Annotated in this window: 61 protein-coding genes, 3 pseudogenes and 1 riboswitch (1 of these 65 only partly in view); of the genes and pseudogenes, 4 read left to right on the top strand and 60 right to left on the bottom strand. The window is 31.5% G+C overall.

What is annotated here, in order from left to right; genetic code table 11:
* Positions 1 to 9 precede the first annotated feature (9 nt).
* From ahrC to NST87_RS06555, 10 genes are all read right to left on the bottom strand, one after another.
* Positions 10 to 462: a transcriptional regulator AhrC/ArgR gene (gene ahrC, locus NST87_RS06600; protein ID WP_019468379.1), complete on the bottom strand. Its 453-nt coding sequence runs from the start codon at positions 460 to 462 to the stop codon at positions 10 to 12.
* Positions 463 to 770: 308 nt separating this feature from the next.
* Positions 771 to 1,658, bottom strand: coding sequence for a polyprenyl synthetase family protein (locus NST87_RS06595; protein WP_019468380.1), 888 nt, complete (start codon positions 1,656 to 1,658; stop codon positions 771 to 773).
* Complete coding sequence (locus NST87_RS06590) at positions 1,645 to 1,890, bottom strand: exodeoxyribonuclease VII small subunit (protein ID WP_019468381.1); 246 nt, start codon at positions 1,888 to 1,890, stop codon at positions 1,645 to 1,647. Before NST87_RS06590 ends, NST87_RS06595 begins: the two co-directional genes overlap by 14 nt.
* Positions 1,880 to 3,220 (bottom strand): exodeoxyribonuclease VII large subunit, encoded by a 1,341-nt coding sequence (gene xseA / locus NST87_RS06585; RefSeq protein ID WP_071560407.1) that lies wholly within the window; start codon positions 3,218 to 3,220, stop codon positions 1,880 to 1,882. The genes NST87_RS06590 and xseA overlap by 11 nt, the downstream gene beginning before the upstream one ends.
* A 14-nt stretch (positions 3,221 to 3,234) precedes the next feature.
* On the bottom strand, positions 3,235 to 3,621 hold the full coding sequence (nusB, locus tag NST87_RS06580) for a transcription antitermination factor NusB (RefSeq protein ID WP_019468383.1): 387 nt from the start codon (positions 3,619 to 3,621) through the stop codon (positions 3,235 to 3,237).
* A 113-nt stretch (positions 3,622 to 3,734) separates the two neighbouring features.
* Positions 3,735 to 4,097: an Asp23/Gls24 family envelope stress response protein gene (locus NST87_RS06575; protein ID WP_071560408.1), complete on the bottom strand. Its 363-nt coding sequence runs from the start codon at positions 4,095 to 4,097 to the stop codon at positions 3,735 to 3,737.
* A 21-nt stretch (positions 4,098 to 4,118) separates the two neighbouring features.
* On the bottom strand, positions 4,119 to 5,468 hold the full coding sequence (accC, locus tag NST87_RS06570) for an acetyl-CoA carboxylase biotin carboxylase subunit (RefSeq protein ID WP_040030036.1): 1,350 nt from the start codon (positions 5,466 to 5,468) through the stop codon (positions 4,119 to 4,121).
* Entirely contained in the window at positions 5,468 to 5,941 is a 474-nt protein-coding gene (accB, locus tag NST87_RS06565) for an acetyl-CoA carboxylase biotin carboxyl carrier protein (protein WP_019468386.1), read from the bottom strand. The genes accC and accB overlap by 1 nt, the downstream gene beginning before the upstream one ends.
* 252 nt (positions 5,942 to 6,193) lie before the next feature.
* Positions 6,194 to 6,751 carry an elongation factor P gene (gene efp, locus NST87_RS06560; protein ID WP_019468387.1) on the bottom strand — a complete coding sequence of 186 codons (558 nt, stop codon included), beginning with the start codon at positions 6,749 to 6,751 and terminating at the stop codon, positions 6,194 to 6,196.
* A gap of 27 nt (positions 6,752 to 6,778) precedes the next feature.
* Positions 6,779 to 7,837 (bottom strand): M24 family metallopeptidase, encoded by a 1,059-nt coding sequence (locus tag NST87_RS06555; RefSeq protein ID WP_071560409.1) that lies wholly within the window; start codon positions 7,835 to 7,837, stop codon positions 6,779 to 6,781.
* A gap of 103 nt (positions 7,838 to 7,940) precedes the next feature.
* Between NST87_RS06555 and NST87_RS06550 the strand changes: the two genes are divergently transcribed.
* A complete protein-coding gene (locus NST87_RS06550) occupies positions 7,941 to 8,522 on the top strand; it encodes a hypothetical protein (protein WP_340721449.1) in 582 nt (193 codons plus the stop codon).
* Between the two features lie 27 nt (positions 8,523 to 8,549).
* The gene (locus NST87_RS06545) at positions 8,550 to 8,768 is read left to right on the top strand and encodes an SA1362 family protein (RefSeq protein WP_071560410.1); all 219 of its coding nucleotides are present in this window, start codon (positions 8,550 to 8,552) and stop codon (positions 8,766 to 8,768) included.
* A gap of 99 nt (positions 8,769 to 8,867) precedes the next feature.
* On the opposite strand, the gene NST87_RS06540 is transcribed toward NST87_RS06545, so the two are convergent.
* Entirely contained in the window at positions 8,868 to 9,698 is an 831-nt protein-coding gene (locus NST87_RS06540) for a lipoate--protein ligase family protein (protein ID WP_019469336.1), read from the bottom strand.
* Between the two features lie 173 nt (positions 9,699 to 9,871).
* Here NST87_RS06540 and NST87_RS06535 point away from each other — a divergent pair, with 173 nt between their 5' ends.
* Positions 9,872 to 10,258, top strand: a complete 387-nt coding sequence (locus tag NST87_RS06535; RefSeq protein ID WP_019469337.1) for a rhodanese-like domain-containing protein — start codon at positions 9,872 to 9,874, stop codon at positions 10,256 to 10,258.
* On the opposite strand, the pseudogene NST87_RS06530 reads toward NST87_RS06535, so the two are convergent.
* From NST87_RS06530 to NST87_RS06385, 30 genes and pseudogenes are all read right to left on the bottom strand, one after another.
* Positions 10,156 to 10,677, bottom strand: a pseudogene (locus NST87_RS06530) (transposase); the annotation flags it as partial. The gene NST87_RS06535 and the pseudogene NST87_RS06530 overlap by 103 nt on opposite strands.
* Before the next feature lie 389 nt (positions 10,678 to 11,066).
* Positions 11,067 to 12,542 (bottom strand): aminomethyl-transferring glycine dehydrogenase subunit GcvPB, encoded by a 1,476-nt coding sequence (gene gcvPB / locus NST87_RS06525; RefSeq protein ID WP_340721446.1) that lies wholly within the window; start codon positions 12,540 to 12,542, stop codon positions 11,067 to 11,069.
* A complete protein-coding gene (gene gcvPA / locus NST87_RS06520) occupies positions 12,529 to 13,881 on the bottom strand; it encodes an aminomethyl-transferring glycine dehydrogenase subunit GcvPA (protein WP_019469339.1) in 1,353 nt (450 codons plus the stop codon). Before gcvPA ends, gcvPB begins: the two co-directional genes overlap by 14 nt.
* Before the next feature lie 17 nt (positions 13,882 to 13,898).
* Positions 13,899 to 14,990, bottom strand: a complete 1,092-nt coding sequence (gene gcvT, locus NST87_RS06515) for a glycine cleavage system aminomethyltransferase GcvT (RefSeq protein ID WP_019469340.1) — start codon at positions 14,988 to 14,990, stop codon at positions 13,899 to 13,901.
* A gap of 72 nt (positions 14,991 to 15,062) precedes the next feature.
* Positions 15,063 to 15,160: riboswitch (glycine riboswitch) on the bottom strand.
* Positions 15,147 to 15,671 (bottom strand): shikimate kinase, encoded by a 525-nt coding sequence (locus tag NST87_RS06510; protein WP_340721444.1) that lies wholly within the window; start codon positions 15,669 to 15,671, stop codon positions 15,147 to 15,149. Its footprint overlaps the riboswitch before it by 14 nt.
* A gap of 164 nt (positions 15,672 to 15,835) precedes the next feature.
* A complete protein-coding gene (locus NST87_RS06505; RefSeq protein ID WP_340721442.1) occupies positions 15,836 to 16,279 on the bottom strand; it encodes a ComGF family competence protein in 444 nt (147 codons plus the stop codon).
* Between the two features lie 251 nt (positions 16,280 to 16,530).
* Positions 16,531 to 16,971: a competence type IV pilus minor pilin ComGD gene (gene comGD, locus NST87_RS06500; protein WP_019469345.1), complete on the bottom strand. Its 441-nt coding sequence runs from the start codon at positions 16,969 to 16,971 to the stop codon at positions 16,531 to 16,533.
* A pseudogene (gene comGC, locus NST87_RS06495) lies at positions 16,961 to 17,277 on the bottom strand (competence type IV pilus major pilin ComGC). Before comGC ends, comGD begins: the two are co-directional and overlap by 11 nt.
* A gap of 19 nt (positions 17,278 to 17,296) precedes the next feature.
* Complete coding sequence (locus tag NST87_RS06490) at positions 17,297 to 17,659, bottom strand: type II secretion system F family protein (protein ID WP_230620688.1); 363 nt, start codon at positions 17,657 to 17,659, stop codon at positions 17,297 to 17,299.
* Positions 17,660 to 18,334: 675 nt separating this feature from the next.
* A complete protein-coding gene (comGA, locus tag NST87_RS06485; protein ID WP_019469347.1) occupies positions 18,335 to 19,309 on the bottom strand; it encodes a competence type IV pilus ATPase ComGA in 975 nt (324 codons plus the stop codon).
* Between the two features lie 59 nt (positions 19,310 to 19,368).
* Complete coding sequence (locus NST87_RS06480) at positions 19,369 to 19,992, bottom strand: MBL fold metallo-hydrolase (protein WP_071560302.1); 624 nt, start codon at positions 19,990 to 19,992, stop codon at positions 19,369 to 19,371.
* Between the two features lie 2 nt (positions 19,993 to 19,994).
* Positions 19,995 to 20,318 carry an MTH1187 family thiamine-binding protein gene (locus tag NST87_RS06475; protein WP_340721439.1) on the bottom strand — a complete coding sequence of 108 codons (324 nt, stop codon included), beginning with the start codon at positions 20,316 to 20,318 and terminating at the stop codon, positions 19,995 to 19,997.
* A complete protein-coding gene (locus NST87_RS06470) occupies positions 20,318 to 21,304 on the bottom strand; it encodes a glucokinase (RefSeq protein WP_340721437.1) in 987 nt (328 codons plus the stop codon). The genes NST87_RS06475 and NST87_RS06470 overlap by 1 nt, the downstream gene beginning before the upstream one ends.
* A gap of 308 nt (positions 21,305 to 21,612) precedes the next feature.
* Positions 21,613 to 21,819 (bottom strand): YqgQ family protein, encoded by a 207-nt coding sequence (locus NST87_RS06465; RefSeq protein ID WP_019469351.1) that lies wholly within the window; start codon positions 21,817 to 21,819, stop codon positions 21,613 to 21,615.
* Complete coding sequence (locus NST87_RS06460) at positions 21,803 to 23,254, bottom strand: rhomboid family intramembrane serine protease (protein WP_340721436.1); 1,452 nt, start codon at positions 23,252 to 23,254, stop codon at positions 21,803 to 21,805. The genes NST87_RS06465 and NST87_RS06460 overlap by 17 nt, the downstream gene beginning before the upstream one ends.
* An 11-nt stretch (positions 23,255 to 23,265) precedes the next feature.
* Positions 23,266 to 23,808: a 5-formyltetrahydrofolate cyclo-ligase gene (locus NST87_RS06455; protein ID WP_340721435.1), complete on the bottom strand. Its 543-nt coding sequence runs from the start codon at positions 23,806 to 23,808 to the stop codon at positions 23,266 to 23,268.
* 134 nt (positions 23,809 to 23,942) lie between these two features.
* On the bottom strand, positions 23,943 to 24,092 hold the full coding sequence (gene rpmG / locus NST87_RS06450; protein WP_019469354.1) for a 50S ribosomal protein L33: 150 nt from the start codon (positions 24,090 to 24,092) through the stop codon (positions 23,943 to 23,945).
* 129 nt (positions 24,093 to 24,221) lie between these two features.
* Complete coding sequence (locus tag NST87_RS06445; RefSeq protein WP_019469355.1) at positions 24,222 to 26,273, bottom strand: peptidoglycan D,D-transpeptidase FtsI family protein; 2,052 nt, start codon at positions 26,271 to 26,273, stop codon at positions 24,222 to 24,224.
* 120 nt (positions 26,274 to 26,393) lie between these two features.
* Positions 26,394 to 26,993, bottom strand: coding sequence for a superoxide dismutase (locus NST87_RS06440; protein ID WP_019469356.1), 600 nt, complete (start codon positions 26,991 to 26,993; stop codon positions 26,394 to 26,396).
* Positions 26,994 to 27,272: 279 nt separating this feature from the next.
* Positions 27,273 to 27,686, bottom strand: coding sequence for a Fur family transcriptional regulator (locus NST87_RS06435; protein WP_107386512.1), 414 nt, complete (start codon positions 27,684 to 27,686; stop codon positions 27,273 to 27,275).
* A complete protein-coding gene (locus NST87_RS06430; protein WP_019469358.1) occupies positions 27,664 to 28,536 on the bottom strand; it encodes a metal ABC transporter permease in 873 nt (290 codons plus the stop codon). Before NST87_RS06430 ends, NST87_RS06435 begins: the two co-directional genes overlap by 23 nt.
* Positions 28,533 to 29,306, bottom strand: a complete 774-nt coding sequence (locus NST87_RS06425; RefSeq protein ID WP_019469359.1) for a metal ABC transporter ATP-binding protein — start codon at positions 29,304 to 29,306, stop codon at positions 28,533 to 28,535. Before NST87_RS06425 ends, NST87_RS06430 begins: the two co-directional genes overlap by 4 nt.
* Positions 29,307 to 29,464: 158 nt before the next feature.
* Positions 29,465 to 30,355: a deoxyribonuclease IV gene (locus NST87_RS06420; protein WP_340721434.1), complete on the bottom strand. Its 891-nt coding sequence runs from the start codon at positions 30,353 to 30,355 to the stop codon at positions 29,465 to 29,467.
* A gap of 16 nt (positions 30,356 to 30,371) precedes the next feature.
* Positions 30,372 to 31,706 (bottom strand): DEAD/DEAH box helicase, encoded by a 1,335-nt coding sequence (locus NST87_RS06415; protein ID WP_340721433.1) that lies wholly within the window; start codon positions 31,704 to 31,706, stop codon positions 30,372 to 30,374.
* Positions 31,707 to 31,969: 263 nt separating this feature from the next.
* Positions 31,970 to 33,073 carry a Nif3-like dinuclear metal center hexameric protein gene (locus NST87_RS06410; RefSeq protein WP_340721432.1) on the bottom strand — a complete coding sequence of 368 codons (1,104 nt, stop codon included), beginning with the start codon at positions 33,071 to 33,073 and terminating at the stop codon, positions 31,970 to 31,972.
* A complete protein-coding gene (locus NST87_RS06405) occupies positions 33,074 to 33,754 on the bottom strand; it encodes a tRNA (adenine(22)-N(1))-methyltransferase (protein WP_019469363.1) in 681 nt (226 codons plus the stop codon).
* 66 nt (positions 33,755 to 33,820) lie between these two features.
* The gene (gene rpoD / locus NST87_RS06400; RefSeq protein WP_019469364.1) at positions 33,821 to 34,927 is read right to left on the bottom strand and encodes an RNA polymerase sigma factor RpoD; all 1,107 of its coding nucleotides are present in this window, start codon (positions 34,925 to 34,927) and stop codon (positions 33,821 to 33,823) included.
* Positions 34,928 to 35,065: 138 nt separating this feature from the next.
* On the bottom strand, positions 35,066 to 36,850 hold the full coding sequence (gene dnaG, locus NST87_RS06395) for a DNA primase (protein WP_019469365.1): 1,785 nt from the start codon (positions 36,848 to 36,850) through the stop codon (positions 35,066 to 35,068).
* Between the two features lie 46 nt (positions 36,851 to 36,896).
* A complete protein-coding gene (locus NST87_RS06390) occupies positions 36,897 to 37,718 on the bottom strand; it encodes a pyruvate, water dikinase regulatory protein (protein WP_019469366.1) in 822 nt (273 codons plus the stop codon).
* Positions 37,719 to 37,732: 14 nt separating this feature from the next.
* Entirely contained in the window at positions 37,733 to 38,356 is a 624-nt protein-coding gene (locus NST87_RS06385; RefSeq protein ID WP_071560292.1) for a helix-turn-helix transcriptional regulator, read from the bottom strand.
* Between the two features lie 345 nt (positions 38,357 to 38,701).
* On the opposite strand from NST87_RS06385, the gene NST87_RS06380 reads away from it, so the two are divergent.
* The gene (locus NST87_RS06380; RefSeq protein WP_040030033.1) at positions 38,702 to 40,093 is read left to right on the top strand and encodes a glycine--tRNA ligase; all 1,392 of its coding nucleotides are present in this window, start codon (positions 38,702 to 38,704) and stop codon (positions 40,091 to 40,093) included.
* A 138-nt stretch (positions 40,094 to 40,231) separates the two neighbouring features.
* On the opposite strand, the gene recO is transcribed toward NST87_RS06380, so the two are convergent.
* From recO to lepA, 19 genes and pseudogenes are all read right to left on the bottom strand, one after another.
* Positions 40,232 to 40,990 (bottom strand): DNA repair protein RecO, encoded by a 759-nt coding sequence (recO, locus tag NST87_RS06375; RefSeq protein ID WP_019469369.1) that lies wholly within the window; start codon positions 40,988 to 40,990, stop codon positions 40,232 to 40,234.
* Positions 40,991 to 41,011: 21 nt separating this feature from the next.
* The gene (era, locus tag NST87_RS06370) at positions 41,012 to 41,911 is read right to left on the bottom strand and encodes a GTPase Era (protein ID WP_019469370.1); all 900 of its coding nucleotides are present in this window, start codon (positions 41,909 to 41,911) and stop codon (positions 41,012 to 41,014) included.
* A complete protein-coding gene (gene cdd / locus NST87_RS06365) occupies positions 41,911 to 42,315 on the bottom strand; it encodes a cytidine deaminase (RefSeq protein ID WP_019469371.1) in 405 nt (134 codons plus the stop codon). Before cdd ends, era begins: the two co-directional genes overlap by 1 nt.
* 90 nt (positions 42,316 to 42,405) lie before the next feature.
* The gene (locus NST87_RS06360) at positions 42,406 to 42,744 is read right to left on the bottom strand and encodes a diacylglycerol kinase family protein (protein WP_040030031.1); all 339 of its coding nucleotides are present in this window, start codon (positions 42,742 to 42,744) and stop codon (positions 42,406 to 42,408) included.
* Positions 42,745 to 42,752: 8 nt separating this feature from the next.
* The gene (gene ybeY / locus NST87_RS06355; protein ID WP_019469373.1) at positions 42,753 to 43,214 is read right to left on the bottom strand and encodes an rRNA maturation RNase YbeY; all 462 of its coding nucleotides are present in this window, start codon (positions 43,212 to 43,214) and stop codon (positions 42,753 to 42,755) included.
* Entirely contained in the window at positions 43,215 to 44,162 is a 948-nt protein-coding gene (locus tag NST87_RS06350; RefSeq protein ID WP_040030030.1) for a PhoH family protein, read from the bottom strand.
* Positions 44,163 to 44,497: 335 nt separating this feature from the next.
* Positions 44,498 to 45,154: a hypothetical protein gene (locus NST87_RS06345; protein WP_019469375.1), complete on the bottom strand. Its 657-nt coding sequence runs from the start codon at positions 45,152 to 45,154 to the stop codon at positions 44,498 to 44,500.
* A gap of 17 nt (positions 45,155 to 45,171) precedes the next feature.
* Positions 45,172 to 46,158 (bottom strand): flotillin-like protein FloA, encoded by a 987-nt coding sequence (gene floA, locus NST87_RS06340; protein WP_026034799.1) that lies wholly within the window; start codon positions 46,156 to 46,158, stop codon positions 45,172 to 45,174.
* A 6-nt stretch (positions 46,159 to 46,164) separates the two neighbouring features.
* On the bottom strand, positions 46,165 to 46,866 hold the full coding sequence (locus tag NST87_RS06335) for an NfeD family protein (protein ID WP_019469377.1): 702 nt from the start codon (positions 46,864 to 46,866) through the stop codon (positions 46,165 to 46,167).
* Between the two features lie 364 nt (positions 46,867 to 47,230).
* The gene (gene rpsU, locus NST87_RS06330; RefSeq protein ID WP_002483157.1) at positions 47,231 to 47,407 is read right to left on the bottom strand and encodes a 30S ribosomal protein S21; all 177 of its coding nucleotides are present in this window, start codon (positions 47,405 to 47,407) and stop codon (positions 47,231 to 47,233) included.
* A 174-nt stretch (positions 47,408 to 47,581) separates the two neighbouring features.
* A pseudogene (gene mtaB, locus NST87_RS06325) lies at positions 47,582 to 48,927 on the bottom strand (tRNA (N(6)-L-threonylcarbamoyladenosine(37)-C(2))-methylthiotransferase MtaB).
* 5 nt (positions 48,928 to 48,932) lie between these two features.
* Entirely contained in the window at positions 48,933 to 49,685 is a 753-nt protein-coding gene (locus NST87_RS06320) for a 16S rRNA (uracil(1498)-N(3))-methyltransferase (RefSeq protein WP_340721427.1), read from the bottom strand.
* Between the two features lie 3 nt (positions 49,686 to 49,688).
* Positions 49,689 to 50,627 carry a 50S ribosomal protein L11 methyltransferase gene (gene prmA, locus NST87_RS06315; protein ID WP_340721425.1) on the bottom strand — a complete coding sequence of 313 codons (939 nt, stop codon included), beginning with the start codon at positions 50,625 to 50,627 and terminating at the stop codon, positions 49,689 to 49,691.
* A gap of 3 nt (positions 50,628 to 50,630) precedes the next feature.
* Positions 50,631 to 51,761: a molecular chaperone DnaJ gene (dnaJ, locus tag NST87_RS06310; protein ID WP_019469380.1), complete on the bottom strand. Its 1,131-nt coding sequence runs from the start codon at positions 51,759 to 51,761 to the stop codon at positions 50,631 to 50,633.
* A 137-nt stretch (positions 51,762 to 51,898) separates the two neighbouring features.
* Positions 51,899 to 53,743: a molecular chaperone DnaK gene (gene dnaK, locus NST87_RS06305; protein WP_019469381.1), complete on the bottom strand. Its 1,845-nt coding sequence runs from the start codon at positions 53,741 to 53,743 to the stop codon at positions 51,899 to 51,901.
* Between the two features lie 51 nt (positions 53,744 to 53,794).
* Positions 53,795 to 54,421 (bottom strand): nucleotide exchange factor GrpE, encoded by a 627-nt coding sequence (gene grpE, locus NST87_RS06300; RefSeq protein ID WP_019469382.1) that lies wholly within the window; start codon positions 54,419 to 54,421, stop codon positions 53,795 to 53,797.
* Positions 54,422 to 54,447: 26 nt separating this feature from the next.
* Positions 54,448 to 55,428, bottom strand: a complete 981-nt coding sequence (gene hrcA / locus NST87_RS06295; protein WP_019469383.1) for a heat-inducible transcriptional repressor HrcA — start codon at positions 55,426 to 55,428, stop codon at positions 54,448 to 54,450.
* A gap of 99 nt (positions 55,429 to 55,527) precedes the next feature.
* Entirely contained in the window at positions 55,528 to 56,652 is a 1,125-nt protein-coding gene (gene hemW / locus NST87_RS06290) for a radical SAM family heme chaperone HemW (RefSeq protein ID WP_340721422.1), read from the bottom strand.
* Positions 56,653 to 56,755: 103 nt separating this feature from the next.
* Positions 56,756 to 57,671, bottom strand: partial view of a translation elongation factor 4 gene (lepA, locus tag NST87_RS06285; protein ID WP_019469385.1) — the 3' portion only. Its footprint extends 908 nt past the window's final position; the window shows 916 of its 1,824 coding nt (coding positions 909-1,824); the start codon falls outside the window, past its right edge; its stop codon occupies positions 56,756 to 56,758.

The following is a 57,671-nucleotide window of genomic DNA, read 5'->3' as shown; positions in this document are numbered from 1 at the left end:
TCCTTATACTTATAGTAAATTAAAGATACGCGTTTTAATTTTTTCGCTTGCAGATTCATCTCTGCATATAATCAAACAAGTATCATCACCACAAATTGTGCCTAGCACTTCATCCCAGTCTATTTGGTCTAGGATTGCGCCAATTGATTGAGCGTTGCCAGGTAATGTTTTAAGTACTAAAAGATTACCTGTACCATCAATATTTACAAATGAATCCATTAAGTAACGACCGAGTTTTTCTAAGGGATGATATTTTCTGTCATTAGGTAAACTATAAACATATTGACCAGAAGGTGTGGGTACCTTAATTAATTGTAATTCTTTAATGTCGCGAGAAACAGTTGCTTGAGTTACATTTAACTCATATTCATTTAAACGCTTTACCAATTCATCTTGTGTTTCAATTTTTTCATTAGATATAATTTCTCTTATTTTAATATGTCTTACTGATTTTTTTGCCATGTATAGCACCTCTATAAACGAATATTTATACAATAATTTTAACATATGGATGATGACACTACTACTAAAGTTAATTTAATTGAAATACTTTTATTCACTGTTATATATACTACTTGCCTATTTCCTAAGATTGTTTAATATTGCACATACTTCTATTTTATAAGGCTAATACTGTTACAATTTTAGTGGCAAATGAATATTTATTTATAAAATTATAAATTCGTTTTAATAAAAAAATCATGCTACGATCAGTAGCATGACTAAATGTTTGAAATAATATAAAAGGACAATAACAGTTACTAAGTCTTTTAAGATTCTCTATTATTAAATAATTCAATTATAAATTTTAAATTACTTGTGTCATATTGCTCAGGTAAACGAGCTAAACAAGCATATGCAGATTCAGTATGTGATTTTAACTTCTCTTCTGCACCATTTTGTCCTAACAATGAAACGTAAGTACTTTTATCATTTTCGATATCACTACCTGTAGCTTTTCCTAGTTTTGCTTCATCGCCGTAAATATCTAATAAATCATCTTTTATTTGAAACATTAATCCTAAATGCTCACTATATGATTCTAATAAACCGGCGACATTTGTTTCTGGTTCAGCAATATCTACTGCAGCCATTACAGCAAATTTTAATAACGCCCCTGTTTTAGCATGGTGTATATGTTCTAATGTATTCAGGTCAACTGAAGATCCTTCACCTTCGCTTTGCATATCTAGCGTTTGGCCGCCCACCATACCTAAATGTCCACTTGCAGATGACAAGCGCTTGATAAGTTTTACTTTAACATCATCTTTCAGATTGTCATCATTAATAATAATATCAAAAGCTTTAGTGAGCAATGCATCACCAGCAAGTATTGCTTTCCATTCACCATATACTTTATGATTTGTCAATTTGCCTCTTCGATAATCATCATTATCCATTGCCGGTAAGTCATCATGAATAAGAGAATACGTATGTACCATTTCTAATCCAAGTGCTGAAGAATAGCCAAGTTTATAATCCTTTGCTAGCATATCCAGTGTTAATAAAAGCAAAACAGGTCTAATTCGTTTACCACCTGCTTCTAACGAATATCTCATGCTATTTTCTAAATCTGTATTTAGTGATGAATTCGGAATTGAATTTTGCAATAATTTATTTATTTCACCAGTTAAATTGTCAATTTTATGATTCATCATGATTTTCTTCCTTTTCAGTTTCTTCATCGCTTTCAACATTTTCTTCAGACATAAGTTCATTCACTTTTCTTTCAGCATTTTTCAATGTTTCATCACAATTTGCTGATAATGTCATACCTCGTTGATATAAGTTTAAAGATTCTTCTAAAGAAACATTTTCATTATCTAATTTTTGAACTATATTTTCTAATTCTTTCATCATTTCTTCAAAACTTTGTGATTTATTCGTCATCTTTACACCTTACTTTCATAACTTGTGCATCAACAGAACCGTCTTTCATTGTTAATACAATATTATCATTTTCAGTTAAATCGCTCGTGCTCGTTACTATCCTATCTTCTTTATTCACAATCGTATAACCACGTAACATTGTATTGGTTGGACTAAGATTATTCAAATTCTCTATTTTATTAGTTAAATTATTTCTTTGTTTTACAATGAGGTGATTCATTAATTTTACAAGATTCGTTTGTTGTTGATTGATCGTTGCTTGTTCTCTCTGAATACTTTGTTTGAAATGTTTTAAGTTGAAATTCTGTTTTATTAATTGTAATTTTTGTACCTGTTGATTGACTTTAAAGTTTATTGATAAATTAAGTTGTTTCTCTAAATCATCACGTTTTTGGATCTGTTGATCATATAACAAAGTTGGCGTTTTAAATTTATAGTATGAAGCAACATGTTGTAGATACTGTTTTCGATGTTGAATTTGTTGTTTCATAAACCTAGTTAGAGAAAATTTTTGTTGCTGAATATATTGTCTTAATTCATATTGATCAGGAGTAGCCATCACTGCTGCTTGTGTAGGTGTTGCTGCACGTGCATCTGCTACGAAATCACTAAGTGTAAAGTCTGTTTCGTGACCCACTGCTGATATAATTGGTGTTTTACATGTATAAATCGCTTTTACAACATCTTCTTCATTGAAGTTCCATAAATCTTCTATAGAACCACCACCACGACCAATTATAATAGTATCTACATTTAAATCATCAGCTTGTTTTATTTTTTCAATGATATCATGCTTAGCCTGCTCACCTTGTACTAAAGTGTTAATTTGAATTTGTTCAACTAAAGGATATCGACTATTGATAGTTGTGTGGATATCTCTTATTGCTGCACCAGTGCCAGCAGTCAACACAGCAATTTTTTCAGGAAACTTAGGAATCATTTTTTTGTGGTTTTGATCAAAATACCCATCTTTGGTTAATTTCTTTTTTAATTGTTCTAATTTTTGATATAAATTACCAATGCCATCTATATGCATTTTATTAACATAAACTTGATAATTGCCACGTCTTTCATATACAGAAACACGTGCTTCTAAAAGCACTTCGTCACCTTCTTTAGGCTCGAAGTCAATTTTTGAAGCATTTCCTTTAAACATCATTGCACTGATTACGCTATTTTTATCTTTAACATTAAAATAAAGATGACCGCTACTATGTTTTTTAAAGTTAGAAAGCTCTCCTTTGAGCAATACATTTTGTAGATGTGGATCCTGATCAAATTTATATTTAATATATTTAGTTAAAGCTGACACACTTAAATAATCTGACATATTATATCACTCTTTTATTCAATATTACTTAATACACCATTGATGAACTTATAATGATCATCATCACTAAATTGTTTTGCTAATTCAACTGCTTCATTGATGATTACTTTTTGTGGCGTTTCGCTATTTAACAACTCAAAAGTTGACATTCTTAATATGATACGGTCAGATTTTAATAACCTGTCGATCGTCCAATCTTTTAAATGTGGCGCAATTTTGTTATCTAACACAGATTCATGATCTTTTACACCAGTAACTAGCCAATTAATAAAATCAAATTCTAAATCCGGATTATCATCTTTAATAAAACTAATTGCTTCATCAATCGTTAAGTCACTATTTTTCATTTCTAATTGAAATAGTGTTTGAAAGGCTTGTGTTCTAGATTCTTTTCGACTCATTATAAACTCCTTTTAGCATTGTACGCTTTATGACTAATATAAAATAGAATTTTGTTAATCACTTGATTATGGAACTCCTGTTTTATGACTACATTAAAGTCATAGTGCTATTTTTAATTTGTAGATACGATATGTGTAATGTGAACATTAATTTGACTTGGTATGATGGTTGTCATCGTAGATAATGAGTTATAAATGGCATTTTGTATTTTTCTTGCAGTTTCTGAGATATTTATGCCGTATGAAAATGAACAATAAACATCTATATGAATACCATCATCTTTTGTATCTACTTTAATGCCACGTGCTAATTGTTTTTTTGTAACTTTTTCAACACTTAGATCTTTAATTTCTTTAAAGTGTCCTTCTAGGCCTTTTATTTCTGAGGTTGCTATACTTGCTATAACAGTCAAAACCTCAGGTGCTATTTCTATTTTTCCTAAATTGGAATGTGATGATTCTGCTACTTTGACCATTTCACAAACCTCCTATTTAGATTATTCATCCATTATATTATAAGTTTCTAAGAAGTTAGTATTAAATTTACCGCTTTTAAATATATCATTATTTAAAAGTCGAATATGGAACGGAATTGTAGTGTCAATTCCTAATACTAAATATTCACCTAAAGCTCTCAATCCAGTCATAATTGCTTCATCTCTTGATGGTTCATGAACAATTAATTTTGCTACCATAGAATCATAATATGGAGGGATTGTATAATTAGTATAACATGCGGATTCGATTCTTACTCCAAAACCACCTGGTGCTAGATATTGTGTAATCTTCCCTGGGGAAGGCATAAAGTTTTTATACGGATTTTCTGCGTTAATCCTAAATTCGATTGCGTGCCCTTTGATTTCAATATCTTTTTGTGTATATGGCAATTTCTCACCCATTGCAACTTTAAGTTGCAGTTTTACTAAATCAATACCAGTTACCATTTCTGTAACGGGATGCTCTACCTGAATACGCGTATTCATTTCCATGAAATAGAATTCATTAGTGTTTAAATCATAAATAAATTCAATAGTACCAGCATTTTCATAATTTACAGCTTTTGCTGCTCTTACTGCTGCATTACCCATTTCTTGTCTTTTAGCATCAGTTAAGATTGGAGATGGTGCTTCTTCCACAAGTTTTTGCATACGTCTTTGAATTGTACAATCTCGCTCTCCTAAATGGATGACGTTACCATAACTATCTCCCATCACTTGTATTTCAATATGTCTAAAGTTTTCAATAAATTTTTCAAGATATAAGCCACTATTACCAAAAGCAGTTTCTGCTTCTTGTTGTGTCATTTTGAAGCCAGTTTCCAATTCTTTTTCATCACGTGCGACACGTATACCTTTACCACCACCACCAGCAGTAGCTTTGATAATAACAGGATAACCTATATCTTTTGCAATTTTCTTAGCTTCTTTAATGTCTTTAACTAATCCTTCACTTCCAGGAACTACAGGAACTTCAGCACGTTTCATTTCTTCTTTAGCTACGTCTTTAATACCCATTTTTTGAATTGATTCATAACTTGGACCAATAAATTTAAGTTGACAAGCTTCACACAGTTCAGCAAAATCACCATTTTCTGCTAAAAAACCATATCCAGGGTGGACACCATCACATCCTGTAGAAGTTGCAATGGATAAAATATTAGGGATGTTTAGGTAAGAATCTTTAGATTGAGTGGGACCGACACAATATGCTTCATCAGCAATTTGAGTATGTAATGCATCTTTGTCTCCCTCAGAATATATTGCTACAGTTTGCAATCCTAAATCGTGACATGCACGTATAATTCTTACGGCAATTTCCCCTCTATTTGCTATTAAAATTTTATTCATTATTTCACCTTAAATAACGGTTGGCCATACTCTACCATTTGACCGTCTTCTACTAGTATTTCAGCAATTTCCCCTGTGACTTCTGCTTGTATTTCATTAAATAATTTCATAGCTTCCAAAATGCATACAGTAGATTCGTTTGAAACAGAATCTCCTACTTGAACATATGGGTTTTCTTCTGGTGAAGGTGATTTATAAAACGTACCAACCATCGGTGCATTTATCGTTTTTAAGTTATCATTTTCTTGAGAAGAACTTGTCTCTTCTGTACTTTGAGCATCGAGTTGATTTGATACAGCCGATTGTTGTGGTGCAATTTGTTGCATCGGTTGTTGTGAAACTTGAGGTGTAATAATCTCAGTTTCTTTCTCTTTTTTTAAATTAACTATATTCCCTTTATCTTCTATATTAATTTCAGTCAAGCTGGATTGATCAAGAATTTCAATTAATTCTTTAATTTCTTTAAAATTCATAAATACTGACTCCTTCAGATTGTTTTCATTACCTAGTTTATTTTACTTTAGTGAAATGTTCAATTCAAGCATATACATATTTTCTATTATAACTCATTAATTACTATATTTAATCAATGGTTAACTATAATTTGTGTCATGATTATTTTCCTTTTACGCATAAATAACAAAAGCCCTTCCATTTAAATAATTGGAAAGGCTTTTTAGTAATTTGCAAGATACTGTATTCATATTATGTGTGAAGTTGATGAATTAAGCTCTTGATACGTAACTACCATCGCTAGTGTTAATTACTAAAGTATCTCCTTCATTAACAAATAGTGGCACATTTAAAGTATAACCTGTTTCTACTGTCGCAGATTTTGTAGCACCGGTAGCAGTATCACCTTTAATACCTGGTTCTGTTTCTGTGACTGTAAGTTCAACGTTTTTAGGTAATTCAACACCTAAAGTTTCATTTTCATAACTTTGAATTTGAACTTCCATATTTGCTTTTAAGAAATTTAATTCGTGTTCTAAATAATCAGCAGATAATTCAATTTGATCGAATGTTTGATTATCCATGAAAACATGCGTATCTCCATCAGCGTATAAATATTGCATACGGCGATTTTCAATCATAGCAGTTTCAACTTTTTCTCCGCCTCTAAATGTTTTCTCTTGGATAGCACCTGTTCTTAAATTACGTAATTTAGAACGTACAAATGCAGCACCTTTTCCTGGTTTTACGTGTTGGAAATCTAAAACTTTCCAAATTCCATTATCTACAGAGATTGTTAAACCTGTTTTAAAATCATTAACCGAAATCATTCAGTTTCCTCCTTAATATAAGGTCTTCTATAAAATAATAAGGTCTTTAGACGATTTAGTAAAGCGTTCGCAACCATTTTCTGTAATTAATATATCATCTTCAATACGTACGCCACCAATTCCATCTAAATATATACCGGGTTCAATTGTAACACAATTATTTAACTCTAATGGAGATTCAGATTTTTTAGATAAATTTGGACCTTCGTGTACGTCTAATCCAATACCATGGCCCAGTGAATGACCAAACGCTTCACCATATCCTTTTTCAGTGATATAATCTCTTGCAACTGCATCAAGTTCTTTTCCGGTCATTCCTTTTTTAGCTGCTTCAATTCCTTTTACATTTGCTTGTAATACAATTTGATATATTTCTTTTAACTGAGCATCCGGTTCGCCTATAGCAAAAGTACGCGTAATATCTGAGGCATATCCATTGTAATAAGCACCATAATCTAAGGTGATTAATTCTCCTTGATTAATGACTTTATCACTTGCTACGCCATGTGGGAGCGCCCCTCTGACTCCAGAGGCAACAATTGTATTAAAGGACGGACCTTCTGAACCTAAATCTAGCATTTTGCTTTCTAATTTTGCTTTCAACTCAAGTTCTGTCATTCCTGCTTTAGCAACCGTTAAAATATACTCATAAGCATCATCAACAATCTGAGCAGCTTTTTGAATATTTGCTATTTCTTGTTCATCTTTGACTTCTCTAATTTTTTCAATTAATCCAGAAATACTTATTAAACTAATATAAGATTTACTTAACTGTAAATAAGTATCATAGCTCACTAAATCACCTTCAAAGCCAACATTTTGCACATTTAATTCTTCAAGTGTTGATTTAATAGATTCTATCAATTGTCCCTGTTGCTTAATTATTTTAAAATCAGTAGCCTGAGTAGTCGCTTGTTCTATGTATCTGAAATCAGTAAGTAATAGTTTTTCTTCATTTGTAATAATAAGTGCACCACTGGTTCCAGTGAATCCAGATAAGTAGCGTCTATTATAATCAGATAAAACGATAATTGCTTCTAAATGCTTTGTTTTTAGAGCAGCTTTTAATTTATCTATTCTATTCAACAGTAATCACCCTATTCAATAAATTTGTACATTTCCAATATATACATTAAAATGATAGCATAATTAATGTATAAATTTATAGTTTTTGAATTAGGAGAGAGTTATGAAGAAAAAATTATTCGCTATTTTAAGCGCTTCGTGTATACTCGCTGGGTGTGGGAGCCAAAATTTAGGGCCATTAGAAGAGAAAACAACAAAACTTCGCGATGAAAATCATAAATTAAAAAGTGATATTCAAGATTTAAAATTAGAAATAAAAAAAGAAAAAACAAATATTACTGCATTAGAAAAAGATAAAAACAATATTAAGAATGCAAAAAGTAATAAAAATAAGCTGAATCATATTAAGGCGTCTTCTGAATATTATCAAGATGTCGCAAAAGCAATTGATGATTATAATAATATTGAAGATGAGGTTTCAAAAAATAAACAAAGTGAAAAAATTCAAAACAAATTAACAGATATTACTAATAAAATTGATGCTGCTTTTTCTACATATAAAAATAAAATTGATAAAGATAAAATGAATGCTGAAGATAAAAAGAAACATAAAAGTATTACTAAATTAAACAAATCACTAGATTCAGCTATGAGTGATATAAGGGATGGTTATAACGAAAAAGATAAGAAGAAACTTAATAAAGGTCAAACTACTTTATCAAAAGTAAGTATAAGTAATGAGTAACGTGATATATAAATAGGAGTGTTTATTTTGAAACAAGCAATATTCTATATCGTAATCGCAATTGCATTAGTTGGTTTAATACTTAACTTAGATGCATTTTTATTTAGTTTTGTAAAAATGGCCATAAGTTTAGCTATTTTTGCAGGTATAATTTATTTAATTTACTATTTTTTCTTTTTAACTGAAGATCAAAGAAAATATAAGCGTGCCCAAAGAAAGTATAGAAAAAGAAATAAAAAGAGATAATGTTAAACTTTAAAAGTTTAACATTAACGAAAAATCAAAGCATTCACCCTACAATATTTGAAAATATTGTAGGGTGAATGCTTTTTATAAAGAATATAATTATTTTCGATAAGTCCATTCTGATGATTTGTACTTTTCAATTAATGCTTCAACTTCATCATTTTGTTGTGGGGTTAATTCTAAAGGTTTTAAATTGATATTTAATCCCTTTTTAAATCCACTTTCGAATGCGCTTTCCATTTCATCTATAGTAATGTAGCGATCAGAAATATCATTAATTGCTACTGCTTTATCAACAAAAGCTTGTTTCATTTTTTCTTTCAATCGGTCATTTTTAAATATAAACATATCAAACAAATCATCGATATCTATATCTTGTAACAATGAACCATGTTGCAGTATAACACCTTTTTGTCTCATTTGAGCACTTCCTGCAATTTTACGTCCTTCTACAACTAATTCATACCAACTCGAAGCATCGAAACAAACTGCACTTCTTGGTTGTTTTAATTTAGACCTTTCTTCTTTGGATCGTGGAATAGCAAAAGAAGCATTAAAACCTAATGTTTTGAATCCTTCAAGCAAACCCTCAGAAATGACCCTATATGCTTCTGTAACAGTTTTAGGCATGTTCGGATGGGATTCTGGTACAATAACACTATAAGTTAATTCTTTGTCATGTAAGACGCCTCTGCCGCCTGTTTGTCTTCTAACAAGGCCGTAACCTTTATCTGTCACCTTGTCTATATCAATTTCTTTTGTCAATCTTTGAAAGTAACCAACTGAAAGTGTAGCTGGATCCCATGTGTAAAATCTTATTACTGGGTCAATCTCACCTCTGGAAACAAAATTTAATAACGCTTCATCCATTGCCATATTGTAAAATGGATCATTACTACCCGTGTTGATAAAATGCCATGTTTCAGTCACAATCAAAACTCCATTCATTAAAATTAAATTGTGATAACATCCAATGTGTGTTATCGTTTTCAATAATTGTACAAAAATGTCAGTATTATGTAATTATCATGATAAAAATATTTTGATAATTTATGCTAACAGTCTTATAATATATAATATCGGTTAATTAGGGAGGATGCAAGATGAGTAATTTTTGGTTTATAGCTTTAGCAATTTTAATAGTAATCGTCGCTTATATGTTGTTCAATAAATATTTGAACAAAAAAGCGGTAACAGAATTAAACCAAAATGAATTCCATAATGGTTTGCGAAAAGCTCAAGTGATTGATGTGAGAGAAAAAGTAGACTATGATTATGGTCATATTAATGGTGCTCGTAACATTCCAATCACAATGTTTAAACAAAGATTTCAGGGATTGAGAACGGATCAACCAATCTATCTTTGTGATGCGAATGGTATTGCCAGTTATCGTGCCGCTAGAATATTAAAAAAGAACGGATATAAAGATATATTCATGCTTAAAGGCGGATATAAAAAATGGACTGGTAAAATCAAATCAAAAAAGTAAATGGTTAAATAAACATTTAAAGATTGAGTTCGGACATAAATGTCTCTGACTAAACAGAAAACGATAATTTCTATTGAAATAATGTAGAAATTGTCGTTTTCTTTATTTTTATCAAATAGTGTAGCTCGTTGAGCTACTATTTTCCTTACATTCAATGCCATAAGGACAAATCCTAATTCACTTTTGACTTTGTCTATCCCTAGAACTGTCATTCGAGTGAAACCCAAAATAGCCTTCATAACTCCAAAAACTAGTTCTACATCAATTTTTCTTTGACTGTAGATTTTTTTTAGTCTCTGGTTCTGAAAGTTGCTGATTAATTTGAGATTTAAAATACTTTCAATTAAAATGCATTATTATCTTCTTATTAGTTTTTGAATTGCTTTCATACATAAATTTTTAAGTGGACATTTTAAACATTACATTCGTATAATTTGAGTCAAGTTATAATTTTTTTACATAAGTAAGGCACCTCGTTAATTTGGTTTAGTAGTGTTTATTAAATTATACGAAAGGGTCTTACTTTTTGAATAAAAATGCAAATTGTACTGATTTTGTAACGTGCTGACGCCCGGGGAAATGATATGAGCGAGAGACTACAGTCTCGAGCTATATCCCCAAGCAAGCATGCACGATCAAAATCGGAAGATTTTAAATATAAAGAGGACAAATCCATTGTTAAGGATTTGTCCTCTTATTTTGAGAATGGGGATTTATGCCCCAGCCTCCTCTATTTTATTTGAGTTTACTGTCTCATACTTATTTTCGTTTATTAAAACCAAAAGTTATTTGATTTGTTCTATTAAAATTATTTTTCTGATCTTAAATTCTCAAATTTTAATACTGGTTGACGAGCAGCTTTCGTTTCATCTAAACGATCAATAATCGTTGTATGAGGTGCTTCTAAAACTTTGTCAGGGTTTTCTTTTGCTTCTTTCGCTATTTCAATCATTGTGTCACAGAAATAATCTAATGTTTCTTTAGATTCTGTTTCAGTTGGTTCAATCATCATACCCTCTTCTACATTTAATGGGAAATAAATAGTAGGTGGATGAACGCCAAAGTCAAGTAAACGTTTTGCCATATCTAACGTTCGTACGCCATATTCTTTTTGTTTTGAACCACTTAAAACAAATTCATGTTTACAATATTGTTCATAAGGGATTTCAAAATGTTCTTTTAATCTTGCTTTAATATAGTTTGCATTTAATACTGCTGCTTCTGAAACTTCTTCAAGTCCTTTATTACCCATAGTTCTAATGTATGTGTAAGCGCGTAAATAAATACCGAAGTTACCATAAAATGGTTTAACGCGTCCGATTGAATTTTCGATATCATTATCATATTTATACACATCATTTTCTTTAACGACCATTGGTTTTGGTAAGAAACTTGCAAGTTCTTTTTTAACACCAACTGGTCCTGAACCAGGTCCACCACCACCGTGTGGCCCAGTAAATGTTTTGTGTAAATTTAAGTGAACAGCATCAAAGCCCATATCTCCAGGTCTAACTTTGTCCATAATTGCATTTAAATTAGCACCATCATAGTACAATAACCCACCGGCTTCGTGTACGATATTTCGAATATCCATGATGTTTTGTTCGAAGATACCTAATGTATTTGGATTTGTAAGCATAATTGCAGCAGTGTTTTCATTAACGAGTCGTTTTAAATCTTCTATATCAACTTCTCCACGTTCATTAGATTTCACTGTAACAGCTTTAAATCCAGCGAATGCCGCTGAAGCTGGGTTTGTACCATGAGCAGAGTCAGGAACGATGACTTCGTTACGGTGTCCTTCGCCATTTTTTTCATGAAAAGCTTTGAAAATCATAAGTGCTGTCCATTCTCCATGAGCACCAGCAGCTGGTTGTAATGTAACTTCGTCCATACCAGTTATTTCTTTAAGTTCTTCTTGTAAGCTATGAATAATCTCTAATGATCCTTGTACCTGTGATTCATCTTGTAGTGGGTGTGATTCAGCAAATCCAGGTATTCTTACTATTTTCTCATTTACCTTTGGATTATATTTCATGGTACATGATCCTAGCGGATAAAATCCTGAATCCACACCAAAGTTTTTATTTGATAACTCTGTATAATGACGCACTAAATCTAGTTCTGCTACTTCAGGAAATTCAGCTTTATTTTTTCTGATAAATTTGTCATCTAATAGTTTATTAACTGCCCCATTATCAATTTCTTTTTTTGGTAAGGAGTATGCATAGCGACCTTCTTTAGAACGTTCAAAAATTAATGGACTAGATTTACTTACTGCCATTTATTTCACCTGCTTTCTTAACAAATGTATCAATTTCATCTTTCGTTCGTAATTCTGTTACTGCAATTAACATGTGATTGTCGAAGTTTTCTACGATCTCGCTTAAATCAAATCCACCTATGATGTCTTCTTGAATTAAAGCATCGTTTACATCTTTAACAGGTTTATCAAATTTAACAACAAATTCATTAAAAGATGTACCATTACTAACTTCAAATCCTTGTTGTTTAAATTGTTCTTTAGCATAGTTTGCATTTTCAAAATTTTGAACCGCAATATCATAGATACCTTGTTTTCCTAAAGCAGACATACAAATTGATGAAGCCAATGCGTTTAATGCTTGATTTGAACATATATTTGATGTTGCTTTATCACGTCTTATATGTTGTTCACGTGCTTGAAGTGTTAACACAAAACCACGGTTTCCATCTTGGTCTTCAGTTTGTCCTACTAGTCTACCAGGCGTTTTTCTCATAAGTTTCTTAGTAGTAGCAAAGAAACCACAATGAGGACCACCAAACTGTGTTGGAATACCAAATGGTTGCGTATCTCCCACTACAATATCTGCACCAAAACTACCTGGTGGTGTCAATAAGCCTAGTGCGATTGGATTTGTATAAACAATGAATAATGCTTTTTTATTTTCGATAAATGATTGGATTTTTTCTAAATCCTCTATCGAACCATAAAAATTTGGATATTGAACTGCAACAGCAGCAGTATCATCATCAATTGCATTTTCAAGTTTTTCTAAATCTGTAATTGTACCATCTAAATCAACTTCAACAACTTCAAATTCTTCGCGTGTTTTTACATATGTGTGTAACACTTGTAGTGCTTGATAATGCATACCTTTTGAAACAACAATTTTATTTTTACGCGTTTGGTTAAATGCTAGAATACAAGCTTCTGCAAAACTTGTCATACCATCGTACATGGATGAGTTGGCAATATCCATATCTGTTAATTCACAGATTAATGTTTGAAATTCAAAGATAGCTTGTAACTCACCTTGTGAAATTTCGGGTTGATAAGGTGTATAGGCAGTATAAAATTCAGAACGCGAGATCATTGCATCTACAACTGCTGGTGCATAGTGATCATAAACACCTGCACCTAAAAATGTAGTATGTGTTTCTTTAGTGATATTTTTACTAGCAATTTTATTAAGCCTTTTAGTTAATGTGGTTTCAGATTCAGCATCAGGAATAGCTAATTCTCTGTTTAATAAAATGTCTTTGGGAACATCTCCAAATAATTCACTGATCGATTCAGCGCCAATTGTTTGAAGCATTTCATTTTTATCTTGATCTGTTAATGGAATATAACGATGACTCACAGTAACACCCCTTTAAATTATTTAGTAATTTGATTTTTCTTAACAATTTTTGCTTTTGCTTGTCTTTTTCTTATTTGTACTATAACTTCCTTGCCCATTTCAAATGCATCTCTATCAATTATAGCTAAACCAATAGACTTACCACTTAACGGAGATTGAGTACCTGAAGTAACTTCACCAATTTCATTTCCATCGATATCATAAACAGTGTAACCAGTTCGTGGAATTCCTTTGTCAATCATTTCAATTCCTACTGTTCTTCTCTTAGAACCATTTTCTTTTTGATCTTTTAACACGTTCTTACCTATAAAATCAGCGTCGATTAATGGTTTAGCAGCAAATGCAATTCCACCTTCATATGGTGTGATTGATTCACTTAAATCTTGTCCATGAAGTGGTAAACCAGCCTCTAATCTTAATGTATCTCTGGCACCAAGACCACATGGTTCCACATCATATTCTAATATTGATTCCCATAGATATGGTGTATCTTCTGATTTACAATAAATTTCGAAGCCATCTTCACCTGTATAACCAGATTGTGATAATATTACATTTTTTCCAAAGAATTCAACATCTTGTAGGAATTCAAATGGAGTCATCTGTGATACATCTTGATTCACATGTTCTTGAACAAAATTACGTGCTTTTGGACCTTGTATAGCTAATTGCCCATATTCTGTTGAAACATTTAAAACTTCAGCATCGAAATTTTCTGCTTGTTTTTTCATCCAATCAAAGTCTTTATCAGTATTTCCAGCATTAACGACTAGTAAATATTCTTTTTCACTAAGTTTATAGGTAATTAAATCATCAATGATACCGCCTTGTTCGTTACACAATGCTGTATATTGTGCTTTCTTTGTGTCTAAATTATCAGTATCATTTGAAAGTAAGTATTGCACTAATTGATCTGCTTCAGCACTTTTTATTAAAATTTCTCCCATGTGACTTACGTCAAATAAGCCCATATTTGTTCTTACAGCATTGTGCTCATCTTTAATACTTGAAAATTGAACTGGCATAGCCCAACCACCAAATTCAACAATTTTTGCACCAAGATCCACGAAGTTTTGATAAAGTGGCGTGTGTTTTAATTCATTTACCATTGCTAAACCCCCTATTATTGTATTAAAAAAGACAGAGTAGACTAAGCCTACCCTGTCAAAAATCCAGGAATGCGTCTCAGTATTATCCTTTTGCCTGAGAGTTTCGTTAAACTTGCACCTTCGGCGATGGTTAAAATCAATTATTAACCATTCTCTCTAATACTGGTCATTCGCTTTCATCGATTCCAATATTTTTTTATATGTAACTGGAAGCGACTTATTACTATTCACTTTGATGAATGCGATTTCATTATATCTTGAAACTCTAGTTGAATACAAGCTTTTTAGTTTAAAAAGCGGTTTATTATTTGCATTGGGTCTGTTGCTATCATTTTTAATTCTATCGTATAGAATTTCTATATCACAATCTAACCATACAACATGTTTTTGTTCTATTAATAAGTTAAAAGCATCATTGCCCTCGATGATGCCTCCACCTGTAGCAATGACATCAAATTGATTAACACATTCTTTTAAGTATTTAAACTCCAAGTTACGAAAACCTTTTTCACCTAATTGTTCAAAAATCTCTGGTATTGTTTTCTCTTCTTGTTGTACTATAAATTCATCTAAATCTCCAAAAGTTAATTGATTGTGTTGTGCAATATATTTCCCTAATGTTGTTTTACCTGTACCCATAAAACCTATTAAAATAAGCGGTGTTTTAATTTTATTGTTCAAAAATATCTTCCTTTTGTAATTGTAGTTTAATTTGTTTATCATAATAAGACTCAATATTATCAAGTGTTTTTAGCTGAATATTAAATTGAGAAGAATATATTGATATTAGTGATAAATATAGCATATAAATAACCATCACAAAAGGGTATATGTACCCGTTTATATTAGAATTGAATTGTTTTTTCAAAAGTACCTCCTTCATAATGCATTTTCAATTTTAATTTTATGTGTTTATTTTTTAATAATATGAACTGTGCATTTGTTACATTATTTAATAAAGTTATGTTTCCTGTATTATTTATTGTTTTGATAATCTTATTGTTTTTGAACTCATATCTATTAGTATTTTCTCTTGTGTCGAATTTTAATATTCGTCCCTTTTTTTCAATTTCTATTGCCGTTGAATTTCTTTGCAATAGTGCTTCGGTTAAGTCTCTAGAAAAAAACTCTATGTCAATGGATGATTCGAAATTAGACTGATGTTTTATAGGGGAGATTGATTTATATAACAAAGGTAACATTGTAAATATCAATAAAGTGATAAATAGTGCAAATAATACTTCAATGTAAGTAAAACTTGAATATTTATTTGTAAAAACATTTTTCATTAACTTGATCCTTTTTTCTTATACATAAATTTGAATTGGTTAATTTAATTTTGTATCCTTCAATATCGATGCCTTTTAGTAAACTTTCACGATCATTATGTTTTAACGTTAATAATATTATTCTTTTCATGTTTAAACTGTCAATTTTATCGTTGAAAGTATGATTTAATTGTAAAATCATAGGCAAAAAAACACTGCACATTAAAAGCATACAAACAAAAGCAATATATGCATCCATAAGTATACTACCGTTAATGCCTCTGTTTCTCATATCTTAATCTTCCTTTTTCAATATGAAATATTAATTTAAATAATTCGTTATCTACTGATAAAAAAATACTACCAAATTTATTTGTATTACCTTTATTGTTGAATGTTAAATATTTTAAATTACTTTTAGGATGTATATAAGTATTTATTGGAAAATTTATATCTTTATTTTCAGTTGATTGTTCTCTAACAATGATTTTATTCGAATAGTCGTTAAATATGAGTGTTATAGATTTATCATCTTTAATCGCTTTAGATTTCAAATAATTTAGTTGAATGATTAAAGTATTCATAAAGTTATTGTTTTCATTAATTTTCTTATCGTTTATTGATAGATGGTTTACTTGAATAAATAATAAGACACTAATGATACCCATAACTAATAGCATTTCTATATATGTAAATGCTTTGCTAGTTTGCAATTACTTCACCGTTATTTATAGTAATGGTTGATCCTGATTTACATTTTTTTGATTTTCTTTGATATAGCCATCCGCAATCAGTTCATCTATAGACTGTGGTTTTTTATTATGTTTTAGAGTAAATGCTTCAACTTGACTTTCAATCATTTTTATTTGTGCTTCGCAACCAGTACTTTGAATATGTGAAGATTGTTTTGCAATATTGGGTATAATCAAAATCAATAATAAGCTTATAATTAATAATACAAGGAGCATTTCAATTAAAGTAAATGCACGCTTATTAAAAGACTGTTTTATTTTGTTCATTAAAAACCTCCAAATGTTATTATTTAATCGTTTGCATTAGATCGAACATAGGTAACATTATGACTAAATATAAGGAAATGATCAGTATCCCTAACATGATAAATATAATTGGTTGTATAAATTTAATTATTAATTGTAAATACCGTTCAATTTTTGTAAATATGATTTCGCTATATAATTTTAATTCTATGTCTAGTTTCCCTGTCTTTTCACCCTCCTCAATAAAATTAATCAACCCTTCTTCAAAACAAGAAATCTTTTTTAAAATCTCACTTAACTTATGACCGCTTTGTGTACCTGTTGCTAATTTTCGAGCAAGGTAAATTAAATATGTGTCGTTTTTTTGCTTAGAATATATATCAACGATTGATTGTAAGGTCACGCCGTTTTTGTAAAACAATGCAAATTCTGTAGAAAGTCTGTAAGTTTTATAAAATTTAAAAAAGTACGTAAAATAGGGATTTTTAATATAATACTGTACTTCAAGTTAATCGATAATGTTTTTGTGATTTTATAAAATAAATAGGAAAAAATTAAGCAGATTAATGTAATAATAAGCAATGCTTTAGGTAGATATATTAATATAGAGGATAAGATTAATTGAGTTTTTGATATTTCAACATCAAAGCTATTATAGAATGCTTGAAATTCAGGTATAATAGTATGATTTAAAATTATTAACATTCCTATAAAAATTGTGATTAATAGTAAGGGATATTGCAGTGTTCTAATTAGTTGTTGCTTTGCTTTGTGATTTCGAATCAAATAGTCTTTTGCATGTGGTAGTGTTGATGTGAGTTCACTAAATAATTCTGAGAAATATATTAACATGATAATAATTTTAGGATATTTTAGAAGTAATAGGATTTCATAACATTGTGCACCTTGATCTAGACGCGTATTAATCAAAGAAACTAATTTGGGTGATTTTATTTTTATATGTTGTAATAAAAATTTAAATGATTCCGATAATGTGAAACCATGTTGAAGTAAATCATGTAATCTTTGAAGTAAGTCAATTTGATTCTTTTCGCTGATAAGCATAAATCGAGGTGTATTAAAGATATCTATTGAGTGTTTCTTCACAAATTTCTCCTTCTTTTGCCATTTCTTGCAACTTGTAAGATAAATTTTTGAATGTGTTCGGAAGTGTAAGTTGATTTTCAAAATAAAAGTCTATATCTTCACGGTTTAATTGTTCATAAATAAGAGAACGTTCATTCTTTGAAGTGATTACTAATCTCTGATTAATAATACTTAATACCGTCTGTCGCAGTTCTTGAATCGTAATGCCCATTTCTAATAATCTACTCAATGCGCCTTTACAATTATTTGAATGTATCGTTGAAAGTACTAAATGCCCACTTAAACTTGCATGAATTACTTGTTTAGCAATCATTGCATCCCTGATTTCACCAATGAGTATTATATCAGGATCACACCTCAAAATAGCCTTAAAAGAATTAGCGTAATTAATACCTGCTTTTTCGTTGATAGACACTTGAGTAATTCCCTCAACTAAACGCTCTACAGGATCTTCTACGGTAATGATGTTAACATTTAAATGCTCCTTTGCGTGTACTATGAGCTGATACATTAATGTACTTTTTCCAGATCCCGTCGGACCGCTAAACAGTATTAACCCTTGTTTTTTATGAACTAGTTTAAATAATTGATTAATACTAAGTGCTTTTGCAGAATTTTGAAAGTATTGAGGTATAATTCTCACTACACAACTTTCAAATCCTAGAGATAAAGGTAAAGTTGAAACTCTTAAATAATATAATTGTTTGAGTTTGTAAGCATATCTTCCACTTTGCGCAGTGCTATGTGTTGAGACATCTAAGCCAGCCTGATATTTCATATATGTGAGCAATTTCCTATAAATATGAACTTCAACTGTTTCTATAGTGCTTAAATATTCTTTTTTCCTAAATTTAATGTGTACTTTGTTTTGGTCAGGGATAAAATGTACATCTGATACATTTTCATTAATAGCTTTATCAATAATGTTTTTAAAGAGTAACTTCAAAAAAACACCTCCTACAATAATACACGTAGGAGGTGTTAATATTACTTACTAAAGTTAAATTAACCATGCAAGTATGGATTAAGTTGTTCATCTTCAATCGTTGTATATGGCCCATGACCTGGGAATAAAGGTAAATCATCATCTAGCTTGAATAATTTATCTAATATCGAGTCAACTAATGTTTCATAATCACCTTTATATAAATCAGTTCTTCCTATACCTTGTTTAAATAAAGTATCACCAACTACAGCAAAATCGTCAAATATAAAAGATAAACTACCAGGCGAATGTCCAGGCGTATGAATTACTTTGAATTTAAAGCTTTCAATTTCCATAGAACCTTCATCAATCTTTTGTGGTGATACGCGACTTGTGACAGGCGTTAATCCATATTGCTTAAATTTCTGTGAACCATTTTTATCAGTATTAGTTAAAAAATCAAATTCACTGTAATGCATATAAACGGGCACCTTATATTTATCAACAATTTGATCTAAAGCACCAATATGGTCGAAATGAGCGTGTGTTAACAATACTGCAATGACAGGTTTATTAATTTGGTTTAATTTTTTTATAATTAATTCATAATCAGCCGCTGGATCAACTATAATGACATGCTTATCATTTTCAATAAAATAAGTATTCGTCTTAACTAAGCCCAATGCTAAACTAGAAATTTGCATTGTTAGCGACCTCCATTATCTAAAAGATTTTGAACTGATTTTAGTTTATCATTCATTTTGCGAGATTTATCTCTTCTATCGTCAATTCTGATATTCGTACAAACTCTATCAATACCTTTATCAAAAGGTAATTCATGAATGGCTTGAACGACTTCAAATAAATCTTTCAAATCTCCTTCAATTAAGGTATTCATTGGTGTTAATTGATAGTCAATTTTACCTTGTGCTTTAAATTCTTTTAATTTCGTTTGTATCTCAGCAATATATTTGCTAACACTTGGTCCTTCTGTACCCACAGGTATAACTACTACATCTACTATAGCCATTATTTCACACCTTCCTTTTCAATTATATAAGTATAAATTAAGCCAGCAGCACCAGTAATGCCCGCATCATTACCTAATTTAGCTTGAACAATTTCTGTTCCTTGTTGTGCTGGTGTAAAAGTTAGATTATGATACTCTGTTTTTATATTTTCAATTAAAATCAAACCTGCTGTAGACATTCCTCCACCTAAAACAATATATTTAGGGTTACTTGTCACGCTGATAATACTGCACAAATATGCAATAAAATTAGCTACACGCTCCGTAATAAAGATACAGAATTGATCTCCAGCTTTCGCTGCATCAAATACTGCTTTTGCGGTAACTTGATTATCTTTGATTAATTGAAGTATCGAAGATTTAAACGTTAATTTAGGATAATAAAAATTCACTAAATTAACAACACCTGTCGCGGAAGCAACGGTTTCAATACAACCTGATTTACCACAATTACATTTAAAGCGTTGATCATGGTCAACTCTAAAATGACCAATTTCAGCACCAGAGCCATTATGACCGTGCACAATTTCTCCGTTAGAAATAATACCGCCACCTAGACCAGTGCCTAATGTGATTGCAACTACATCGTCTGCACCATGTCCTGCACCTTTGTGCTTTTCACCTAACGCTGCAACATTAGCATCATTATCAACATAAACAGGACATTCTACAAATTGTTTGAAAATTTCTCTGACATTAACAGTTTCTTTCCAATATAAGTTAACTGCACCATTAACCTCACCTGTTTCAAAATTCACTGGTCCTGGTACACCAATACCAACACCTAACACATCTGAAAAAACAAAGTCAGAATTATCGACATGTTCAACGAAAGATTCATAAACATTTTTCAAAAGTGCATAACCTGTAACATCTGACGTATCAGTTTTTATAGACCATTTCTCAATTTGTTCTAATTGTTGGTCGAATATACCTAGCTTACAAGTTGTACCACCAATATCTGCTGCTAAGATAATTTTTTTCATGTATTTTATTCATCCTTCTCTTATTTTTAAGGAATGTTAAATTAAATCTTGATTTCATCAACAGTCTATTTTAATGTTTTACATGTTAAAATAGTTGTCTTCTTCCTTAAAATATATTTTTTCTCTGTATAAAACATATATATCTATATTAATATTTTTCATTTCACAAATGCAATGATAACGAATATAAAGATATATTATATAATCAATAACAAAAAATGTGGCTATTGATTGTTAACTGTTTAAACTGCCAATATGGTGTGTATCCATATTATAAAAACCACTTACTCATATAATGATTCAAGAAATTAGCGTTCATTTTTCCGTTGATTAATAATTAATTTAGATTTAATATAATCATCTTTGGTAATTAAACTATATTCATACAATGAATGTAATTCTTGTTCCATCATTTCATAAATATCTGACTTATCCTTAAAGTAAATGATAAAACCAAATTTTTTTAAAAGTTGTTGTACATCATAAAATGTATTAATCTCATGAATCACTGTCATCGCTCAATTCTTTATTTAAATTAATATAATCATGATTAGTTGGATCTATTTTTAATGCAGCTTTAATATGTTTTTTTGCTTTATCTTTGTTATCGATAGATCTATTTGCTACCGCTAGTTGGTAATTTAATAATGCAGAATCTGGAAAGTTTCTTAAACCTCTTTCCCATGTTGCCATTCCTTCTGATTTTGAATCTGTTGTCGCATTAATTAATCCTTTTAGGTAGTATGTTTCATCATCGGCATAACTTTTATTTACCGTGTGTTGTACCATATCTTTAGCACTTTTATAATTACCATGCTTCATTTCCTTTTCAATGATTGTATTATAAATATTATCCTCTTGAATCGTAAAGATGCGAATTTGAGCTGCAATAAATAAAACAATCATTAAAATTAGAAAAATCCAGAATTTATTTTGGTTGATTTTAAAATAATATCCTATAAGTGTTATTAGTAAACCACCAATGAAACCACCCACATGTGCTACTATATTTACATTTTGCATTAATAATGAAGCACCAATTAAAATGACTAGGACAATCAATAATTGGCCAATTAACTTTTGATTAAATTGTTTACCAATATACATAAACGCAAAAATGGCTCCAATTAAACCAAAAATAGCACCACTTGCACCAACGGAAACAGTATCCGTATTAAAAGATAAGGAAGCAAAATTACCAAATAAGCCAGAAACAAAATAAATAATTAAAAATCGCCAATGCCCAACAATAGCTTCCACTATTTTTCCAAAAATAAATAAACTCAACATATTCATTAATATATGTTCAAAATTATAATGTAAAAATATAGATGATATGAGTCTGTACCATTCTCCATGAACGACGTTAAAATGTACAAGACCTCCAATATCTAAAAGTTTCAAATCAGAAAAATGATTTAAAAATAGCACCATCGAAAGCCAAATAATAATATTAATTACAATTAATAAATATGTAACTGGCGCAAATTTAAGCATATGTTTTTCAATAGGATTATTATTTAATGCTCTTTGCTTATAAAAACCTTTTGTATGTTTCGTACTACGGTTAAACATAAATTTCATTAAATAATTGGGCATTATTTTATCCAAATGTTCAACTTGTCGAATAATCTTCACTTTGAATTTAACTGATTTTAGTTCGTCCAAATTTTCATTTGTAAATGTTTTATCAGTGTAAATATATAAATAATAATTTTGGGGTTTGAAACCTAAAAATGTAATAATATCTTCTTCATGGTCTTGAATTCTACTTTTATCAAATCTAACTTCTTGTGTAGAATTAGCACCAAATTTAAATATTGCAACAGATTGCTTTCTTTTATTTGCAAGCCAAATTTCAGAATCATCTTGATTACGATGTACAACTTGATAGTTTAAATATTTTGTCCAAGTATAAATTGACTTCCAAAAGTGCTTTTCAGTTATCATTTTTTCCTCCATTAATGCGTAGCCGCTATAATTAATTTTTGCACAGGTTGATCATGTGCTTCTATTTCAAAATCATTTATTTGGAAGTCATAAATTAAACTTATTGTTGGCTGTTGATGATGTGATAAAATTTTATCAAAATAACCCCCACCATAACCAATTCTGTAGCCTTTGTTATTGAATACTACACCTGGTACTATTAACAAATCTAAATCATTCGTTATTTCTGTATTACTTGTAACATAATTAATTCCTTTATCGTCACGTGCAAGATTCGATAAATCATCTAAACCTTTAAATGACATTGTTTTGGTTTTATAATCAGTTTCTGGTACATATACATTTTTATCATCATTTAGCATTTTTGAAATGATTGGATAAGTATCGACTTCATGTGCCATTGACAGCACAATACCAATACGTTTTGCTGATTTATATTCAGATAAATTCAATAATTGTTGTGTTAAGTATTGATCAGCAGATAATTTTTGCTCTTGTTCGGAAAATTGTTTCATCTTTTTTATTATTTCTTTTCTTAATGAACGTTTACTCATATATGACACCTTCCCATTTTATATCCTCTTTTATTATAACGATAAAAATATGTTATGTCATCATACTGCTATTTCAATATATTTTTGAAAAAAAATAACCAGATTCAAATTTTAGAATCTGGTTAAAATTTTCATTATTTTGTTTCACGGTGCAAAGTATGTTTGTTATCACGAGCACAGTGTTTTTTCATTTCGATACGTTCAGGATTAGTACGTTTATTTTTTGTTGTAATGTAGTTTCTTTCTCCACATTCTGTGCAAGCTAGTGTTACGTTTACGCGCATGCTAATTCCTCCTTACCTTTTCAAAATACGACTTATTTATCATACCATTTAGTTATAAAATTGAAAAGTATTATTTTTTAATATAGACCATACCCATAGGTTTTAAAGAGAAAATAGGTTGTTTATGGTTTACTTTTTATCTTTTTCCTTAAAATAATAGTTAATTATATCGCGACCTAAGTCACCACCATTAAGCCAAGGTTCTGGAACAGGCTGATTCGTATATACAATTGAAAATGCTAATTTTGGATTTTCTATTGGTGCATAACCAACATAAGTTGAATTTACTTTTGGTTCACCATCTTGGAATACTTCTGCAGTACCAGTTTTACCAGCTGAAGGGACAACGGTATCATTGAAACTTTGATAGCCTGTACCTTCTTTTTCATTAAATGCCATTTTAAACCCTTCTTGTACTTGCTTAACTTGGTCTGATGTATTGTTAACTTTATTTAATACATCGCCTTTTACTTTCTGTTTAACTGGACCTAAGGAGTCTTTATTTGTTGCTTTTCTAATTTCTAAACCTACATGTGGTTGAATTCTATAACCATCATTTGCAATTGTAGAAGCATATTGTGATAACTGTAATGGTGAATAAGTATCATATTGTCCAATTGCTAAATCTAAATAATTTCCTGGATTATCTGTTAATGGTTCTATCTGACCCCCAGTTTCATTTGGCAAATCGATACCTGTTTTAACACCTAAGCCAACTTGATTTAGCCCTTTTCGTAATTTTTGACCTGCTTCTGAAATATCAGTAGGCAATGTCATGTTTGGTGTGTATGGGGAACCAGCAATTTTTAATGCTGTTTTAAACATGTATACGTTTGATGAATGCATTAAAGCTTCTTTATCATCAATCGTTACTTTACCATCTTGGTTGAAGTATGAACGTTTAGAAAGACCCCCTGCAAATTTTAATGGTTCATCAACCATTTTCTCACCAACATTAATGGCATCGTTTTGGTAACCTGCTAGTAATGTTCCCCCTTTAACAGACGATCCAACAGCGTATTGTGACGTGAACGTTCCGATATCATAATCAGTTAAATCACCATTTTTATCAATTTGTTTCCCAGCCATTGCTAAAATATCACCATTATTAGGATTTTGGACAACCACTAAAGCATTGTCCATATCTTTAGCACCTTCACTACGTAATTTGCTTATTTGTTTTTCCAAATACTCTTCTGTTTTCTTTTGTAAATCAATATCAATACTTAAAACAAGATCGTCTCCACGTGATCCTTCATGAATTACTTGTGAATCAATGACTTCTCCTGATTTATCTGTTGTGTATTTCATTTCTTTCTTTTTACCCTTGAGAATATTATCGTATTGATATTCTAAATAAGATTTTCCTACACGATCATTTCTTGAATATCCTTTTGATAAATATTGTTCTGTTAATTCTTTTGGAATACCTTCTTGTGTAGTAGAGACATCGCCAAAAATACCGCGTAATGTATCATCATATGGATATTTTCGATCCCAATCCATCGTAGTATTAACGCCTGGTAAATCAGAAAGTTTTTGTGACACTGCAGCATATTCTTCATCTGTAACATCTTCGTTTTTAATCATTTGAGGATCTAATGCAGAACCAGACATCATTTCTCTAAATATTGCTAAAACTTGTAAATCTTTATCAGAAAATGAATCAAATTGTTTCTTTCCAATTTTTTTATGTAATGTTTCATCATATTGTTCTTGAGTAATACTTCCATCGTCTAATAATGATTGCTCTTTTTTCATTAATTCATCAGCTTTATTAGGATGTTTTAAAATCCAAAAATCTTGTTTATCTCGATCTGTAATTTTATCAGTATCCATTTTTATAAGTTTTGACAAATCATTAGCTATTTTTAAAACCTCTGATTGCGATGTTTTTCTTCCACGAGAAAAGGTAATGGCTTTTTTAGATGCATTATCTACTAGGACTTTACCATTTCTATCGAGAATTCTCCCTCTTGGAACAGCTTCATTAACAGTTAAATTTTCACTGTTTTTAATTAATTGCTTATAATGAGAGCCCTGCGCAATTTGCAAATAACCTAATCGTAAAACAATAATCGCAAAAATAAATACAATTAGACCAAACACAAAGCTTATTCTTTTATTCATCGTATTTCTTATTTTCTCATCGTTTGATTTTTCCTTTAATCTTTTTAGCAAAACAACATACCTCTATTCAAAAGTGATCACTTTAAATGATATATGAAATTGACACAGATTTCTATTATTTTAAATAAAAAAATGACGACCTGTGTAAGGCCGTCAAAAATAGAAGCTTAATTATTTAGCAGCGTTATATAATTCATCAACTTTTTCCCAATTTACAACGTTCCAGAAAGCACTAATATATTCTGGACGTTTGTTTTGGTATTTAAGATAATAAGCATGTTCCCAAACGTCTAAGCCTAGGATTGGTGTTTTACCTTCTGTAAGTGGGTTATCTTGGTTTGGAGTTGTAACAATTTCTAAATTACCATTATTAACAACTAGCCAAGCCCATCCTGAACCAAAACGAGCTGCAGCTTTATCTGCAAATTCTTCTTTAAATGCATCTAAAGAACCCCATTGTTCTTTAATTTTATCAACTACAGTTCCTTTTTCTTCAGAGTTTGGAGTTAATAATTCCCAGAATAATGAGTGGTTTAAGTGTCCACCACCATTATTTCTAACAGCTGTTTGAATATCTTCTGGTACACTGTCTAAATTTGCAATAATTTCTTCAATTGATTTAGACTCTAAATCAGTACCTTCAATTGCTGCATTTAATTTAGTAACATAAGTGTTATGATGTTTGTCGTGATGGATTTCCATTGTTTGTTGATCAATATGTGGTTCTAATGCATCAGAACCATAAGGTAAGTTTGGTAATTCAAAAGCCATAAATAATCATCCTCCTAATTAATCTGTAAATAAAGCATAACAACTAAAAATGATTACAACAATGAATATGCTTACAAACTTATTCAAAAGTCATAAAATTATATTTGTTATCTTTAGTTCCTTTATTATTATATCTCAAAATAGTGGATTTTAAACATAATAGCCAAAGTATTTTAAAAATTCAATATAATTCAGACTAATGACCTATGTTTAGAAGGAAACTTTTTTGTAATAAGCGTCGATTGGTGCCATTTTACATTTAGAAATGCGTTGGCAATTTTAAGCATGCTGACAAGCTTCACATACTCCATAAACTTCTAATTTGTGGGTATGGATTGCAACTTTAGGTAAAAACGCCTTTATCTGTTCAATTGGACAAAAATCGATTATTTTTGTATCACCACAGGATTCACAAATAAAATGATGATGATGGTGATCAGTACACGCAATTCTAAATTTCATTTCACCATCGAGTTCCGTGCCCTCAACGATACCTAAGTCTTTAAATAAATGTAAATTTCTATATATCGTGTCAAAGGAGATACCTGGATAATCCTTATCTAATTTTTGCTGTATATGTTTTGCGTTAATATACTTATCTTCTTCTATAAAAACATTTATCATATCTCTTCTTTTATTTGTATATTTGTGTCCTTCTGCTTTTAGAATATTAATTGCTTCGTCTATTTTCATTATTAATAGCCCCTTTCACAGTTTTTAATTTGAACTTTTGATATGACATCATTATTGCTAATAAAAGAACAAGTAGTACGACAATCACGCCACCAGGGGAAATATTCATATAAAATGCTAATACAAGCCCTGCTATAACTGAAAATTCTCCAATTAATACACTCAATATAATAAGTTGTTTGAAACCTTTCGTCATACGCATTGCTATAGCTATCGGCAATGTAATTAATGCACTTACTAATAATATACCTACTACTCTCATAGATGCTGATATGACCATCGCGACTATTATGATAAATAAAAACTGTATCCATTTTGGAATACCTATAACTTTACTATATTCTTCATCGAATGATAGTATGAATAACTCTTTGTAAAATAATAATATAAATGCTAATACGATGATAACGATTGCGATAATGGTTGATAAATCACTGATAGTTACAGCACTAATAGAACCAAATAATAAACCAACAATTTCTTGATTAAAACCATCTGCTAATGAAATAAAAATAGCACTTAATGCTATGCCTGCACTCATTATAATTGGAATAGCGATTTCTTGGTAATTACTATACGACGTCCTAAGCTTTTCGATTAATAATGCACCAATGACTGCGAATAATATGCCGAACCACATAGGATTAATAAATGTAAGTGCAGGTGCAATCGTCACGAAAAACATGCCAAAAGAAATACCACCAAGTGTAACGTGGCTTAATGCATCTGCGATTAAAGATAGCCTTCGAACAACAATAAATGCACCGATTAATGGGGCAATAAAGCCAATCAAAATACCACTTATCAGAGAGTATCTCATAAAATCAAAATTTAATAATGCCTCAATCATGATGAACAACACTCCCTATTATGTTGATGGTCTACAAACTGAATAGGATGACCGTATATTTTAGATATTTCCACTTCATCTAACGACTTAAAATCCTCTGTCGTGCCATGAAAATGTAAATGCTTGTTTAAACATGCTACTTCCGTAGCAGTATCTGCTACAACACCTATATCATGGGTAACTAAAATGATTGTTACTCCTTCATTTTTTAAGGTCTCTAATGTTTCATAAAATTCACTAACGTGTTTTGCATCTATACCGTTCGTCGGTTCATCTAGTATAAGTACTGAGGGATTGCTAATTAAAGCTCGCGCTATTAATACACGTTGTTGTTGCCCACCCGATAATTCTGCAATATTTTTATTAATTAAGTGACCTATATTCAAACTATTTAATACGGCTACCACTTTATGTTCATCATTTTTATTAAACCATTGAAATAACTTTTTACGTTTTGTAAGCCCGCTCATAACAACTTCTTTTACACTCGCAGGAAAGCCCGCTTTAAATGCTTGAGCTTTTTGTGAAACATAACTAATTTTATATAGAGATTGCTTTCCATTATATGCTTTGCCATCTACATATATTTCACCTTTTTGCAAAGGTAATAGTCCTAATATGATTTTTAGCAAAGTTGATTTGCCAGCACCATTTGGTCCTACTATAGCCAAAAATTGACCTTTATTAATTTTAATATTTATGTTTTCTAATACTTTTTTATTTTCAAAATAATAATCAATATTTTTTAATTCAAACACTGGAGTAGTCATCTTTTCACCTCGTTCTATACTATACAACTTGTTAACAATTATGTAAATAGTAATGTTTACGAATTAACAAAAAGGATGAAATAGAGCTCAATTATAAATTGAGTTTACTATTCCATCCTTCAAAACATTATTTGGTTATTATTCAGTCTTTTTAAGTGTTATTGCATTAAGATTTTATCTTTTAACTCAGGATCAAATTGCTGTTGTTTAAGCAATTCAATTTCAAATTTATACGGTGGTTTTTTATTCTTTTTATCTTCACCTACATATGGTGTTTCAAGTATTTTGGGAATATCTTTGAACGTATCATGATGAACGATATAATTTAAAGCATCAAAACCGATATAACCAAAGCCTATATTTTCGTGTCTATCTTTATGTGCGCCAATATCATTTTTACTATCATTTACATGAACAACCCTTATTCTATCGATACCAATAATCTTATCGAATTCATTTAATACACCATCGAAATCTTCTTTTACATTATAGCCTGCATCATGCGTATGACAAGTATCGAAACACACGGATAAACGTTCATTATGCTTAACGCCATCTATAATTCGAGCGATTTCTTCAAAATTCCTTCCAATTTCTGACCCTTTACCGGCCATTGTTTCAAGTGCGATGCGTACATTATTATCATTTGTAAGTACTTCATTTAGTCCTTCTATGATCTTATTAATACCAGCATCTGCACCTTCTCCAACATGTGAACCTGGATGCAATACTATATCTTTAGCTCCTATTGCTTGAGTTCTTTCAATTTCACTTTGCAAAAATTCAACACCTAAATTAAATACATGAGGTTTGACAGTATTCGCAATATTTATAATATAAGGTGCATGCACGACAATATTTGAAAGCCCATAAGTTTGCATCAATTCTTGACCTTGATCAATATTTAATTCTTCTATAGGCTTTCTTCTTGTGTTTTGTGGTGCACCTGTATAAATCATGAAAGTAGATTCACCGAATTTATGTGCTTCTTCAGCTGAACCTGCTAACATTTTCTTGCCATTCATAGATACATGAGATCCTAATAACATAGTAGTCACCAATCCTTTATTTATTTTTTCTGGCTTGACGATTTTGTTTCTTGCTGAATTTTTTACGCTCTTGACGTTTTAAATGTTCTAGATCACGTTGGAATTTTTTCTTATAGCCAGGTTTTACTTTTTTCTTGTTTCTCTTCACTTTGTTTTTTAATTCGTTTGTTAAATGATCATCTTTATTCTTACGTGATTGTCGTGTATTGTGTGCCTTTATTGGTGTCAATTCATCGTTTTTTATATCAACATTCTCAAATTGATAACCTCGCTGTTCAATTAACGCGATGTTTTCTTCTTCCTCAGGGCTGTATAGTGTAATTGCAACACCTTTATATTGACCTCTACCAGTACGTCCAACACGATGCGTGAAGAAATCAACATCATTTGGTACATCAAAGTTAATGACATGACTTACGCCTTCAATGTCTATCCCACGTGATGCTAAATCACTTGCGATAACAAATTGAAATTCTAAATTACGAATACGTTTCATTTGTTGTTTACGCTCTCTAGGCGTTAAACCACCATGAATCATACCTAATTTTAACCCGGCAGCATTTAACTGGTCTGCAAGTTCGTTTGCATTATCGCGACTATTACAAAATATAATACATAGGTATGGATTTAAAATATCAATGAGTTTTATCGTTTTTTCTATCTTTGCTTCTCCCTTTGTTGGAATTAAAAAGAATTCAATGTTTTTGTTATTCTTTTGAACATTTTCAATTTCAACGTATTCAGGATTTTCTAAATATTTATTTAAAAATGGATGTAATGATTTAGGTATTGTAGCACTAAATACAGCTATATGAGATTGTTCATCTAAGCGTGTAGCAATATGGTCTACCTCTTCTATTAATCCTAAATCAATCATTAAGTCAGCTTCATCCACAACTAAATAAGAAGCTAAGTGCACATGTAAATCCCCATGTTTAGCTAGGTCGTTTATACGTGTTGGTGTACCTATAATAAGTTGTGGTTGGTTCTTCGCGCGTTGTCTATCTTTTTCAATATCAGAGCCACCAATGAAAAGTTTAACAGTTAAGCCACCTTTATAATCAGCTAAATGGCTAGCAACACCAAATAACTGTTGTGCTAATTCTCTTGTTGGCGCAACAATGATTGCTTGTGGTTCTTTAACATCGACATTTATTAAATGTATCAATGGTAATAAAAAGGCATGGGATTTGCCAGTGCCTGTTTGTGATTGTCCAATTAAGTTTACTTCTTTTAATATTTTTGGAATTACTCTATTTTGTACTTCTGTAGGTTGATTAAAGTTCAAATTTCGTACCGCGTCAATTAAACTAGGATCTAAATTAAACTTATCAAATGGGTGATTTGCCATGATTTGGCCTCCTTAAATCTTCATCTTTTCTATTATAAAGCATTCACAAACGATTTTGAACTAATTATTTTTTTCTCTAACTGTTGATGGTAAATATAGTTTGAAAGTAAGAGAGGCTGGGACATAAAGTAATGCCTCAGCCTAAAGTAAATGGTAGTTCGTTGACTGAAATAAAATTTTAAATAGTATCTTTTCCAAAATCCAACTATTTTTAGTCGGAAGGATCAATGAAATTTTATTTCTTCTAGTTATATCAATAACAATTATAAATAATTAAACGGATCCGTATTGAGTTTAGATGCCTTAATTTCAAAAGTAATGTCATCCCGTCTAATCCAATTAATTAATAAGTCACATAAACCATCTTTCATTACATATTCACTATAATGATTAATATCTAATAAGTTAATACCCGCAATTTTTGCATCTAAGGCCTCATGATGTTTGATATCACCAGTTATAAAAATGTCTGCGCCTTGTTGATCCGCTTGATACTCAAATCCAATACCTGAACCACCTATAATCGCAACCTTTTTAATTGTTTGCTTTAAATTTCCAATAAATCTAACACTCGGCATTTCCAATTGTGTTTTGACATGCTTCACAAAAGTAGGTGCATCCATCTCAGATTCTAAATCTCCAATCATACCTAAACCATAATTCGCTTCTTTTTCCATTTCTATAAAATCAAAAACTGGTGTTTCATATGGATGGTTTGTTTTAATTAATTGTTCTGCTAAATGCTTTTGGTTTTCATCAATCATAAATTCTAATTTAAATTCGTTAACTTCTTCAATTTTATCTAAGGTACCAATATGTGGTTGAGCATTACCAGTGGGTTTGAATTGCCCATTCCCTGGGCTCTCAAAGAAACAATATTTATAATTTCCTTCTTCAGCTAAACCTGCATCACTCAAAGCATCTTTAAATGATTTAAGATTTGCTTCTGGAATAAACACTTGCACTTTATAGTATTTTAAAATTTCTGGGTTTAAGATTTGTTGATTTTTCAATTGAAGTTTTTCTGCTAACATCGCATTAACACCTTTTGGGTAAACATCTAGATTTGTATGCAAAGCAATTAAATTCATATCATTTTTAATTAACTTTCGTAAAATAGCGCCATAACCATCTTGATGAATAATATTTTTAACACCTTTAAATATGAGTGGATGATGACAAATAATAGTGTTAAAATCATGACTTATTGCTTCATCAACGACCTCATTGGTACAATCTAAAGCGGTTAAAACACCCGAAATTTCAGCAGATTCATCACCGATTAACAAGCCAACATTATCCCATGATTCTGCAGTTTTAAATGGTACATGTTGATTTATTATTTGAAGTAACGTTTTAACTTTCATTTACAACACCTCATTAATTAAATTGATTTCGTTGTTAATTTCATTTAATCGCTCACTATGTTTTTCAGAGTTCAAATGACTTTTGATTTTTTGCAATGCTTGTCGTTCTCTTTCCCATTTTTTGAAAAATAATTCATGTTTCTTTTTTAATAAAATCGGTCCAAACTTTATTTCCGATCTAGTAAGTGTTTGTGGCTGTTCTTCGCAAAAATCTGCTACGATTATTTCATAGATATGACCTTTTTCTTCTAAAATTACTTCTTCAATAATATTATAATGCATGGATTCTAACAAATTTCTAATCGCGCTAGATTGTATGTTACTTTGTAAAATAAGCCTTGGATGTGCGGTTAATTTTTCTTTACCTTCCTCAAGGATTTTAGCAATTAATGGCCCACCCATACCACAAATTGTAATGGTATTAATTTGATCATTCGACTGTATTATCGATAATCCATCCCCTAGTCTAACATCAACATGATTTACCAAATCATGTTCTACAACATTCTTTTTCGAAGCTTCGAATGGACCTTTGATTACTTCTCCAGCAATTGCATTTTTGACTAAATTATTTTCAATCGCATAAATCGGAAGATATGCATGATCTGAGCCAATATCTGCAAAGCAATCTCCTAATATAAATGTACTCACTTTTTTTAATCTTTGATTTAATGTAACCATAAAAGCGCTCCTCTATGTAAATGTAAAAAGCTCTTTTGTACGACAAGGTACAAAAGAGCTGAAAAATTAATCCATAAAGTCTTTAAGACGTTTACTTCTACTCGGATGTCTTAATTTTCTCAATGCTTTAGCTTCAATTTGACGAATACGCTCTCTCGTAACACCGAAGACTTTACCAACTTCTTCTAGCGTGCGTGTTCTTCCGTCGTCAAGTCCAAAACGCAAGCGTAGTACATTTTCTTCTCTGTCAGTTAATGTATCTAAGACATCTTCCAGTTGTTCTTTTAATAATTCATAAGCCGCATGATCAGATGGACTTTGAGCTTCTTGGTCTTCAATAAAGTCACCTAAGTGGCTATCGTCTTCTTCACCAATTGGTGTTTCTAATGAAACTGGCTCCTGAGCTATTTTTAATATTTCTCTTACTTTTTCAGGTGGTAAATCCATTTCCTCACCAATTTCTTCTGGGGCTGGATCACGACCTAAATCTTGTAATAGTTGTCTTTGTACACGGATTAATTTATTGATTGTTTCTACCATATGCACTGGAATACGTATTGTACGAGCTTGGTCTGCAATTGCACGTGTAATTGCTTGACGTATCCACCAAGTTGCATATGTTGAAAATTTAAATCCTTTATTGAAATCGAACTTTTCAACTGCTTTAATTAAGCCCATATTACCTTCTTGAATTAAATCTAAGAAAAGCATGCCACGGCCAACATATCTTTTGGCTATACTGACTACTAAACGCAAGTTTGCTTCAGCTAATCTTGATTTAGCGACTTCATCGCCTTGTTCAATTCTTTTAGCTAATTCTATTTCTTCTTGCGCATTTAATAAATCGACACGTCCGATTTCTTTAAGATACATACGTACAGGGTCATTAATTTTAACACCTGGAGGAGCACTTAAATCATTAGGATTTAATTCAGCATCTTTGTCAGAACTATCTTTTTCATTTACCAAACTGATATCGTTATCTGTTAATTGATCAAATAGTTCATCCATTTGATCAGAATCCATCTCGAAGTTTTGCAATTTCTCTGCAATTTCTTCGTGGCTCAGATGCCCTTCTTTTTTACCTTTTTCAATTAAGTGTTTTTTTACATCTTCTAAAGTTAGAGATGGGTCAATTGTTTGCTTTTTAAGTGTAACTTTATTTCCAGACATGAAAAGGCCTCCCGAATATAATATCAACTTGAAACCGTGATATCATTTGATAGATAATCTTAATATTATCTACCCATAATTCATACGATTTATGCAAGTTGTTAAACCCAATAATATACAGATATATTCATTTTAAATTTAATTCATTCTATTTTTATTGAAGTCTACAATTTTTTCTAGGTAATATTTCTGCAACTCTAAATCACCTAATCTAGAAGCCTCCCGTAACTTATGATTAAGCGATTCAATCGTTTCTTCATTTCTATTTGTTAAAAGTGTGTTTAAATAATCATCGATTTCATGTTCATAGGGTTCTTCATTTATCATATAGTTATCCAATGATATAAATGCTTCTTTAATTTCATTTGAATCGATATATTGTAAAACATCACTAATATTAAACGTATCATTCTCAGAATAAAACTCATGTAAAGCATTAAATATACGCTTAAAATACTGATTTGTAAAGTCTTCTGTTTGAAGTAATTTATGATAATTCAAGAAAATATCCTTATCATTCATAAAATGTTTTAATAAAGCACGCTCTGCCTTTTCTTGTTTATTTAAATTAGTGAATTGTGGCACACTAGGAAATTGATATGACTGTGGTTGATAATAATCTTCACGTTGTCCTACTTCAATATTTAAACTGTCCATGCTTACTTTAAACAATTCTGACACGTCTTGCAATATTTTTTTACGTAAAATTGAGGACTTCATTAATGAAATATCATTCGTTATTTCTTTTAAATACCTTTCATATGCTAAATCATTATTTTCAATTTCTTCTTGATGCATATGCACTTTATAAAGAATGAATGCTTTTTTTTCATGTTCAACAAAATAATTAAATGCATCTGCACCGTGTTTTCCAATATACTCATCTGGATCCATGTTCTTCGGAAGTTGTACTACAAATACATTAAATCCTTGTTGTAACAATATTTGACCAGATTTTAAAGTGGCCTCACTACCAGCAAAATCCCCGTCAAACATCAGCGTCACATTTGAAGTGAGTTTTTTCATAAATGCGATATGTTCTTGTGAAATTTGTGTTCCCATACTTGCTACAACTTGATGTAATCCTGCATAATCGGCTTTTATCACATCCATAAAACCTTCGAGTAGTATAATTTCATCATTTTTACGTATCGCTTTTCTGGCTTGATCTACGTTGTATAATAATCTTCTTTTTTGAAATATCGGTGTTTCAGGACTGTTAAGATATTTTGGCTCTTGATTTGTATATGTTCTCCCAGAATAACCAACAGTTCGTCCTTGTGCATTTGTTAATGGGAACATAATTCTATCTCTGAAACGATCATAGTAGCTAAAATTTTCTTCGTTTCTAGACAATAAACCCGCTTCATATGCGAGTTGAATATCATAACCTTTCTTCTGTAAAAAGTCATGACAAAAATTTGCATTTTTTGGCGCATAGCCTATTTTCCGACTATCTATCAGTTCATCAGTAAAACCACGCTCTTTTAAATAATTTAACGCCGCTTCACCTTCAACAGTTTTTTTTAAGGCGTAATGATAATAATCTTGCATTAATTCATGCATTTCAATCATTTGCAAATCTTCAGAGGCAATTTGATGATTAGGATGTTGCTCTGACGCTGTTTGAGACGTTTCAACTTCAATATTTACACGTTCACCTAATAATTTTACTGCTTCAGTAAAAGAAACGTCTTTAATTTCTTGAGTAAATTGAAAGACGTTCCCTCCTTTTTTACAACCAAAGCAATGGCAAATTTGTTTGTCTTCAGAAACAGTAAACGATGGTGTTTTTTCATCATGAAAAGGACACAACCCAATGTAATTGCGTCCTCTTTTTTCTAATTTAACATATTCACTTACTAAATCGAGAATATCCGTTTTCTCTTTAATTTCATTAATTGTTGCTTGTTCAATTCGCAAAATTATCACCTATTAGACAGTAGTTATAATATTATAATAGAATTTCTTATTTTAGGAAACTATTTTGCTCAATGATACTAATAATATCATTTGCAGTTTCTTCAATCGCCTTATCAGTAACGTCTATCACAGGGCAGCCGATCTTTTCAACTAATTCATTGAAGTAATTTAGTTCTTCTACAATACGTTGCTCTGTAGCATATCTTGCACTATCTCCTAAGCCTAATTGTTTTAATCTTTCTTTTCTGATGCGATTTAATTTGTCTTCACTTATCTTTAATGCAATACATTTTGATGTGTCAACGTTAAATAAATTATCTGGAGGTGTTACCTCTGGCACAATTGGTATATTCATCACTTTATAACTTTTATGTGCAAGATATTGTGACAGAGGTGTTTTTGAAGTTCTAGATATGCCTAATAGAACGATGTCAGCTTTATCTAAACCTTTTGGATCTTTACCATCATCATATTTTACTGCAAATTCTATAGCATCAATCTTTTTAAAATATGCTTCATCTAATTGATGCACAAGTCCTGGTTCAAAATAAGGTTGTTCATCAATTTTATCTAATAATATATTCATCAGTGGACCCATAATGTCTACAGACTTAATTTGAAATTCTTTTATTTTTGCTTCCATATACTTTCTTATTTCTGGCTTCACTAATGTATAAACAACTATCGCTTCAGTGTCTTTTGCAACTGAGATTACTTCATCTACATTTTCTAAAGCTTCAATATACGGATACCTACTAATTTCACTTTCACATTGATTTGGGTTAAATTGTGAAATGCAAGCTCTTGCTACAAGTTCAGCAGTTTCACCTACTGAGTCAGAAGCAACAATAATTTTAATATTTTCCATTTAATACATACCACCTATTCATTTAGTAAAGAGACAAATATTTTTGTAATTGTTGTTTTAGATATACGGCCCTTAACTTCATATTTTCCATTTTCTTTTTTAATCACAATTGGTAAAGAATCTATTTCTTTTTCAATCATTAGATTTGCAGCAAATATTACACGCTCGTCTTCAAGTACAAAGCTTAAATTAGGCATACGCGTCATTATAATATTAACAGGCATCGTATGTATATCCTTACCTATCATTGACGCACGTAATAAATCCTTTCGGGAACAAACGCCTATAAAATCTCCTTCATTATTTATAACAAACAACGTACTAACATCCTCTAGAAATATTGTGCAAATCGCATCATAAACAGACATTTCATTTTTTACTACTACAGGGTGTGATGCGTAATCTTTAACAATATATTGTTTTAATTGATCAGCAATTAATTTATTTTTTGGCTTTCCGGAATAGTAGTAGCCAACACGTGGACGAGCTTCTAAAATACCAGACATCGTAAGTATTGCTAAATCTGGCCTCAAGGTCGCTCTAGTAAGACTAAGATGTTCGGCTATATGTTCACCAGTAATAGGTCCATTATTTTTGACAATATCAACAATTTGTTGTTGTCTTTTACTCAGTTCTATAAGACTTCACCCCTTTACTCATTACATTTAATTATACATTGAATTATAAATTGCTACAAATACATATATTTACTTGCTAATAATCAACCAATACATTAAAATTGTATTTAAAGCGAGTTAAGGGTGGTGAAAGCTTAACAAAACAATTGGCTACAATTTCAAATGAAGTTTCAAAAGCGAGTGTACACACTAAATTGGGTGGAACCGCGGGTTATTAAAAATTTATTAAAAACACATAAATTATATGTGATTAAAATTAATTAACTCGTCCCAAGACAATGATTAAGTTTTTTTTGGCTTTTTCTTTGTCTTGGGGCGTTTTTTATGTTAAAAGGAGTGTTTTTTTTGGCAAAAGATATGGAAACAATCGTTCAATTAGCAAAACATAGAGGTTTTGTATTCCCTGGTAGTGACATTTATGGTGGTTTATCAAATACATGGGACTATGGTCCATTAGGTGTAGAATTAAAAAACAATATTAAAAAAGCCTGGTGGCAAAAATTTATCACGCAATCTCCATATAACGTTGGGATCGATGCAGCAATTTTAATGAACCCAAAAACATGGGAAGCGTCTGGGCATTTAGGTAACTTTAATGATCCAATGATAGACAATAAAGACAGTAAAATTCGTTATCGTGCAGATAAAATAATAGAAGATTATATGGCAAATGAAAAAGGCGATGAAAATTTCGTTGCTGATGGTCTTAGCTTCGACGAAATGAAACGTATTATTGATGAAGAAGGTATTGTTTGTCCAGTAAGTGGCACTGCTAATTGGACAGATATTCGTCAATTTAATTTGATGTTCAAAACATTCCAAGGTGTTACAGAAGATTCAACAAATGAAATTTTCTTACGTCCTGAAACTGCACAAGGTATTTTCGTCAATTACAAAAATGTTCAGCGTACAATGCGTAAAAAATTACCATTCGGAATTGGCCAAATCGGTAAATCATTCCGTAATGAAATTACACCTGGTAACTTCATCTTTAGAACACGTGAATTTGAGCAAATGGAATTAGAATTCTTCTGTAAGCCTGGTGAAGAAATAGAGTGGCAAAATTATTGGAAAACTTTTGCCAGCCAATGGTTAAAAGATTTAAATTTAAGTGAGTCTGCTACGCGTTTACGTGACCATGATGCAGATGAGTTATCACACTACTCAAATGCAACAACTGATATAGAATATCGTTTCCCATTTGGTTGGGGAGAATTATGGGGTATTGCAAGTAGAACAGATTATGATTTAAAACAACATAGTGAACATTCTGGTGAAGATTTCCAATATCATGACCAAGAAACTGGTGAAAAATACCTACCATATTGTATCGAACCTTCACTTGGTGCAGATCGAGTTACTTTAGCATTCTTGTGTGATGCATATGCAGAAGAAGGTGTTGAAGGCAGTAAAGATTCAAGAACTGTATTACACTTCCATCCTGCATTAGCACCATATAAAGCTGCTGTTTTACCATTAAGTAAAAAATTATCTGGTGATGCAATTAAAATATTTGAACAATTAAGCGCAAATTTTGCAATTGATTTTGATGAATCACAATCAATTGGTAAACGTTACCGTCGTCAAGACGAAATCGGCACACCATACTGTATAACATTTGATTTTGATTCACTAGAAGACCAGCAAGTAACGGTACGTGATAGAGACACGATGGAACAAGTACGTATGCCGATTGCTGAATTAGAAAGTTTCTTAACAGAAAAAGTTAAATTTTAATTTCAATATATCTATCGACCTTTAAAAGTGGTCGAACTAAATGAAAAACGTCGATTTCTATAAATTGTATAGAAATTGACGTTTTTATTATTGTTTATAAAATTTAATGATTCATTGAAATTGACCCTATTTATAGAATTAATTTGAATTATCTAATCTTTGTAATTGATTAATAAGTTTTTGGCTTTTGAAATACATGCCAGCATATTCACTATACAACATTATCATCAATTGCGACATCTCATCAACGATATCTTGATGAATACTTAAAGCGCTCATTTTACTTATCGGTAAGTTTTGTAACACATCTAATAAATAAAGTGTTCTATTGGACAGTAGTAACGCATTGGGATCTTGTTGATATGCATGGGTTGAAATTGCACCATCAAATTTAAAACTATAGCCAATGAGCTTAGATTGGTCGTCATCACCAGTGACAACGCAATGATTAAATATTGCGCTGAAACCAAACTTAGCCATTGATTTAATCAATACGATGACTGACATCAGTTGGGCGGATACGCCACTTTTAATTTTAGCTAATACAAAGTGTAATAATTCGTAACTAAATTGTGACAGTTCATCATTATCAATGGATCGATCTATCGCTTCAGTACATAAGCTAGCGTAACTACTCTCATAAATATCTAATCGCAAATGGTAATTTTGATCGATGACATCTATTGAACTTAAAGTTCCCATGCCTTTCCATTTGGAATAAATAAACAAGCCATACACAAATAGTTGCGTATTAGCTTGCAAGCCACTCTTACTCTTTTTGGCGCGGCGAACCATAAGCGGAATTTTTGCACCGTATTCATTTAAAATTGTGATGATTTTATCGGATTCGCCATAATCAACTGTTTTAATAATAATTCCTTTTTGTTTGATTAACATTTTAGCTCACCGACTCTCAAATTAATCTTGATCTTCTAAATATCCCATTTGACGAATGAAGTTAACTTTGTTTCGCCAATCTTTTTGAACTTTTACCCATAGTTCTAAATACACTTTAGATCCTAATAATCCTTCAATGTCTTGGCGTGCCCTTTTCCCAACTTCTTTGAGTTTTTTGCCACCTTTACCTATAACTATCCCTTTTTGTGAATCACGTTCCACAAAAATAGTAGCTTCAATTCTCACTCGATCTTCATCTTCTTTAATCATTCGATCGACATTGACTCCAATCGCATGTGGAATTTCCTCATTTGTAAGATGTAATATTTTCTCGCGGATAAGTTCACTCACTACAAACTGTTCTGGATGATCAGAAATTTGGTCATCCGGATAATATTTAGGTCCTTCTGGTAAATAAGATTTAATAACATTGATAAAGTGCTCAACATTTAATCCTTCTAATGCAGATATAGGAACAATTTCAGTGAAATTCATATATTTTTTATATTTTTCTATTCTTGGCATAAGTTTATCTGGATGTACTAAGTCAATTTTATTTAAAACTAAAAATACTGGAGTTTTAACTGATTTCAACATTTCCATAATGTATTCATCACCGCGACCAATATCTTCATTAACATTGACCATAAACATAATGGCATCAATTTCTGATAACGTGTTAGTCGCAACGCGCATCATATAATCGCCTAATTTATGTTTAGGTTTGTGTATACCTGGCGTATCTAAAAATATAATTTGTGCATCTTCTTGAGTCATTACACCTTGAATTTTATTTCTTGTCGTTTGTGCTTTATCAGACATAATAGCAATTTTATGTCCGATGACGCGATTAACAAAGGTAGATTTACCTACGTTAGGTCTACCAATAATTGTTACAAATCCTGATTTATGTGCTGTCATTAGTTTAAATCCTTTCCAGAAAATCCTAGAGGTAATAAATCACTAACTGTAGATTGAATCATGTCACCCTTATGATTGGTCATATATACAGGCATTTCATCATCACAAAGTTCTTTTAACACTTGTCTACAAGAACCACAAGGCGAAGAAGGTGATTCTGCATCAACGGTTACAGTAATTGATTCGAAATCGCCAGGTCGATATCCATCAGCAATAGCTGCAACAAGGCTTGATCTTTCTGCACAAATACCTAATGGGTAAGCTGCATTTTCTACATTTGCACCGTGATATGTTTTACCATCTTTTGTAATTAAATATGCACCTACTTTAAATTTACTGTATGGTGCATAAGCATTACTTTGTGCTTTTCTTACTTCCTTAAAATAATCAGGTTGGTATGCCATAATTTAACACTCCTATTCAATTTTTAATTTTGTATTGTTATTTCAAACTAACTACTGCATAGTATATAGATAGATTAAAAATCGTATTGTTTATTTTATAAAATATGGTAAAAAAACGATAAGTCCAATTGCCAACGCAATTACTGAAGCAAGCATAACACTAGCAGCTGCTGTATCTTTAGCTTTCTTTGCATAGTCATGATATTCATCTGTAATCAAATCCACTACATATTCAAGGGCTGTATTTATGGCTTCAAATGTTAACACGAATCCTATAGCAATGAGGATTAAAATCCATTCAACTGTATTTATTTTTAAATAAATACTAAGGAAAATAGTAATAACTGCAAAAATAATATGGATTAAAAACTTTTTGTCTTTACTAAAGAGGACCAGTAAACCTTGAAAAGCATATTTAAAACGTTTCATAACTACCTCTAATCTCTTGGCAAGCCATAGGCATTTAAAATTTCATCTTGACGACCAAACATTTCTTTTTCATCCACTTCATCCATGTGATCATAACCTAATAAATGTAAAAAACCATGAAGGGCGAGGAAGCCAAGTTCTCTTTCAAACGAATGTCCATATTCATCTGCCTGTGATTGAGCAACTTCAGTGCATATGATAATATCTCCGAGTACTCTAGGTATGTCTAAACCACTAATTTCGGGTTCATCTTCTTCTAAAGCAAAAGATATTACATCTGTTACCTTGTCTTTATCTCGATACATTTTATTTATTTGTTGAATTTCTGCTTTGTCTACAAATGTCACAGATAATTCAGCATCGTTTTCTATTCCTTCTTTTTCTTTTGCAAAAGTAAGAAGATCGTCTATTTGCTTAAACCAATTGTTATCAACTAATTCAGTATGATCATTAAAATCTATTGTAAACATTTACTCTTCTCCCTCATAACGATCAATTATTTTACTTACAAGCGGATGACGCACAACATCGTTTTGGTCTAAATGATGGATACTTAGACCTTTAACATTGTGTAACTTTGCTATTGCTTCTTTAAGGCCACTTTTAACACCTTTAGGTAAGTCAATTTGTGTCTTATCACCAGTTACAACCATTTTCGAACCAAAACCTAACCTTGTTAAGAACATTTTCATCTGAGCATGGGTAGTGTTTTGCGCTTCATCTAAAATAACAAATGCATCATCAAGCGTTCTCCCTCTCATATATGCTAATGGGGCTATTTCTATAACGCCACGCTCGATAAATCTAGCCGTTTGTTCTCTTCCTAAAACAGTATTTAAACCATCATATAATGGGCGCAAATAAGGATCTACTTTTTCCTTCAAATCACCAGGTAAAAATCCTAATGATTCACCAGCTTCTACTGCAGGTCTTGTCAACACGATACGTTTGACATTACCTTTTCGCAGTTGCTTAGCGGCATAAACAACGGCTAAAAATGTTTTCCCTGTACCTGCTGGTCCAACGCCAAATACCAAGTCATTATGATACATAGCATTGACATAAAGTCTTTGTCCCATAGTTTTAGCCCGTATTGTTTTACCAAACGCGTCTTTAGTAATTTCGTCATCATATAAATCTAATAAGTAATGAATCGTACCATTTTTTGCCATTTTAACAGCGGCTTCTACATCCTTGAGTGATATAGTTACGCCTTGTTGTATTACTTTTAATAAATTAATCAGTACTGATTCAGCTTGTTCTACATGCTCAACTATTTCACCTTTTACGGCTATTTCTTGTCCTCGAGCATGTATTATGACATCAAATCCTTCTTCAATTGATTTAAGATTTTCATCATTATTACCAATGAGTGCTTGTGCTTCATTGATGTCATCTATTTGAATAATTCCAGGCATATAGTTGCTCCTTTACAAATATATTCGTTTCTATTATTTTATCCTATTAGATTTTAAGTTACAAAAATAATCATGATGCATGATATGAAATAAGCATTATTATAAAATTAATAATTTGAATAAATCATACTGCAACTTCAATGTTATTATATCATGAAATATTCTCATATTATTTCAAAGTGAATTAAAAATTAACATAAATTGTTATTTTTATGTAAACCAGAGCATAAAGAAAGTATAGTATAAAAATTAACGATCATTATATATTTTGAAATTAAAAATAACTCAACTTATAAAGTCAAAATTCTAACTTTATAAGTTGAGTTTAAATAAATTTATAATTTTTTTGGTCTTTCTAAAACTTCAGACCAAATAATACCATTAACAACTTCATCATCAGCGAATCTATATTGAGCATTTGTGCCAGAGCTTTGAACAGAATGTGCATTCATTAACTGTTTTAAACGATAACGCTTAGTTCTCTCTGATAAATATTTATCAGAAATGATATCTCGTGCTTTTTTCTCGGTTCTTTGTATTTTTTTCTCAGTTTCACGATCGATTTCATTACGTACGTCTTCCATTTTGCCCATTAGATCAGCTTCAAGCTCTTTTTGAAGTGTATCATCTTGTTGTTTTTGCTCACGTTTTACTTTTTCAGCTTCGGTTTCATTATGTTTAGGAACCGTTGATGTTTCTTGTTGAGGCATTTCACCTTCCATCTTTTCAGCTCGTGTTTCAACAGGTTTATTCTGCTTTGGTGTATGTTCTTCCTGAGTAAAAGGACCATCATTAAATTGTTTTTCCAACTCAGAAAATGTTTTTCCTACTTCTTCAAGGAAACCGCGTTTTTTTGGTGGCGCTTCAGACTGACTTGGCTGTTTATTAGTTGGCGGTTGTTGTTTTTTTCGCTTTTTATGACTATCATCGTTAATAGCACCAATTATCGTAAAAATGACAGATACTACAAAGATAATAATACCTATATTCATTTAATCACCCCTATTTATTATTCCGGTGATTCATCATCTTCTTTTTTTGTACGTTGGTTAATAGAATTTCTCATACCAGTATCTGCTTCAACATTTTTTAGATTATAATAATCTTTCACTCCAAGATTTCCTGAACGTAATGCTTCAGCCATAGCTAGTGGAACTTCTGCTTCCGCTTCAACAACTTTAGAACGCATTTCTTGTACTTTTGCTTTCATTTCTTGTTCTTGTGCTACTGCCATTGCACGGCGTTCTTCGGCTTTTGCTTGTGCGATATTTTTATCAGCAAGCGCTTGTTCAGTTTGTAAATCTGCACCAATGTTCTTGCTAATGTCTACATCTGCAATATCGATTGATAAAATTTCAAAAGCTGTACCTGAATCTAAACCTTTACTTAAAACTGTTTTAGAAATATTATCAGGATTTTCAAGCACTTGTGTATGATGTTCACTAGAACCAATTGTAGAAACAATACCTTCACCAACACGTGCAATAATCGTTTCTTCTCCAGCACCACCGACTAATCTTGCAATATTCGCGCGTACTGTGATTCTTGCTTTTGCTTTAACTTCGATACCATTCATTGCAACACCAGCGATAAATGGTGTCTCAATTACTTTTGGATTTACAGACATTTGAACTGCTTCTAACACGTCACGACCTGCTAAGTCTATAGCTGCGCCACGTTCAAAAGGTAAATTAATATCAGCTCTTTGTGCAGCGATATTTGCATCAACAACACGGTCAACATTACCACCTGCTAAATAATGTGATTCAAGTTGGTTCGTTGTTAAGTTTAATCCTGCTTTATGAGCTTTAATTAAAGGTGATATTACTTTACGTGGAGAAACTCTACGTAATCTCATACCTACTAGGGTACCAATGCCTACTTTTACACCCGCTGCGATTGCTGAAATCCACAATCCAACAGGTACAAATGAAAATAATAACAATAATGCAATTACGACTATAACTGCTATAATTAAAATTCCAATCATACTCATTCTCCTTTATGTTTCTATTTCTCTCACAACAACTCGAGTACCTTCAACTTCCAGAATAGTAACTTGTTTATTCCGTAATATAAACGAACCATCTGAAACTGCATCGATACGTTCATTGTTATAAATAATAATTCCTGCTGGTCTCAAATCTGTAGATGTAGTTGCAACTTCTCCAACTAAATGAGAGCGATCTTTATGTGATGTATAACCTGCTTCTGCATTTGTAGAATCCTTCAATACAACTTTATCTAAAAACGGTATTTTACGTTTGAAAAATTTCACAAGTATCACCCACTCTATGATTGATAATATTAAGGCTACGACAACATTAGCAATCATGTACACTAGATTATCACCTAAAGTAACAATACTAAAAACGATTAATGCCATACCTATAATGCCAATAATTGCACCCACTACAAACAATTCAATGATAACGAATATCACACCAATAGCGAATAAAACAACAGAATAAAAGTTGACATCCCCTTTTACAAAAAATCCTAAAAAGAAAATGAATAATGCTAATGTTGATATAATTCCGACAATATTAATTTTATTTGAATATAACTGGTACAAAAAACCTAAGAAGATAATACAAGTTAATATCAAAGCACCTATTGGACTAACAATAAAGTTAGAGACATTGTCTATCCAGTTTCCGTTTTCAACAAGTTTGGTTGAAAAGATAGTATGTATACTGCTCATCGAAGGAATCACTTTATCACCTCACTCTCAATTTAATTATACATGAAATAAATATATGATTATACCGTTTACACAATAAAAATCATAATATTATTCATTTGTTATTAAATGATATTCCCAGAAAAACAATCAATTTCAACCTGCTGCACGAGTTGTACAATATTAACACTTGATTAACGTGATTATGGTGGTTTTTAAACTAAGTACTAAATTTTCTAATGCTTATGAAAATCATAAATAGGAATATATAAAATAGGTCATTTATTTAAGTTAATATATAAAAATAGCCTTAGCTGTATAAACAACTAAGGCTATTATGGTTTATAATTAATGTTGGTGTTGAGGGAGTCAACGAAACAATTAATTATTTGAATTTACGTTTACGTGCAGCTTCTGATTTCTTTTTACGTTTAACGCTAGGTTTTTCGTAAAATTCACGTTTACGTACTTCTTGAATTGTACCGCTTTTAGAAACTGTACGTTTGAAACGACGTAACGCATCTTCAAGTGATTCGTTCTTTTTGACTACTGTTTTAGACATGTGTATTTCCCTCCCTCCAAATATCAACGAAACTTTATAATCATTACACGGTAATTACCATGTATTAATTAGTATAATATATCTGATTAATGTGGTCAATTAGTAAAATTTTAATTTCATGATTCATTTTACACCATGCGAATGTGTTTCCATTGAATCATTGTCTATTAAATCTTATACAGTAACAGAATGTTCTGTTGTATTGGTAGCATGATGTACTACTCTTAGTAATTCGCCTTGATTGATTGGGTAATCAGGTTGAGTGATTTTTACCTTTACGAGTTCACCGATTAGAGATTCATCACCAGCGAATTGAACTTTCATATAATTATCAGCAAAACCTATTAATGTCCCTGGCTCACTGCCAACTTCTTCTGGAATAACTTCAAGTACTTCTTGATCGAATTTTGATGCATACGTCTTAGCAAGCTGATCATTCAAATGAATTAAGCGATGTACACGTTCATTTTTAATATTTTCATCAACTTGGTCGTCCATTCTGGCAGCTGGTGTGCCGATTCTTGAAGAATAAGGAAATACATGTAATTCTGAAAATTTGTGTTCAACAATAAAATCATATGTTTCTTGGAATTCTTCTTCAGTTTCACCTGGGAAACCAACAATGACATCACTTGTAACTGCTAATCCAGGTAGTGCTTCATGTAAACGAGTCAATCGCTCTGAAAAATGAGCCATAGTATATTTTCTTCTCATTCTCTTCAATACTGAATCAGACCCAGATTGTAATGGGATATGAAGATGACGTACAACTTTGTTTGATTGCTCAATTACACTAATAACTTCATCTGTTAATTGACTTGCTTCAATCGATGAAATTCTAATACGCTCTAAGCCATCTACAGTTTCTAAGTCACGTAATAATTGTGCTAAATTATAATTTTTTAAGTCCTGACCATATCCACCTGTATGAATACCAGTTAAAACAATTTCTTTATACCCTGAATTTACCAGTGTAGTTGCTTGTTCTATAACTTTTTCAGGGTCTCTAGATCGCATTAAGCCACGAGCCCAAGGAATAATACAGAAAGTACAAAAATTATTGCACCCTTCTTGTATCTTCAACGAAGCTCTTGTTCTATCTGTAAAGTATGGAACTTCTAATTCTTCATATGTACGATTTTTCATGATGTTTCCCACACCATTAATTGGTTGTCTTTCTTTTTTAAACTCATTGATATAACCGATTAACTTCGTCCGATCTTGAGTGCCGACCACAATATCTACGCCAGGTATTTCCATAATTTCAGCAGGAGATGTCTGTGCATAACAACCAGTTACACATACCACTGCCTCTGGATTTTGTCTTATAGCACGTCTAATGACTTGCCTGCTTTTTTATCACCTGTATTAGTGACCGTACACGTATTTATAACAAATACATCAGCATTTGTTTCAAAATCAACACGGTCGTAATCTGCTTCTTTAAATAATTGCCAAATTGCCTCTGTTTCATAATGATTCACTTTACATCCTAATGTATGAAATGCAACTGTTGACATAAATATCACCCCAATAAATCTTTTTGAAAGCTTACAGCACTTAAAGTATATAACGGTGCAGTTTCAGCTCTTAAAATCCTAGGCCCTAGACCGACTTGGTATGCTGAACTACCAAATAACTTAATTTCTGATTCAGACAAGCCACCTTCAGGCCCAAAAATGATTAACACACGATCACCAGGTTCAAATTTTTGAACAACTGCCTTAAAAGTACTTTTTTCCCCACACTTAGCAGATTCTTCATAAGCAATCAATACATAATCATATTCATTTATAATATCATAAATTTCCTTTAAATTCGACTTATACTCTATTTCTGGAATAATTAGCCTATAACTTTGTTCAGCAGCTTCTTTTATAATTTTTTGCCAACGTTCTAACTTTTTAACAACTTTATTTTCATTTAGTTTTACAACAGATCTTTGCATACCAACAGCGATAAATTGTCTTGCACCTAGCTCTGTGGATTTTTGTATCATCCATTCATACTTATCCGCTTTAATTAACCCACTGCAAATTGTTATATGTTGTGGTAATTCAGAATCGATATCTATTTTTTCTATTAATGTAATTTCAATTTCCGCCATAGTCATATTTTCGATTTTACATTTATAAACGCTTTGATCTGAAAAAGTAATAATGATTTGGTCACCATTTTGATATCGCATTACCTTTGTAATATGATGTATATCATTTTGATCCGTAATAAAAAAACGCTGATATAAATCAGCGTTTTGGTCAATAAAATATCTCTGCATTGCTTAATCGCTCACTTTCTGTCCAACGATACATACCCAACCGTTGTCATGATTAATAGAAATGATTTTAAACCCTACACGCTTCATCTGTACTAAAATTGTTTCGTGTTTCTCTGTTATAATACCAGAAGTTATAAAATAACCATCTTTATTTAACGTATTATAAGCATCTTCAATCATTTCTTCAATAATATGAGCTAAAATATTTGCAATAACGACATCAAACTTTTCAGTTTCTTCTGTAAGTAAATTGCCTGGCGCAGCCTCAATAGCTTTAACACAATTATTTTTTTCAAAGTTTTCTTTCGCAACTTTAATGGCCATTTCATCTACATCAATCGCTTTTATGCGTTCTACACCTAATAAATATGATGCAATGCTGAGTATGCCTGAACCTGTGCCAACATCAATCACTGAATCATCTGACTTCACGAAAGTTTCAATAGCTTTCAAGCACATACTTGTCGTTGGATGATCACCTGTACCAAAAGCCATACCTGGATCCAACTCAATATACATTTCATTTTCGTCTTCTTTTTGATATGTTTCCCAACTTGGAACAATTGTAAATTTAGCAGACGCTCTAAACGGATGAAAATAATTTTTCCATTCATTTTCCCAATCATGTTCTTGAATTGTTTGTTGTTGATATTCAAATATTTTTGCATCCAACGATTCAATACTTTTAATTTTTTGAATCAAATCAATTTTAAAATCCTGAGTATATTTTATTTCATTAAAATATGCTTTAACTCTTACGCCATTAACTGGGTAATCATCAGGATTTAGTTCATAAATTTCACCAAATTTGTCAGCAAAATCATTTCGAAGATCTAATGAATCTTCAATAACGACTCCGTTTGATCCATGTTCTTCTAAAATATTAGAAATAATTGGTATGGCATCATGATTTGCAGTGATTGATATTTCAGTCCAGTTCATATTTTATTCTCCTTTAAAGAATCTTTTTGCTTTATCCTTAAAATTTGACGGTTGCTCAGTTAATGATTCACCATCAATTTCGGCAAATTCTCTTAACAATTCTTTTTGACGTTCATTTATCTTAGTAGGTGTGACAACTTTCACGTTGATAAATAAATCACCATAGCCATAGCCATGAACATTTTTTACACCTTTTTCTTTAAGACGGAATTGTTTTCCTGATTGTGTTCCGCCAGGAATTGTTAACATAACATGACCTTTTAAAGTTGGGACTTTAATTTCATCACCAAGTGTTGCTTGAGCGATACTGATATCTTGTGAAAAGTAAATATCGTCGCCTTCCCTTTCAAATGTTTCAGAAGGTTTAACTCTAAATACAACGTATAAATCACCTTGTGGTCCACCATTTTCTCCAGGCGCACCTTCACCTGCTAATCTTATTTGTTGTTCATTATCTACACCTTCTGGCACTGTCACATTAATTTTAACTGTTTTGTTTTCAGTTCCTTTACCGTGACATGTCGGACAAGGTTCTTCAAATTCTTGACCAGAACCACTACAAACTGGACAAACTTTTTCAGTTCTAACTCTACCTAATATCGTATTCTGTTCTACAGCAACATGTCCTGAACCATTACAGTAATGACACGTTTTTTTCTTAGTTCCCGGTTTTGCACCTTCACCATCACAAGTATGACAAGTTACATCTTTGCGTATTGAAATCTCTTTGCTTGTACCGAATACAGCTTCTTCAAAAGTAACAGTCATTGTATATTGTAGGTCATCACCTTTTCTAGGTGCATTTGGATCTCTTTGACGTCCACCACCGAAGAATGAACTGAATATATCTTCGAAACCGCCGCCGAAACCACTAAAGTCTTGACCACCGAATCCTTGGCCGCCAAATCCACCTTGTGGTCCATCATGACCAAATTGATCATAGTTTGCACGCTTGTTTTCATCACTTAACGTTTCATATGCTTCTGAAATTTCCTTGAACTTTTCATCTGCACCTTCTTCTTTATTGATGTCAGGATGATATTTTTTTGATAATTTACGGTAAGCCTTTTTTATTTCATCTTTAGAAGCGTCTTTACTGACACCCAAGATATCATAATAATCTCTTTTGGCCACTTTTATCTCTCCTTTTACGTTTGATTAAATTACTTATTAAAAAGGAAAAAGTCAAAGCCAATGTTCAATTGACTTTGACTTAATTTGGCTAAGCAATTGTGTCATATTCTGCTTTCAATAGCAATTAATAACTAAACTTATTTTTTGTCGTCTTTGTTATCATCATCATTTACTTCTGTGAAATCAGCATCTTCAACATTGCTATCATCTGAACCACTTGCTTGTTCACCTTGTGCTTGTTGTTGTGCTTGAGCAGCTTGCTCGTAAACTTTAGCAGACAAGTCTTGAACTACTTTTTCTAGTTCTTCTTTTTTAGCTTTAATGTCATCAATATCTTCGCCTTCAAGCGCAGATTTTAAAGCTTCTTTTTTCTCTTCTGCATTATTTTTATCATCTTCACTGATATTTTCACCTAAATCAGTAATTGTTTTTTCAACTTGGAATACTAAACTATCTGCTTCGTTTCTTAAATCACTTTCTTCACGACGCTGTTTATCTGCTTCAGCGTTTTCTTCAGCATCTTTTACCATACGATCGATTTCATCATCAGAAAGTGAAGAACTTGATTGAATAGTAATGTTTTGTTCTTTATTTGTACCTAAATCTTTTGCAGTAACATTAACGATACCATTTTTATCGATATCAAAAGTTACTTCAATTTGTGGTACACCACGTGGAGCTGGTGGAATATCAGTTAATTGGAATCTGCCAAGTGTTTTGTTGTCAGAAGCCATTGGACGTTCACCTTGTAATACGTGAATATCAACTGCTGGTTGATTATCTGCTGCCGTTGAATAAACTTGTGATTTAGATGTAGGGATAGTAGTATTTCTTTCAATCAATGTATTCATACGTCCACCCATTATTTCAATACCTAATGAAAGAGGTGTTACGTCTAATAATACTACATCTTTAACATCACCAGTGATAACGCCACCTTGGATAGCAGCACCCATTGCTACTACTTCGTCTGGGTTAACACCTTTGTGAGGATCTTTACCTACTTCTTTTTTCACAGCGTCTTGAACTGCAGGAATTCTTGTTGAACCACCAACTAAAATAACTTCATCGATATCAGAACTACTGATACCAGCATCTTTCATAGCTTGGCGAGTTGGTTCCATCGTTCTTCTGATTAATGAATCAGCTAATTCTTCAAATTTTGAACGTGTTAAACTTAATTCTAAGTGTAGCGGACCATTTTCACCTGCAGAAATAAATGGTAATGAGATTTGTGTTTGAGAAACACCTGATAAGTCTTTTTTAGCTTTTTCAGCAGCGTCTTTTAGACGTTGTAATGCCATTTTGTCTTGTGATAAGTCTACGCCATTTTCTTTTTTAAATTCTGCAACTAAATAATCGATAATAACTTGGTCAAAGTCGTCCCCACCTAGTTTATTATCACCTGCAGTTGAAAGTACTTCGAATACACCGTCACCTAATTCAAGGATAGATACGTCGAATGTACCGCCACCTAGGTCAAATACTAAGACTTTTTGGTCTTGTTCTGTTTTATCTAAACCATAAGCTAATGCTGCTGCTGTTGGTTCGTTAATAATACGTTCAACTTCTAAACCAGCAATTTTACCAGCATCTTTTGTAGCTTGACGTTCACTGTCATTAAAGTATGCAGGAACAGTGATAACTGCTTTTTCTACTTTTTCACCTAAATAATCTTCTGCAGTACTCTTAAGGTTTTGTAATACCATCGCAGATATTTCTTGTGGTGTGTATGATTTACCTTCTACGTCTACTTTGTGCTCAGTACCCATATGACGTTTGATAGATTGAATTGTATTAGGGTTTGTAATTGCTTGACGCTTAGCAACTTCACCTACTTGAGTTTCACCATTTTTAAATGCTACAACAGACGGCGTTGTTCTAGCACCTTCAGGGTTTTGAACAACTTTTGGTTCGTCACCTTCCAAGATTGCTACACATGAATTTGTTGTACCTAAGTCAATACCTATTACTTTACTCATAAATAAATTCCTCCTGTTTGTTTTAAAAATTCGGTATTTTCATCAATAAAATTATTGATTTACTTTAACCATTGAAGGTCTTAAAACACGTTCCTTCAATTTATAACCAGTTTGTAGTTCTTGAGTAACTTGACCTGATTCATAATCAGGATTATCGTCTTGTACCACAGCTTGATGTACATTTGGATCAAACTGTTGACCTTCAGCCTCAATTTTTTCTAAACCGTTATTTTTCAATGCGTTCAACAAGCTTTCATAAACCATTTCCACACCTTTTTGTAATGATTTAAATTGCTCATCTTCGCCTTCAATTTGTAAAGCTCGTTCTATATTATCTATAGTCGGTAAAATGTCATTTAAAACATCTTGAGCTTTATATGCTTTCATCGTTTGATTTTCTTTTTGGATTCTACGCTTATAATTTTCAAATTCAGCATATAATCTTAAATATTTTTCTTCTTCTTCTTGAACATTATTTTTTAATTGTTGAATTTCTTCATCTTTAGGATCGATATCTGCCTCAGTATCCTCAGAATTTTCCTCTTGCAGATTATCTTGTGATTCGTTAGCTATTTCATCAGCATCTTCAACTGAAGTTGTTTGATTCGTTGGTGTTTCTTGATTGATATCTTCAGTTTTTTCGTTTTCATCGAATACTGATTCATTTTTTTCTGTCATTTTCTGCCCTCCAATACAATTCTTAATTACCAAATCGTATTTAGTAATTGTATTACATTCTGATAATTCATTGCTGTTGGTCCGATAACCGCAATTTGACCTTTAAGTCTATCGTCGATGTGATATTCTGTAGTGACAATAGAAATATCGCTCAAGCTTGATTCGATTTCCTGTCCAATCTTAACATTAATTGATGAATTTGACATTTCATCAAGTAGCTGAGTAATTTTGTTTGATTCAATATACTGCAATATGGGTTGAATAGAAGAAACGTTTGATTCGTTTAGTGCATCAATTAGTTTAACCTTTCCACCCATGTAAATGCCATTACTTTGATTATCAAAATGAACATCTATTGTATCTAACATGTCCTTTATAAAGTCTTTTTCAAAATCTGACTTTGCAAAGGCATTTAGTTCATTTTCTAAGCGTTGTTGATTTAACGCATTATATTTTGCAGTCACAAAATTAGCTATATTTGTCAATTCATCACTCGATAAACGTGCTTTGGATACTAAATGTAAGTGTTCAACATGACCAGATGTAAAAACAACGACCATGATTACTAAATATGCATTTGCTCGAATCAAGTGAATGTTATTAATAATATCTTTTTTGTGATTTGGACGCATTACCAACGTTGTATACTGAGAAGCGATTGAAAGTTCATTCGCGAATTCACTCAAAGCTGAGGAAATATCATAATGATTTTCAACCAGTAAATCTTCTAAACGTTGTATTTTTTTGTGTTGTTGATGAGATGTTTGTTGCAATAATTGATTCACATAATATCTGATGCCTGACTCTGATGGAGAACGTCCTGATGAAGTATGCGTTTTTTCTATTAAATGAAGTTCCTCTAGTTGTTTCATTTCGTTTCTAATAGTGGCAGGACTAACATTTAAATTATGTCGTTCAATCAGTGTTTTGGAACCAATTGGTTGACCTAAATCAACATAATCTTCAACAATTGCATTTAAAATGCTCAATTGTCTATCACTAATCATGTTTTCACCTCATTAGCACTCTTTTGTTTCAAGTGCTAATTATAATTTATCAAATTGGTCAAAGTAAGTCAATGTTAAAGCCTCAGTTTTTTTAAAAAATTAAACATTCAGTAAAAACGCTTCAAATACTAGGTTGCCAATTACTTTACCTCTCTCTGTTAAAGAAATGTAGTCACCTGTATCATAAATTAATTCTCTCTGTTTTAAATCTTTGATTGCTTCGTCATAAACGTCGTCAATCGTTTTATTAAACTTTTGATTAAAGCGTTTTCTACTTACACCTTGGTTCATTCTTAAACCTAGAAACATCTCTTCTTCCATTTGTTCACTTTCTGTTGGATATACTGAGTCAAGAATAGGTCTTTCGTTATTTTGTATCTTTTTAATATAGTGATTCACAGGATTTACATTATTGTAACGTTCGCCATTAACGTAACCACTTGCCCCTGCACCAAATCCATAATAACCTTCGTTTTTCCAGTAAACTTTATTGTGTTCTGATTCATGTCCTTTTTTACCAAAGTTTGAAATTTCATATTGATGTAACTCAGTCTCATGCATCCTATTTAATAAATATTCGTACATTTCTTCTCCGACATCTTCGTTTGGGATTTTCAGCTGCCCTTTACGATACATATTATAGAACTGAGTTTTAGGCTCTAAAATCAAGCCATAACTTGAAATATGATCAATATCCATCGATAATGCTTTTTCTAAACTATCTTTGAAATCTTCTAAGCTTTGTTGTGGTAAATGATACATTAAATCTAAATTTATAGAAGGTATCCCGGCCTGCCTTGCATTCGATACGGCTCTGTATATATCTTCTGTCTTATGAGAACGTCCTAATATCTCTAACAATTCAGGTTTAAATGTTTGAACGCCCATCGACAATCTATTCACACCATAATCCCTTAACAATTGCACTTTTTCTAAAGTTAATTCATCCGGATTCGCTTCAAAACTAAATTCTCCTTTAATTTCAAAGATTTCTGTAATTGCAATCAATAATTTCTCAAGTTGCTCATATGATAAAGCAGTAGGTGTCCCACCGCCGACAAAAACTGTTTCTAAGGATCTAACTTCACTTTGCTTCATTTCGTTTATTAAGCAATCTAAATACTGATCCACTGGTTGATTTTGTATAAAATATTTATTGAAATCGCAATAAGTACAAATTTTGACACAGAAAGGAATATGGATATATGCACTTTTAACTTCCATTTTGAGATAACCTTCTTTCGTTAAATAAAATAGATTAACATAACAAAAAACTGGGGCATAAATCGAATGGATTTAAGGCCCCAATATTTAATAAGTAATAATATTAATCTTCGTCCATCTTAAGCACTGCAAGGAAAGCATCCTGTGGTATTTCAACATTACCAACTGATTTCATTTTTGCTTTACCAGCTTTTTGCTTTTCTAATAGTTTTCTCTTGCGGCTAATATCTCCACCATAACACTTAGATAAGACATTTTTACCCATTGATTTTATGTTTGTACGGGCGACTATTTTTTGTCCAACTGCTGCTTGTACAGGTACTTCGAATTGTTGTCTAGGTATAAGTGTTTTTAGCTTTTCAACTAACGCTTTTCCTCTTTCGTATGCGAAATCTTTATGAACTATAAAACTAAGTGCATCTACTTTCTCTCCATTTAGTAATATATCCATTTTGACTAGGTCACTTTCTTTATTATCAATGAATTCATAATCAAAAGAAGCATAGCCTTTTGTGTTTGATTTAAGCTGATCAAAGAAATCAAATACAACTTCAGATAATGGCAACTCATAAATAATATTGACACGAATATCATCTAAATATTCCATATTAATAAATTGTCCACGTTTACGTTGACATAATTCCATAACTGCACCCACATAATCATTTGGTACCATCATTGTCGCTCTTACAAAAGGTTCATAAACTGTATCAATTTGATCTCTTTCAGGCATATATGCTGGATTATCAACAGAGATTTCATCACCATTTTTAAGAATACATTCATAAATCACAGATGGTGCTGTAGCAATTAGTTCTATTCCAAACTCACGTTCAATACGTTCTTGGATAATTTCCATATGCAGCATACCTAAGAAACCTGTTCTATATCCAAAACCTAATGCTTGAGATGACTCAGGTTCAAATTCTAACGAAGCATCATTTAATTGCAACTTTTCTAATGCCTCTCGTAAATCATTGTAATCTTTATTATCAATAGGGAATAAACCACAGAAAACC

Source organism: Staphylococcus sp. FSL W8-0271 (assembly GCF_038006605.1).
Taxonomy (GTDB): domain Bacteria; phylum Bacillota; class Bacilli; order Staphylococcales; family Staphylococcaceae; genus Staphylococcus; species Staphylococcus cohnii.
The sequence above is the reverse complement of the archived record's forward strand: the minus strand, read 5'-3'. Positions and strand labels throughout refer to the sequence as shown.

Excerpts from the sequence above, each read along its gene's own strand:
- rpsU (WP_002483157.1), bottom strand. The coding sequence starts at position 47,407 with ATGTCTAAAACAGTAGTCAAAAAGAACGAATCACTTGAAGATGCGTTA.
- floA (WP_026034799.1), bottom strand. The coding sequence starts at position 46,158 with ATGAGTATGATTGGAATTTTAATTATAGCAGTTATAGTCGTAATTGCA.
- accB (WP_019468386.1), bottom strand. The coding sequence starts at position 5,941 with ATGAATTTTAAAGAAATTAAAGAATTAATTGAAATTCTTGATCAATCC.
- cdd (WP_019469371.1), bottom strand. The coding sequence starts at position 42,315 with ATGGCATACCAACCTGATTATTTTAAGGAAGTAAGAAAAGCACAAAGT.
- hemW (WP_340721422.1), bottom strand. The coding sequence starts at position 56,652 with ATGGAAGTTAAAAGTGCATATATCCATATTCCTTTCTGTGTCAAAATT.
- NST87_RS06480 (WP_071560302.1), bottom strand. The coding sequence starts at position 19,992 with ATGCAAATTTCTAGTTTAGCATTGGGCTTAGTTAAGACGAATACTTAT.
- grpE (WP_019469382.1), bottom strand. The coding sequence starts at position 54,421 with ATGACAGAAAAAAATGAATCAGTATTCGATGAAAACGAAAAAACTGAA.
- rpoD (WP_019469364.1), bottom strand. The coding sequence starts at position 34,927 with ATGTCTGGAAATAAAGTTACACTTAAAAAGCAAACAATTGACCCATCT.
- NST87_RS06360 (WP_040030031.1), bottom strand. The coding sequence starts at position 42,744 with ATGAAACGTTTTAAATATGCTTTTCAAGGTTTACTGGTCCTCTTTAGT.
- NST87_RS06535 (WP_019469337.1), top strand. The coding sequence starts at position 9,872 with ATGAGTAATTTTTGGTTTATAGCTTTAGCAATTTTAATAGTAATCGTC.
- ahrC (WP_019468379.1), bottom strand. The coding sequence starts at position 462 with ATGGCAAAAAAATCAGTAAGACATATTAAAATAAGAGAAATTATATCT.
- NST87_RS06550 (WP_340721449.1), top strand. The coding sequence starts at position 7,941 with ATGAAGAAAAAATTATTCGCTATTTTAAGCGCTTCGTGTATACTCGCT.
- NST87_RS06475 (WP_340721439.1), bottom strand. The coding sequence starts at position 20,318 with ATGGCTATAGTAGATGTAGTAGTTATACCTGTGGGTACAGAAGGACCA.
- NST87_RS06320 (WP_340721427.1), bottom strand. The coding sequence starts at position 49,685 with ATGCAGAGATATTTTATTGACCAAAACGCTGATTTATATCAGCGTTTT.
- NST87_RS06415 (WP_340721433.1), bottom strand. The coding sequence starts at position 31,706 with ATGGCAAATCACCCATTTGATAAGTTTAATTTAGATCCTAGTTTAATT.
- NST87_RS06465 (WP_019469351.1), bottom strand. The coding sequence starts at position 21,819 with ATGACAGTGATTCATGAGATTAATACATTTTATGATGTACAACAACTT.
- NST87_RS06405 (WP_019469363.1), bottom strand. The coding sequence starts at position 33,754 with ATGGTTACATTAAATCAAAGATTAAAAAAAGTGAGTACATTTATATTA.
- rpmG (WP_019469354.1), bottom strand. The coding sequence starts at position 24,092 with ATGCGCGTAAACGTAACACTAGCTTGCACAGAATGTGGAGAAAGAAAC.
- nusB (WP_019468383.1), bottom strand. The coding sequence starts at position 3,621 with ATGAGTCGAAAAGAATCTAGAACACAAGCCTTTCAAACACTATTTCAA.
- NST87_RS06335 (WP_019469377.1), bottom strand. The coding sequence starts at position 46,866 with ATGAGCAGTATACATACTATCTTTTCAACCAAACTTGTTGAAAACGGA.
- NST87_RS06460 (WP_340721436.1), bottom strand. The coding sequence starts at position 23,254 with ATGATAACTGAAAAGCACTTTTGGAAGTCAATTTATACTTGGACAAAA.
- NST87_RS06430 (WP_019469358.1), bottom strand. The coding sequence starts at position 28,536 with ATGATTGAGGCATTATTAAATTTTGATTTTATGAGATACTCTCTGATA.
- NST87_RS06345 (WP_019469375.1), bottom strand. The coding sequence starts at position 45,154 with ATGAATATAGGTATTATTATCTTTGTAGTATCTGTCATTTTTACGATA.
- NST87_RS06575 (WP_071560408.1), bottom strand. The coding sequence starts at position 4,097 with ATGGTCAAAGTAGCAGAATCATCACATTCCAATTTAGGAAAAATAGAA.
- NST87_RS06390 (WP_019469366.1), bottom strand. The coding sequence starts at position 37,718 with ATGGAAAATATTAAAATTATTGTTGCTTCTGACTCAGTAGGTGAAACT.
- NST87_RS06350 (WP_040030030.1), bottom strand. The coding sequence starts at position 44,162 with ATGCCTGGAATTATTCAAATAGATGACATCAATGAAGCACAAGCACTC.
- era (WP_019469370.1), bottom strand. The coding sequence starts at position 41,911 with ATGACAGCACATAAATCAGGATTTGTAACAATTATTGGTAGACCTAAC.
- NST87_RS06595 (WP_019468380.1), bottom strand. The coding sequence starts at position 1,658 with ATGATGAATCATAAAATTGACAATTTAACTGGTGAAATAAATAAATTA.
- NST87_RS06505 (WP_340721442.1), bottom strand. The coding sequence starts at position 16,279 with ATGAAAAATGTTTTTACAAATAAATATTCAAGTTTTACTTACATTGAA.
- prmA (WP_340721425.1), bottom strand. The coding sequence starts at position 50,627 with ATGAACTGGACTGAAATATCAATCACTGCAAATCATGATGCCATACCA.
- gcvPB (WP_340721446.1), bottom strand. The coding sequence starts at position 12,542 with ATGGCAGTAAGTAAATCTAGTCCATTAATTTTTGAACGTTCTAAAGAA.
- recO (WP_019469369.1), bottom strand. The coding sequence starts at position 40,990 with ATGTTAATCAAACAAAAAGGAATTATTATTAAAACAGTTGATTATGGC.
- NST87_RS06455 (WP_340721435.1), bottom strand. The coding sequence starts at position 23,808 with ATGAGTAAACGTTCATTAAGAAAAGAAATAATAAAAAAGATGAAACAA.
- xseA (WP_071560407.1), bottom strand. The coding sequence starts at position 3,220 with ATGTCAGATTATTTAAGTGTGTCAGCTTTAACTAAATATATTAAATAT.
- NST87_RS06590 (WP_019468381.1), bottom strand. The coding sequence starts at position 1,890 with ATGACGAATAAATCACAAAGTTTTGAAGAAATGATGAAAGAATTAGAA.
- hrcA (WP_019469383.1), bottom strand. The coding sequence starts at position 55,428 with ATGATTAGTGATAGACAATTGAGCATTTTAAATGCAATTGTTGAAGAT.
- efp (WP_019468387.1), bottom strand. The coding sequence starts at position 6,751 with ATGATTTCGGTTAATGATTTTAAAACAGGTTTAACAATCTCTGTAGAT.
- NST87_RS06410 (WP_340721432.1), bottom strand. The coding sequence starts at position 33,073 with ATGAAAGTTAAAACGTTACTTCAAATAATAAATCAACATGTACCATTT.
- NST87_RS06420 (WP_340721434.1), bottom strand. The coding sequence starts at position 30,355 with ATGTTATTAGGATCTCATGTATCTATGAATGGCAAGAAAATGTTAGCA.
- NST87_RS06435 (WP_107386512.1), bottom strand. The coding sequence starts at position 27,686 with ATGAAAATAGACGAAGCAATTAATATTCTAAAAGCAGAAGGACACAAA.
- accC (WP_040030036.1), bottom strand. The coding sequence starts at position 5,468 with ATGAATAAAATTTTAATAGCAAATAGAGGGGAAATTGCCGTAAGAATT.
- dnaK (WP_019469381.1), bottom strand. The coding sequence starts at position 53,743 with ATGAGTAAAGTAATAGGTATTGACTTAGGTACAACAAATTCATGTGTA.
- NST87_RS06425 (WP_019469359.1), bottom strand. The coding sequence starts at position 29,306 with ATGACTACTCCAGTGTTTGAATTAAAAAATATTGATTATTATTTTGAA.
- ybeY (WP_019469373.1), bottom strand. The coding sequence starts at position 43,214 with ATGTTTACAATAGATTTTAATGATCATACTGAATTAGTTGATAACAAT.
- gcvT (WP_019469340.1), bottom strand. The coding sequence starts at position 14,990 with ATGGTAAATGAATTAAAACACACGCCACTTTATCAAAACTTCGTGGAT.
- NST87_RS06470 (WP_340721437.1), bottom strand. The coding sequence starts at position 21,304 with ATGAAAAAAATTATCTTAGCAGCAGATATTGGTGGTACAACTTGTAAG.
- NST87_RS06440 (WP_019469356.1), bottom strand. The coding sequence starts at position 26,993 with ATGGCTTTTGAATTACCAAACTTACCTTATGGTTCTGATGCATTAGAA.